The sequence below is a fragment of the Streptomyces daliensis genome (assembly GCF_054782395.1).
The window spans coordinates 174,409-231,330 of sequence record NZ_BAAGSO010000058.1 but is presented as its reverse complement, the minus strand read 5'-3'; the positions used below and the strand labels follow the sequence as shown (position 1 = coordinate 231,330).

53 protein-coding genes (2 of these 53 cut by a window edge) are annotated in these 56,922 nt (G+C 71.8%); 37 read left to right on the top strand and 16 right to left on the bottom strand.

Translation table 11 applies throughout. The annotated features are described in order from the left end of the window. Nucleotides 1–574 carry the 5' portion of a succinate dehydrogenase gene (locus ACYVOO_RS13355; protein ID WP_461015866.1) on the bottom strand. The gene continues 221 nt to the left of window position 1, outside the view, so only the first 574 of its 795 coding nucleotides appear in the window; it begins with the start codon at nt 572–574; its stop codon lies beyond the left edge, outside the window. Between the two features lie 94 nt (nt 575–668). Between ACYVOO_RS13355 and ACYVOO_RS13350 the strand changes: the two genes are divergently transcribed. The 4 genes from ACYVOO_RS13350 (at nt 669) to ACYVOO_RS13335 (ending at nt 5,084) form a co-directional block, all read left to right on the top strand. Then, nucleotides 669–1,553, top strand: coding sequence for a LysR family transcriptional regulator (locus tag ACYVOO_RS13350; protein ID WP_453345290.1), 885 nt, complete (start codon nt 669–671; stop codon nt 1,551–1,553). A 132-nt stretch (nt 1,554–1,685) separates the two neighbouring features. Further along, nucleotides 1,686–2,072 (top strand): hypothetical protein, encoded by a 387-nt coding sequence (locus ACYVOO_RS13345; protein WP_461015865.1) that lies wholly within the window; start codon nt 1,686–1,688, stop codon nt 2,070–2,072. A gap of 58 nt (nt 2,073–2,130) precedes the next feature. Next, nucleotides 2,131–4,356 carry a hypothetical protein gene (locus ACYVOO_RS13340; protein ID WP_461015864.1) on the top strand — a complete coding sequence of 742 codons (2,226 nt, stop codon included), beginning with the start codon at nt 2,131–2,133 and terminating at the stop codon, nt 4,354–4,356. Continuing rightward, nucleotides 4,353–5,084: a hypothetical protein gene (locus tag ACYVOO_RS13335; protein ID WP_461015863.1), complete on the top strand. Its 732-nt coding sequence runs from the start codon at nt 4,353–4,355 to the stop codon at nt 5,082–5,084. The genes ACYVOO_RS13340 and ACYVOO_RS13335 overlap by 4 nt, the downstream gene beginning before the upstream one ends. Here the strand turns inward: ACYVOO_RS13335 and ACYVOO_RS13330 are convergent, their stop codons facing one another. Continuing rightward, nucleotides 5,085–5,846 (bottom strand): hypothetical protein, encoded by a 762-nt coding sequence (locus ACYVOO_RS13330; protein ID WP_461015862.1) that lies wholly within the window; start codon nt 5,844–5,846, stop codon nt 5,085–5,087. A 162-nt stretch (nt 5,847–6,008) separates the two neighbouring features. Between ACYVOO_RS13330 and ACYVOO_RS13325 the strand changes: the two genes are divergently transcribed. Further along, entirely contained in the window at nt 6,009–6,905 is an 897-nt protein-coding gene (locus ACYVOO_RS13325; protein ID WP_461015861.1) for an amidohydrolase family protein, read from the top strand. 53 nt (nt 6,906–6,958) lie between these two features. On the opposite strand, the gene ACYVOO_RS13320 is transcribed toward ACYVOO_RS13325, so the two are convergent. The 5 genes from ACYVOO_RS13320 to ACYVOO_RS13300 all read right to left on the bottom strand — a co-directional run bounded on the left by ACYVOO_RS13320 (nt 6,959) and on the right by ACYVOO_RS13300 (nt 11,701). Further along, nucleotides 6,959–7,591 (bottom strand): TIGR03085 family metal-binding protein, encoded by a 633-nt coding sequence (locus tag ACYVOO_RS13320; protein WP_461015860.1) that lies wholly within the window; start codon nt 7,589–7,591, stop codon nt 6,959–6,961. A 106-nt stretch (nt 7,592–7,697) separates the two neighbouring features. Further along, the gene (locus tag ACYVOO_RS13315) at nt 7,698–8,288 is read right to left on the bottom strand and encodes a hypothetical protein (protein ID WP_461015859.1); all 591 of its coding nucleotides are present in this window, start codon (nt 8,286–8,288) and stop codon (nt 7,698–7,700) included. 18 nt (nt 8,289–8,306) lie between these two features. Further along, nucleotides 8,307–10,472 (bottom strand): hypothetical protein, encoded by a 2,166-nt coding sequence (locus ACYVOO_RS13310; protein ID WP_461015858.1) that lies wholly within the window; start codon nt 10,470–10,472, stop codon nt 8,307–8,309. Nucleotides 10,473–10,540: 68 nt separating this feature from the next. Further along, entirely contained in the window at nt 10,541–10,888 is a 348-nt protein-coding gene (locus tag ACYVOO_RS13305) for a hypothetical protein (protein WP_453345285.1), read from the bottom strand. Nucleotides 10,889–11,047: 159 nt separating this feature from the next. Beyond that, entirely contained in the window at nt 11,048–11,701 is a 654-nt protein-coding gene (locus ACYVOO_RS13300; protein WP_461015857.1) for a hypothetical protein, read from the bottom strand. A gap of 117 nt (nt 11,702–11,818) precedes the next feature. On the opposite strand from ACYVOO_RS13300, the gene hisI reads away from it, so the two are divergent. The 23 genes from hisI to ACYVOO_RS13185 all read left to right on the top strand — a co-directional run bounded on the left by hisI (nt 11,819) and on the right by ACYVOO_RS13185 (nt 39,149). Further along, nucleotides 11,819–12,175 (top strand): phosphoribosyl-AMP cyclohydrolase, encoded by a 357-nt coding sequence (gene hisI, locus ACYVOO_RS13295; RefSeq protein WP_461015856.1) that lies wholly within the window; start codon nt 11,819–11,821, stop codon nt 12,173–12,175. Nucleotides 12,176–12,298: 123 nt separating this feature from the next. Then, nucleotides 12,299–13,849 (top strand): anthranilate synthase component I, encoded by a 1,551-nt coding sequence (locus ACYVOO_RS13290; RefSeq protein WP_461015855.1) that lies wholly within the window; start codon nt 12,299–12,301, stop codon nt 13,847–13,849. Then, nucleotides 13,846–14,598 carry a TIGR02234 family membrane protein gene (locus tag ACYVOO_RS13285; protein WP_461015854.1) on the top strand — a complete coding sequence of 251 codons (753 nt, stop codon included), beginning with the start codon at nt 13,846–13,848 and terminating at the stop codon, nt 14,596–14,598. Before ACYVOO_RS13290 ends, ACYVOO_RS13285 begins: the two co-directional genes overlap by 4 nt. Nucleotides 14,599–15,251: 653 nt before the next feature. Continuing rightward, complete coding sequence (locus ACYVOO_RS13280) at nt 15,252–15,488, top strand: HGxxPAAW family protein (protein WP_461015853.1); 237 nt, start codon at nt 15,252–15,254, stop codon at nt 15,486–15,488. 20 nt (nt 15,489–15,508) lie between these two features. After that, the gene (locus ACYVOO_RS13275; protein WP_461015852.1) at nt 15,509–15,922 is read left to right on the top strand and encodes a DUF2752 domain-containing protein; all 414 of its coding nucleotides are present in this window, start codon (nt 15,509–15,511) and stop codon (nt 15,920–15,922) included. A gap of 170 nt (nt 15,923–16,092) precedes the next feature. Next, nucleotides 16,093–16,899, top strand: coding sequence for an indole-3-glycerol phosphate synthase TrpC (trpC, locus tag ACYVOO_RS13270; protein WP_461015851.1), 807 nt, complete (start codon nt 16,093–16,095; stop codon nt 16,897–16,899). Nucleotides 16,900–17,008: 109 nt separating this feature from the next. Then, entirely contained in the window at nt 17,009–17,182 is a 174-nt protein-coding gene (gene trpM / locus ACYVOO_RS13265) for a tryptophan biosynthesis modulator TrpM (RefSeq protein WP_453345277.1), read from the top strand. A 373-nt stretch (nt 17,183–17,555) separates the two neighbouring features. Continuing rightward, nucleotides 17,556–18,821 carry a tryptophan synthase subunit beta gene (gene trpB / locus ACYVOO_RS13260; protein WP_461015850.1) on the top strand — a complete coding sequence of 422 codons (1,266 nt, stop codon included), beginning with the start codon at nt 17,556–17,558 and terminating at the stop codon, nt 18,819–18,821. Next, nucleotides 18,818–19,648, top strand: a complete 831-nt coding sequence (gene trpA, locus ACYVOO_RS13255; protein WP_461015849.1) for a tryptophan synthase subunit alpha — start codon at nt 18,818–18,820, stop codon at nt 19,646–19,648. The genes trpB and trpA overlap by 4 nt, the downstream gene beginning before the upstream one ends. A 195-nt stretch (nt 19,649–19,843) precedes the next feature. Continuing rightward, complete coding sequence (locus ACYVOO_RS13250) at nt 19,844–20,593, top strand: DsbA family protein (RefSeq protein WP_461015848.1); 750 nt, start codon at nt 19,844–19,846, stop codon at nt 20,591–20,593. 184 nt (nt 20,594–20,777) lie between these two features. Then, nucleotides 20,778–21,749 carry a prolipoprotein diacylglyceryl transferase gene (gene lgt, locus ACYVOO_RS13245; RefSeq protein ID WP_461015847.1) on the top strand — a complete coding sequence of 324 codons (972 nt, stop codon included), beginning with the start codon at nt 20,778–20,780 and terminating at the stop codon, nt 21,747–21,749. A 155-nt stretch (nt 21,750–21,904) separates the two neighbouring features. Beyond that, a complete protein-coding gene (locus tag ACYVOO_RS13240) occupies nt 21,905–25,174 on the top strand; it encodes a Na+/H+ antiporter subunit A (RefSeq protein ID WP_461015846.1) in 3,270 nt (1,089 codons plus the stop codon). Next, nucleotides 25,171–25,815 carry a Na(+)/H(+) antiporter subunit C gene (locus tag ACYVOO_RS13235; protein ID WP_461015845.1) on the top strand — a complete coding sequence of 215 codons (645 nt, stop codon included), beginning with the start codon at nt 25,171–25,173 and terminating at the stop codon, nt 25,813–25,815. Before ACYVOO_RS13240 ends, ACYVOO_RS13235 begins: the two co-directional genes overlap by 4 nt. Nucleotides 25,816–25,870: 55 nt before the next feature. Next, complete coding sequence (locus ACYVOO_RS13230; protein WP_461015844.1) at nt 25,871–27,667, top strand: Na+/H+ antiporter subunit D; 1,797 nt, start codon at nt 25,871–25,873, stop codon at nt 27,665–27,667. After that, nucleotides 27,664–28,287: a Na+/H+ antiporter subunit E gene (locus tag ACYVOO_RS13225; protein ID WP_461015843.1), complete on the top strand. Its 624-nt coding sequence runs from the start codon at nt 27,664–27,666 to the stop codon at nt 28,285–28,287. Before ACYVOO_RS13230 ends, ACYVOO_RS13225 begins: the two co-directional genes overlap by 4 nt. Next, nucleotides 28,275–28,703, top strand: a complete 429-nt coding sequence (locus tag ACYVOO_RS13220) for a monovalent cation/H+ antiporter complex subunit F (protein ID WP_461015842.1) — start codon at nt 28,275–28,277, stop codon at nt 28,701–28,703. Before ACYVOO_RS13225 ends, ACYVOO_RS13220 begins: the two co-directional genes overlap by 13 nt. Beyond that, on the top strand, nt 28,700–29,140 hold the full coding sequence (gene mnhG / locus ACYVOO_RS13215) for a monovalent cation/H(+) antiporter subunit G (protein ID WP_461015841.1): 441 nt from the start codon (nt 28,700–28,702) through the stop codon (nt 29,138–29,140). The genes ACYVOO_RS13220 and mnhG overlap by 4 nt, the downstream gene beginning before the upstream one ends. Before the next feature lie 106 nt (nt 29,141–29,246). Next, nucleotides 29,247–30,032, top strand: a complete 786-nt coding sequence (locus ACYVOO_RS13210; protein ID WP_461015840.1) for a VIT1/CCC1 transporter family protein — start codon at nt 29,247–29,249, stop codon at nt 30,030–30,032. Between the two features lie 305 nt (nt 30,033–30,337). After that, nucleotides 30,338–34,933 carry a glutamate synthase large subunit gene (gene gltB / locus ACYVOO_RS13205; RefSeq protein WP_461015839.1) on the top strand — a complete coding sequence of 1,532 codons (4,596 nt, stop codon included), beginning with the start codon at nt 30,338–30,340 and terminating at the stop codon, nt 34,931–34,933. Beyond that, nucleotides 34,926–36,386, top strand: coding sequence for a glutamate synthase subunit beta (locus ACYVOO_RS13200; protein ID WP_461015838.1), 1,461 nt, complete (start codon nt 34,926–34,928; stop codon nt 36,384–36,386). Before gltB ends, ACYVOO_RS13200 begins: the two co-directional genes overlap by 8 nt. A gap of 234 nt (nt 36,387–36,620) precedes the next feature. Then, nucleotides 36,621–37,571 carry a hypothetical protein gene (locus ACYVOO_RS13195; protein WP_461015837.1) on the top strand — a complete coding sequence of 317 codons (951 nt, stop codon included), beginning with the start codon at nt 36,621–36,623 and terminating at the stop codon, nt 37,569–37,571. Beyond that, a complete protein-coding gene (locus tag ACYVOO_RS13190; protein ID WP_461015836.1) occupies nt 37,568–38,281 on the top strand; it encodes a hypothetical protein in 714 nt (237 codons plus the stop codon). Before ACYVOO_RS13195 ends, ACYVOO_RS13190 begins: the two co-directional genes overlap by 4 nt. Further along, complete coding sequence (locus ACYVOO_RS13185) at nt 38,262–39,149, top strand: inositol monophosphatase family protein (protein ID WP_461015835.1); 888 nt, start codon at nt 38,262–38,264, stop codon at nt 39,147–39,149. The genes ACYVOO_RS13190 and ACYVOO_RS13185 overlap by 20 nt, the downstream gene beginning before the upstream one ends. Nucleotides 39,150–39,425: 276 nt before the next feature. Here ACYVOO_RS13185 and ACYVOO_RS13180 read toward each other — a convergent pair whose 3' ends face one another. After that, nucleotides 39,426–40,760, bottom strand: coding sequence for a hypothetical protein (locus ACYVOO_RS13180; RefSeq protein WP_461015834.1), 1,335 nt, complete (start codon nt 40,758–40,760; stop codon nt 39,426–39,428). A 25-nt stretch (nt 40,761–40,785) separates the two neighbouring features. Then, nucleotides 40,786–41,235, bottom strand: coding sequence for a hypothetical protein (locus ACYVOO_RS13175; RefSeq protein ID WP_461015833.1), 450 nt, complete (start codon nt 41,233–41,235; stop codon nt 40,786–40,788). Between the two features lie 63 nt (nt 41,236–41,298). Here ACYVOO_RS13175 and ACYVOO_RS13170 point away from each other — a divergent pair, with 63 nt between their 5' ends. After that, nucleotides 41,299–41,940, top strand: a complete 642-nt coding sequence (locus ACYVOO_RS13170; RefSeq protein WP_461015832.1) for a hypothetical protein — start codon at nt 41,299–41,301, stop codon at nt 41,938–41,940. A gap of 366 nt (nt 41,941–42,306) precedes the next feature. Continuing rightward, nucleotides 42,307–42,969: an HAD family hydrolase gene (locus ACYVOO_RS13165; protein ID WP_461015831.1), complete on the top strand. Its 663-nt coding sequence runs from the start codon at nt 42,307–42,309 to the stop codon at nt 42,967–42,969. On the opposite strand, the gene ACYVOO_RS13160 is transcribed toward ACYVOO_RS13165, so the two are convergent. Continuing rightward, the gene (locus ACYVOO_RS13160) at nt 42,950–44,209 is read right to left on the bottom strand and encodes a transcriptional regulator (RefSeq protein ID WP_461015830.1); all 1,260 of its coding nucleotides are present in this window, start codon (nt 44,207–44,209) and stop codon (nt 42,950–42,952) included. The genes ACYVOO_RS13165 and ACYVOO_RS13160 overlap by 20 nt on opposite strands. A 468-nt stretch (nt 44,210–44,677) precedes the next feature. Here ACYVOO_RS13160 and ACYVOO_RS13155 point away from each other — a divergent pair, with 468 nt between their 5' ends. From ACYVOO_RS13155 to ACYVOO_RS13135, 5 genes are all read left to right on the top strand, one after another. Beyond that, complete coding sequence (locus tag ACYVOO_RS13155; protein ID WP_461015829.1) at nt 44,678–44,887, top strand: hypothetical protein; 210 nt, start codon at nt 44,678–44,680, stop codon at nt 44,885–44,887. Nucleotides 44,888–45,074: 187 nt separating this feature from the next. Then, entirely contained in the window at nt 45,075–45,356 is a 282-nt protein-coding gene (locus ACYVOO_RS13150) for a hypothetical protein (protein WP_461015828.1), read from the top strand. Then, a complete protein-coding gene (locus ACYVOO_RS13145; protein ID WP_461015827.1) occupies nt 45,353–45,604 on the top strand; it encodes a hypothetical protein in 252 nt (83 codons plus the stop codon). The genes ACYVOO_RS13150 and ACYVOO_RS13145 overlap by 4 nt, the downstream gene beginning before the upstream one ends. Beyond that, nucleotides 45,601–45,786, top strand: coding sequence for a hypothetical protein (locus ACYVOO_RS13140; protein ID WP_461015826.1), 186 nt, complete (start codon nt 45,601–45,603; stop codon nt 45,784–45,786). Before ACYVOO_RS13145 ends, ACYVOO_RS13140 begins: the two co-directional genes overlap by 4 nt. 17 nt (nt 45,787–45,803) lie before the next feature. Then, entirely contained in the window at nt 45,804–46,295 is a 492-nt protein-coding gene (locus tag ACYVOO_RS13135; protein ID WP_461015825.1) for a hypothetical protein, read from the top strand. Nucleotides 46,296–46,690: 395 nt separating this feature from the next. Here the strand turns inward: ACYVOO_RS13135 and ACYVOO_RS13130 are convergent, their stop codons facing one another. From ACYVOO_RS13130 to ACYVOO_RS13105, 6 genes are all read right to left on the bottom strand, one after another. Then, nucleotides 46,691–47,221: a flavoprotein gene (locus tag ACYVOO_RS13130; RefSeq protein WP_461015824.1), complete on the bottom strand. Its 531-nt coding sequence runs from the start codon at nt 47,219–47,221 to the stop codon at nt 46,691–46,693. Then, nucleotides 47,218–47,430: a hypothetical protein gene (locus tag ACYVOO_RS13125; protein ID WP_461015823.1), complete on the bottom strand. Its 213-nt coding sequence runs from the start codon at nt 47,428–47,430 to the stop codon at nt 47,218–47,220. The genes ACYVOO_RS13130 and ACYVOO_RS13125 overlap by 4 nt, the downstream gene beginning before the upstream one ends. 11 nt (nt 47,431–47,441) lie before the next feature. After that, entirely contained in the window at nt 47,442–47,888 is a 447-nt protein-coding gene (locus ACYVOO_RS13120) for a helix-turn-helix domain-containing protein (RefSeq protein WP_461015822.1), read from the bottom strand. 12 nt (nt 47,889–47,900) lie between these two features. Continuing rightward, on the bottom strand, nt 47,901–48,416 hold the full coding sequence (locus ACYVOO_RS13115; protein WP_461015821.1) for a DUF6879 family protein: 516 nt from the start codon (nt 48,414–48,416) through the stop codon (nt 47,901–47,903). Next, complete coding sequence (locus ACYVOO_RS13110) at nt 48,400–48,657, bottom strand: hypothetical protein (protein WP_461015820.1); 258 nt, start codon at nt 48,655–48,657, stop codon at nt 48,400–48,402. The genes ACYVOO_RS13115 and ACYVOO_RS13110 overlap by 17 nt, the downstream gene beginning before the upstream one ends. Nucleotides 48,658–48,832: 175 nt before the next feature. Next, the gene (locus ACYVOO_RS13105; RefSeq protein WP_461015819.1) at nt 48,833–50,020 is read right to left on the bottom strand and encodes an SLC13 family permease; all 1,188 of its coding nucleotides are present in this window, start codon (nt 50,018–50,020) and stop codon (nt 48,833–48,835) included. A 178-nt stretch (nt 50,021–50,198) separates the two neighbouring features. On the opposite strand from ACYVOO_RS13105, the gene ACYVOO_RS13100 reads away from it, so the two are divergent. After that, on the top strand, nt 50,199–56,087 hold the full coding sequence (locus ACYVOO_RS13100; protein ID WP_461015818.1) for a WD40 domain-containing protein: 5,889 nt from the start codon (nt 50,199–50,201) through the stop codon (nt 56,085–56,087). A 746-nt stretch (nt 56,088–56,833) separates the two neighbouring features. Then, nucleotides 56,834–56,922 carry the start of an urea transporter gene (locus tag ACYVOO_RS13095; protein WP_461015817.1) on the top strand. The gene runs 922 nt beyond the window's last position, so the window shows 89 of its 1,011 coding nt (coding positions 1–89); it begins with the start codon at nt 56,834–56,836; its stop codon lies off the right edge, out of view.

The following is a 56,922-nucleotide window of genomic DNA, read 5'->3' as shown; positions in this document are numbered from 1 at the left end:
CGACGACGTTCTCGTACGGGTGGCCCGCCTGCGCGTTCTCGTTCACGGTCAGCGTCGTCAGGTCGAGCAGGTGCCAGACGATGAAGAGGCCGAGGATGATCCCGCCCCAGCGCATGGTGCGGGTGGCGTAGCTGGCACGGGGGCGCTTGTGCGCGTACTTCGCCGGGCGCGCCTTGATGTCGCGCCTGCTGAGCTGGTACGCGGAGACCGCGTGGGCGACGACGGCGGCCAGCAGCACCACGCGCGCTATCCACAGGAACCACTCGTGGTGCAGCAGGGGCTCGCCGATGGTGCGGAGCCAGTGCGCGTAGCCGTTGAAGTCGGCCGAGCCGAAGAAGATCTTGAGGTTGCCGAGCATGTGGACGACCAGGTACGCCAGCATGATCAGGCCGCTGACCGCCATGACCGTCTTCTTGCCGATCGTGGACCGCCACAGCAGTCCCAGCGTCGACGTCGCCGGTGGCCGCTTGCCGCTGCCGCCCCTCGCGGGCCCACCCTTCGCGGGACCGCCGCCCTTCGCGGGCCCGCTCGATTTTCGCGCCTCGTCGGAGCGCGTCCCTGTCGCCGTTGCCATGACTGACGACGCTAAGGAGTGAGGTTCCATAAGTCCAAGAGATGATGGAGCTGCGTCCGATAGTCAGCGCCTATCCACCCTTTATGCTGCCCGTATGCAGCTCCACCAGCTCCGCTACTTCGCGGCCGTCGCCGACACCCGGCACTTCACCCGCGCCGCCGAGATCGTCCACGTCGCGCAGCCCTCCCTCTCCCAGCAGATCCGCGCGCTGGAACACGAGCTGGGCGCCGAACTCTTCCACCGCGCCCGTGGCCACATCACCCTCACCGACGCGGGCGAGGCGCTGCTGCCGCTCGCGCGCCGCATCCTCGCCGACGCGGAGACCGCGCGCCGCGAGGTGCAGGAGGTCGCCCAGTTGCGGCGCGGCCGGGTGCGCCTCGGGGCGCCGCCGAGCCTGTGCGCGAGCCTGGTGCCCGACGTGCTGCGCGACTTCCACGCCCGCTTCCCCGGCGTGGAGCTCCAGGTCCATGAGGACGGCTCGCAGGACCTGGTGCGGGTACTGGCCGACGGTGCACTCGACCTCGCCCTCATCATCACCCCGCTGCCCGTGCAGGCCCCGGCCCTGGCGACCACGGAGCTGCTGCGCGAGGAACTGGTGGCCGTCTCCTCGCCGGACGAGCCCGCGCCGGTGAAACGGCGCCGGATGCGGGTGTCCGACCTGCGCAACCGCCCGCTGGCGATGTTCCGGCGCGGCTACGACCTGCGCGACTTCACCACCGCAGCCTGCCGCGCCGAGGGCTTCGAGCCCGTCTTCACCGTCGAGGGCGGGGAGATGGACGCGGTGCTCGGCTTCGTCCGCGCGGGGCTCGGCATGGCGGTGGTCCCGCGCATGGTCGCGGACCGCTCGGGCCTGCGCGTGACGTCGTTCGCGGAGCCGGGGCTGCACCGCACGATCTCCGTCGCCCACCGTGGCGACGTCTCACCGCCGCGCGCGGCACGGGAGCTGCAACGGATCATCGAACGCTCGGTGCGGGGGTGACGGTGCGGCTCGGTGGGGGTTTCGTCCGGCGCGGCAGTGTGGGTACGGTGCGGCGAAACTTTCGTTGCGGAGCGTGACGAAAACCGGTTATCCGGTACGTCGTACGTCGCACGTCGAGAGAAGGGCCGCAGGGTGGGTGGGAACGAGGACCTACGGCACTCGGAGGCCGCGAAGAAGGCCGCCGCCCGCTATGTGCACGAGCACCTGGGCCCGGAGACCCACAAGGCGGGCATCCTCGCCGACGACGGCACGGAGAAGGTCACCGGCGCGGGCGCCGACGAACTCCAGGACTGGGACATCGCCTCCGGCCTCCGCCGCAGGCACAGCCGCTGGGAGCGCCACTTCACCCACCTGGAGACCCGGCTCCAGCAGGAGCAGACGGGCCTCCAGCAGGCGAACCGCCTGATCGGGGACACCGACCATCTGACGGGCGACGCGCTGGGGTCTCTTCCCTTGGAGAACCCGGACGGCACCGTGACCGAGTCCCCGCTGTACCGCAGCAGGATCGCCGACTACTGACGGGCCCGGCGGGCGGAACGTACGGGCGAACGGAAGCACGGGGGAGAAGCGCGACACCATGGCCCTCACCTACGAGACCATCCTCAACACCGACCTCGGTCCCCTCATGACCGCGTCCAAGGCGTGGAAGCGGATGGGCGACAGGTTCGACACCCTGCACGGCCACTACCGCGACCACGTCGCGAAGGCAGCGTCCGCCGACGCCTGGCGGGGCGCGTCCGTCATCGCGTACAAGGGGCGCGGCCAGGTGACGCTGGAGGAGTACGCGGGCGCGCGGGACGAGGCGCGGGCCGTCGCCTCGCTGCTCTCCGAGGCACACACCGAGCTGACCACGCAGCGGGACAGACTCGTCGACCTCAAGGAGCAGGCCGAGCGCGCCTGCATGCTCGTGACCTCGCACGGCCATTGCAGCATCGACCTGATGGAGCTGGAGCGGCGCGGCAAGAAGGACAAGGCGGACCACTACCGCGAGCACCCCGCGCGGCTCGAAGCGGACCAGCAGGCGCACACGGACCGCATCGCCGCCGTCGTACGGAAGATCCGCGCCCTCGACGACAACTACCGGCGTGCTCTGACCGCCCGCCCGTCCGACGGCGGCAAGGGCGTGGTGGACGGCTTCGACGGCGCGCTGCACGGGGACGCGGCCTCGTTCAACACGGACGAGGCGGTCCGGCTGGCCCGCAAGGGCGACGACCTCACCGACACCCAGTTGGACCGCCTCAACGACGTCCTCGCCCTCCAGCGGAACAACCCCGAGTTCGCCGAGAAGTTCGCCACGCGCATGGGCGCACAGGGCACGCTCGACTTCTGGGGCGCGATGGGCCCGTACGACAGGGACCTGTCCGACGACCGCAAGAAGCTCCTCGCCCGTACCCGCGAGGGCCTGAGCGGCACCCTGGCCACCGCCACCCGCTCGGACAGTGCGGCCATGCGCCGCTGGGAACGCGAGATGACGGAGGCGGGCCCGGAACGCCAGGGCAAGGGCCGGATGACCGACCAGTTCGGCTACCAGGTCATGACGGACCTCATGCGCGAGGGCGACTACGACGACGGCTTCCTCCACCGGTACGGCGATTCGCTGGTGGAGTTCGAGAAGTCCGAGGCGGAGCAGGGCCGCGACCCGGCCGAGCTGTGGACCGGCGCGGTGAAGTCGAACCCGGTGGACGGGCCCGTACTGGCCGACACGGACAACGCCTGGGGCAACGACCCGATGGTCGGCCTGATGGAGGGCCTGAGCCACAGTCCCGGCGCCTCGACGGACTTCTTCTCCGACCAGGAGACGTTCGACTACGTCGTCGGCGGCGGCGAAATTTTCCCGGCCCGCACCTGGCCCGAGGCGACGACCCTGACGCACGGGGAGGCGAAGGGGTACGGGTCGCTGGGGCACGCGCTGGAGGCGGCGGTGACAGGGGTTCCCGCTGGCGGGGGGATGGGGCAGGAGCTGCACCGTGGGCCGGAGCAGGTCGATGTGATGCACAAGGTGGTGGACGCGTACCGGTCCGACCTGGATCTGCTGGACCGCCAGAAGGGCATCGGCGACAGCCTCGGCCGCATGGGAGCGGCCTATGTCGACGACCTGAACTACGGTCTCTCCGACGAGATGGGTACGGCACGCGCCGAGGGCAACGACCGGCTCCTGGGTACGGACGGACACGGCTTCACTTCTGGGCAGAGCATCGGGTTCCTGCGCCAACTGGGCAGCGACGAGGAAGCTCACCGGATCATGTCCACGGCCCAGCAGGCGTATACGGCCAGCCGGGTCTACGGACTTTCCTGCACTGACGACGTGTACCGCGCCGCGGAACTGGGTGCGCAAGCGCACGGGGCCCTGGACGAGGCCCGCGCCGAGAGATTCGGCCACGATTCCAAGGCGGACGACGAGGCGGAAAACAAGAAACTGACCGACGCCGCCACCTTGAAGAAGGGCGCGGCGGGCATCGTCGTCTATGGCGCCACGGGCGCTCTCGGCGGCGTCGCGAGCCCGGCGGCCCCTGTTCTCATCCCGCTGGCCACGGGTACGGCGGGGTCGGCTGTCACCTCCGGCATCAACGCCGCGATCGATGCCGACGTCAAGGCGAGCGGACAGGACACGACCAACGAGTCGATCAAGACCATCGAAGATTTCGACGGGAGAGCGAAACAGAACGCCACCGCGGCGATCCGCCAGTACATGGAGGAGCAGCAGGTGGATGGGGCCGAGCAGACGTCCAGGAGGGACGCCTTGAACGCCGCGTACAAACGCGGTCGCGATGTCACCGATACCTCCAACACGCCGGAGAGGTGAGCACCATCAACCGCGCACTGCGTACGTCGGCTTCTTTCTTGCTCGTGTTCCTGGTCACCGGCTGTTCGAGTCTCGGCGGCGACGGGTCGCGAGATGGCGGACCGGATGAGGAGAAGAAGCCCGTTTTGGTCGATGCGCACAAGGTGTGTGACGGTCTGCTGGGACAGGCGGGCGGCGACGCGCTTGTCGAGCTGACCCAGGATCGTCGAGTGATATCCCGTGGCCTCGGAGACGTGGGCAAAGTGGTGCGACAGATGAAATCCGCTTCCGCCACGTCTGGCTCCGGGGCCCGGCTGGGGAACATCTGCTCGTTCAAGGCCCCCACGAAGGGCGTGGACAGTCAGAGCGTGGAGTTCTCCTATGGGTGGGGCGCCGTGCCGGAAAAGGTGCCGAAGAGGCGGCTGATTTCCTCCGCCGGAGCCGCGTTCGTGACCCGTGACGTCGACCGGATAGCCCCCACTGTCCTGTACTTCCGCTGTGCGCGGGAGTCCGAGCCGGAAGGTGTCGTCAAGGGCGAGTTCACGGGCAACTGGGACCTGAACGGACTCTCCGCACCGGAAGAAGACAGGAACCACATCCGCGTCGCCCTCGCCTCTGCCTCCGCCATGAGCGATGCGCTGGGGTGCGCGAATGACCCGGACCTTTCTCCCGGCGCCGAGCCCAAGCTGCTGAACGGCGACGCGAAGCCGAGTGACCCTCCCTCACCGTTCCCCGAGCTGCCGGAGTAGCTACCGGGCCCTGCCCCGTGCACCGGAGGGGCCGGGGGACGAGGAGGGGCGGACGGCGGGGATGGTGGCGCTCGTGTTGTCGCGGAGGGATTTCGGTGTGCCCTCCGGCGACAGCGCCCTGATGTCCGGCATCGAGTGCGAACGGCCACGCACCGGCCTGCCGGATGGCGCCGCGACCCGCGCCGGGAAGAGGTAGGCCCTGGCGTCCTCCCGGGCCACGCTCTGGCCGTCGGAGCCCTGCCGTGCCACGGGCGGCGGCGGGGTCACGGGTGCGGGGGAGGGCACGGGAGTCGACGGGACGACCACCACGCCGGTCAGCGGCGCGGGCTCCGGCGCGACGCCCTGGCCGGGCCGCTCGTACAGCGGCAGAATCGGGCTCTGCGGGTAGTACATCTCGCGCTCGGGCGTGAAGTGCTGCTTGACGACGTTGGCAGCCGTGACGAGCATCAGCCCCGCACCGGCCATATAGGTGGAGCCCGCGCTTCCCGCGCCGTAGAGCCCGAACCCCGTCATGTTGAGAGTTCCACCGACGGCTCTTATCAGGCTGGGTTTCTCGTGCACCTCGTCGGGCTTGCGGTAGATGGCGTAGGCGAGAGCGGCCTCGTTGAGCACCATGTTGAGACCTTCGAGACCGGCGATTCCGGTGCCTACGCCGTAGGTCTGCACGCTGTCCTTGAATTTTCCGACGGCCTTGACCGCGGGTGACAGGTCATTGGCGGCGGAAGTAAGCCACTCGTTCAGTTGCACACCGTTGAGCTTCATCTTTCCGCCCCGTTCGCCTTGGCGCGTGGCGCATGCACGGGCACAGGCTCAGGTACACCGGTTGCCCTCGCACACGTCTCCTTCCCTACGTAGGCTGACCCGGTGCTCTCGCCCATGCCCGAACCCCGGACCAACGGAAGTTGACGGAGGGGAAACGATCACGTGCCGCCGCTGACAGATGAGGCCGGTGAAGCCCGGGAGGTCCGGCGGTTCTGGGGAGGGCTCGGGCTTCCCGGGTTGAGCGACGTCCACACCCACTTCATGCCCGAGCGCGTCCTGCACAAGGTCTGGGACTACTTCGACACCAGCGGCCCGCTGATCGGCGGCCTGGAGTGGCCGATCACCTACCGCAAGGCGGAGGCGGAGCGGACGGCTCTGCTCCGGGACTTCGGCGTCCGGGCGTTCACCGCGATGCTCTACCCGCACAAGCCCGGCATGGCCAGGTGGCTGAACGGCTGGGCGGCCGACTTCGCCCGTCGCACCCCCGACTGCCTGCACACCGCCACCCTCTACCCCGAGCCGGGCGTCGGGGCGTACGTCCGCGAGGCCGTCGAGGCGGGGGCGCGGGTGTTCAAGGCGCATGTGCAGGTGGGCGCTTACGATCCGGCCGACGAACGGCTCCAGGAGACGTGGGGGTTGCTGGCCGAGGCCGGGATACCCGTGGTGCTGCACTGCGGTTCAGGGCCCGCGCCCGGGAAGTACACAGGGCCCGAGCCCGTCGCGCGGGTGCTCGCGCGGCACCCGAAGCTGCGGCTGATCGTCGCGCACATGGGCATGCCGGAGTACGAGGAGTTCCTCGGTCTGGCCGAGCGCTACGACGAGGTACGGCTGGACACGACGATGACGTTCACCGACTTCACCGAGCGGCTCATGCCGTTCCCCCGCCGGATCCTGCCCCGGCTCGCCGCACTGGGCGACCGCATCCTGCTCGGCTCCGACTACCCCAACATCCCCTATCCCTATCCGCACCAGCTCCACGCCCTGGAGCGGCTGGACCTGGGCCCCGAGTGGCTGCGGGCCGTGTGCCACGACAACGCGGCGGACCTGTTCGGCCTGTAGCGCCGCAGCCCCTCACCCACCCCCCGTCGCCCCTCACTCCGCCGAGCCGGGCGTCACAGGCCCAGCTTGGCCTCGTACACGCGGGTCACGGTCTCCTTGTCGCCCTCCGCCTCGACGCGGGACGCCTCCTGGCGGCCGGAGACGAAGAGGAGCAGTTCGGCCGGGTCGCCGGTGACGGTGACCACGGGGGCGCCCTTGCGGGCGACGGCGGTCTGGCCGTTGGGGCGGCGCAGCACCAGGCCGACCGGCGACTTGCGCCCGAAGACCCGCGCCGTGCTCTCCAGCCGCTTCCACAGCGCGTCCTGGAAGACGGCGTCCAGCTCGCGCGGCGTCCAGTCGGGCCGCGCCCGCCGGACGTCCTCGGAGTGGACGAAGAACTCGACGGTGTTGGCGGCCTCGTCGACCTGCTTGATCGCGTACGGCGACATCCGCGGCGGCCCCGTCCTGATGAGCTGGATCAGCTCCTCGTACGGCTTCGCGGCGAACTCCGACTGCACCCGCTCCAGTCGCGCGGCGAGCGGCTTGATCAGGAGACCGCCCGCCGCGTCCGTACGGCGCTCGCGCACGACCACGTGCGCGGCGAGGTCCCGGGCCAGCCAGCCCTCGCAGAGAGTCGGGGCCTCGGGCCCGTTGCTCTCCAACAGATCGGCCAGGATGAGGCGTTCACGCTTGGCATGGGTGGACATGCGGCAAGCGTACGGCCGCACCCTCGAAGCCGCGACGATTTGGTACGGCGTGGCCGGCCCTCTCCGCGTCTTCCCGGCCACACCCCGGGCGCCGGAGGCTTCGCGTCTACGCGTCGCAGCCCTGCTTCTCGTACGCCGCCGCGAGGTACCCGCGCACGAACCGCTCCAGCGCCTTCCTGCGCTCCGGCACCTTCTCGGGGGTGTCGGTCAGCACGTCGACCTGGAGCGCGAAGGTGGTGTCCTCGCCCTTGCCGGGGCACGACTCGACGGCCAGCGCGCCCCGGTCCGCGATCCGCGCGCCGTCGCCGATGTCCGCCTCGCGCGGGTGCCCGTACCGCTCCAGCGTCCCCTTCTTCACCTCCAGCGGATCGGCGCCGTCCGGGACCGCGTCGCGCCTGACCCGGAGGGACGGGGAGAACTTCTCCCCGTCCTCCCGTACGACGTCGATCCCGCACGAGGCCCCCGACGCGCTGACCGTGCCCGGCCGTGCCCTCACCTCCGTGCCCGTGGGCAGCAGCGGAGCGAGAGTGTCCGGATCGACGTCGGTGCCGCAGATACGGTCCGGTACCGCGTAGTCCCGCGTGGGCGGCGACGAGCAGCCCGCGGCGCCCGCCCCGAGCGCGGCGGCGAGGACAGCGACGAGGGCGGTGCGGACGGGGCGGACGGTGCGCGGAAGACGCGCTGAACTGTGTGTCACGGGGTGAAGATCCTCGCCTCAGTGCGGGGGCTGCCTGCCGGGGAGACCCTGCGCGGTCTTGTTGCCGTTGGACGCCGCGCTGTTGATCTCCTCGGTGAGGGTGTAGGTGCTGCCGTCGTCGCCCGGGTTCGCCGTCTTCCAGCTCTTCGCCAGCGCTTCGAGCTGGCTCTCGCGCCCCTCGAAGACCTCGCCGTTCTGCTGGCGTGTCTCCTGGGTGACGCGGGCCTCCTCGTCCAACCGCCAGCCGTACGAGAGGAGGTACGCCTCCCGGTCGACGATCCCGGCCACGTGCGCCTGCGGGATGAAGCTCGCGACCGTTCCCGCGCCGTGGTAGGCGAACGTCTGCTTCCAGGCGATGTCCTTCTTCTCGCCCGCGTCGGCGTCGGCCAGCGCCTGGTAGCGGGCCTCCTCCAGGAAGCCGACGGTGCGTCCCGCGCGCTGGAGCGTCTCCTTCGGGTCCTCGGGCTTGTCGGTGTGGATGTCGTGCGCCATCTCCCGGTTCAGCCCGTCGTTGAGCAGGTTGTACGAGTCCTGGTCCCGGGACACCTGCTTGGTGACCTCCAGGAGCTGCCTGCGGTCCAGCTCCTTCGGGTCGTCGGGGTGATCGGCCTGCGCCGAGGCCGTGTAGTGCACCGAGTCCCCGTGGTTGACGAGGATCTTCGCCATGTCGTCGCGCATCTCGGAAGGAAAATCGTCCTTGCGCTCCGAGAGGTACTGGAGGGAGTTCTCCAGCACCGCACGCTGCTGCGGGGTGTGCTCTCCGGTGGCGGGCGCCTTCGGGTTGTCCGGGTCGATGCCGGTGGCACCGGCGACGAGCGCAGCGCCCGTCGCCTCCTTGACCGCGCTGGGGCCCTTGTAGTCGTCGCTGCTGGAGCCCACGCCGTCGCCCGGCGGCACATCGGTGAACGACGGCCGGTCCTTGAGCATCCACTTCGCGTTGTCCTGCGGCTCCTTCGCGCTGAAGAACTCCGAGGACGCGTCCGGGTTGTGGGAGAGCGCGGTCATGTAGCCCGTCATGGGGTCCACGCCCGCGTCGCCCGCCGAGCCCTCCCCGTGGTGGAGCTGGCCGACCTGCGCGTAGGACGGCATCTTGTCCCAGGGCAGCACGTTCTCGCGGCTCTTGCCGCCGGGCCCTGGGTCCCTGACGTCGCCGGTGTTGTCCTTCTCGTACTTGACCAGCGCGTTCCCGTAGTCGTTGAGGAACTCCGTCTCGTACTTGCCGTGCCGCATCAGGTTGCTCATGGCCTGGAAGCCGCGGACGTTCCTGTGGTGGTCCGTGCCGTCGACGGTCGTGCCGCCGAGGGCGATGGTCCGCTCCTTCCAGTTGTCCATGGCCGCGCTGTCCGAGTGGCTGGCCGTGGCGAGGGTGGAGCCGAGCTGGGTCTCCAGGGTGCCCAGCAGCTTCGTGCGCGCGTCGCGGTCCCCGTAGTTCGTGCCGTCGTCCAGGGTGACCGCGCCGGAGAAGAACTTGAGCGTCCCCTCCGGGCCCATCCCCGTGGCGACGCGCTCAGCGAAGAGCGGATCGCCCTCGTTCCGCTTCATGATCGCGTTGAGGCGGGACAGCTCGTCGTTCGTCAGCTTGTCCGGGTCCTTCTTGGTCAGGTTGACGAAGTCGTCCGAGTCCTTGACCGCCTGCTCCGCGCTGTCGAAGCTCTTGATGCCGGTGGAGAGGAAGTTGTACTTGTCCTTGGCGTGGTGCCTGAGCGACTCCGCCGCCGTACGGTCGGTCTTCGCCGCCGCCGTCAGCACGTCCTCGATGTCCTTGACGACCGCGTCGATCTCCGCCTGCGTCGGCTTCGGATCCGCGCCCTCCTTGGGCTCGACGCGGCCCGTCGCCGTCACATGGATGTTCTTGCCCGCGCGTTCGACGGCGTCCTTGAGGTCCTGCTTGTGCTTGGTGAACTTGCTGTGTGCGCCTTCGAGGATGGTGTGCACGCTTCTGGTGGCGGTGACGACGTCCTTGAACTCGTCCGCTGTCCTCGTCACGAACTCCTTGGTGACGGTGGCGTTCTTGCCCGCCCAGTCGGCGCCGTTCGCCTTCTTCGCCATGTCGGCGGCGTTGATCTCGCCCCCGGCGTCCTCGCCGGACAGCTTCGTCAGCTTGTCCAGCATCTGCTGCCAGTCGGTGACGGCTTCCTTGAGCTTCCCGAGCCGCAGGTCGTTGAGCTCTTGGTACGTGACCACGACGTAGTCCCCCGCTTCACTGCTCGCTGTGCGTAGTGCCTGGTGCCTCGTGCCTGATGCGTGTCGCGCTACTTGATGTACTCGTTGATGCGCGACACGGTCATCGCCTTGCCGTCGGCCGTCTTCATCTGCGTCGCGATCTTGTCCTCGTCCTTCGCGTGCTGGGCGCGCGAGTAGTCGAGGTGGTTGGAGATGTGCGCGCACGCCTCCTTGAGGGTGCCCAGCTTGGTGTTCCAGGCGTCGTGCAGCTCGGTGAGCGCCGAGCCCATGTCCAGGCCGTCGTTGAACAGCTCGATGGACGCGTCGAACGTGGTCTGTCTGGCGTGGTCGGCGTCTGTGGAGAGCTTCTGGCGCAGGTCGTGGGCGAGATTGCCCAGCGCGCCCAGCTCGTCGTCGTGGACGACCAGATCGGTCATACAGTCCTCCCCGTTACGTAAAGCTCCGGCCCCTTGCCCCGCCGTTTCCGGCGCTTACGGGCGCGGGCCTTGACCTCGACGTTACCCACGGCGAAGCGCCCGCTGTCGCGATCTCCGCAGCGGTCACGGGGTCTTCACATCACGGGCCAGGGCGGCGGCTCACGGAGTGGCCGAGCCGCCGGGCAGGGGAGCGGTGAGCTTCGGGCCCTCCCGTCCGGAGCGGAGGGTGAGCGCGCAGGAGGACGTGGACGCGCCCTGCTCGCTGTGCGTTCGGAGCGACGGGTAGATCGCGTAGTAGTGGTAGCCGCGCCCGTCCTGCGGTATCGACTTCATCCGCCGCGCCGCGTCCGCCCCGCACAGGGCCAGCGCCTTCTCGCGCAGCTTCGCCGCCGTCTTGAAGGAGCCCCGCAGCTTCTCCTCGGCGATGACCTCCCCGTCGTGCGCGCGTTCGCACGACCTGCGCTCGACGCGGGTGACGCCGTGGCTGAGCGCCGGGTGGTCGAAGCAGTCGCCGCGCTCCAGTTCCTCGTCGTACAGCACGGGCGCGCTCGGGGAGCCCGCGGCCCGCGCCTCCAGCCGGGCCCGCTGCGCGGCGATCTCCTCCGTGTCGTCGCCGAGCAGCAGCACCACACCGAGGGTGACGACGGCCGTCACGACCAGCACCAGCGCGAGCACGGGGACAGCGGCCCTGCGGGTGAGCTTGCGCGCGATGTGCGTGACGCGCGTGACGTGTGCGACGTGGGTGTCGCGGGTGTCGCGGGTGTCGCGGGTGAGCTTGCGGGCGTCCTCGGGCGGCGGCGTGGCACGGCTCATGGCGGCGAGCATTCCCCCCGCCGGTGACATCGGGTCTGCCACGCCGTGAACGGAAGGTGCGCGTCCACGGCCCGGACGCGGCGACGGGAGGCCGCGCGCGTGCGCGAGAATGGACGCATGTCCGCGAACTCCCTCGACCCCGCCGTCGCCGCGCGCCTCAAGCGCGACCCCGACGGTCTGGTCCCCGCCATCGCCCAGCAGTACGACACCGGCGAGGTGCTGATGCTCGGCTGGATGGACGACGAGGCGCTGCACCGCACCCTCACCACGGGCCGCGCCACCTACTGGAGCCGCAGCCGCCAGGAGTACTGGGTGAAGGGCGACACCTCCGGGCACGTGCAGCACGTGAAGTCGGTGGCGCTGGACTGCGACGCGGACACCGTGCTGGTCAAGGTCGACCAGGTCGGCGCCGCCTGCCACACGGGGGACCGCACCTGCTTCGACGCCGGTGAACTGCGGCTCGACGCCAGCTAGTCCTGGCCCGGACCACCCGAAACCGGCCGGACCCGGCCCCGGATCCGAACCCGGCCGGTTTCGGCCCGTAGCGCCTGTACGCGCCTCCTGTCCCGCAAGGCCCGCCCAGTAAGGTCAGCGCCCATGACGACTCCGGACCTCGACACCTTCCGCACGCTCGCGAAGGACCGAAGGGTCATCCCGGTCACCCGACGCCTGCTCGCCGACGGCGACACCCCCATCGCCCTCTACCGCAAGCTCGCGGCCGAGCGCCCCGGCACCTTCCTGCTGGAGTCAGCGGAGAACGGGCGCACCTGGTCGCGCTACTCCTTCGTCGGCGTCCGCAGCGCCGCCGCGCTCACCGTCAGGGACGGGCAGGCGCACTGGCTCGGCACCCCGCCCGTCGGCGTGCCGACCGAAGGGGACCCGCTGAGGGCGCTGCGCGAGACGGTCGAGGCCCTGCACACCCCGCGCGACCTGCACGAGGGCACGGATCTGCCGCCCTTCACCGGCGGCATGGTCGGCTATCTCGGCTACGACATCGTGCGGCGCCTGGAGAAGGTCGGCGACAGCCCGACCACGCGCGACGACCTGGGGCTGCCCGAGCTGACGATGCTGCTCGCCTCGGACCTGGCCGTGCTGGACCACCGCGACGGCAGCGTGCTGCTGATCGCCAACGCGATCAACCACAACGACCTCGACACGGGTGTCGACGAGGCGTACGGCGACGCGGTACGCCGCCTCGACGCCATGGCCGCCGACCTCGCGCGCCCCGCGCCGGTGGCCCCCGTCGCGCTGCCGCCCTCCGCGCTGCCGGACTACGCGGCGCGCTCGGGCGGCGAGACGTACCAGGGCTGGGTCGAGGACATCAAGGAGCGCATCCGCGCGGGCGAGGCGTTCCAGGTGGTGCCCTCGCAGCGCTTCGAGACGCCCTGCGGGGCATCGGCGCTCGACGTCTACCGCGTGCTGCGCGCCACCAACCCGAGCCCGTACATGTACCTGTTCCGCTTCGCCGCCACCGAGGGCGAGGACGGGGACGGTTCGCCCGGCTTCGACGTCGTCGGATCGAGCCCCGAGGCGCTGGTCAAGGTCGAGGACGGGCGCGCGATGATGCACCCCATCGCGGGGACGCGCCCGCGCGGCGAGACCCCGCAGCGCGACACGGCGCTGGCCGAGGAGCTGCTGGCCGACCCCAAGGAGCGGGCCGAGCACCTGATGCTCGTCGACCTCGGGCGCAACGACCTGGGCAAGGTGTGCGAGCCCGGCAGCGTCGAGGTCGTCGACTTCATGTCCGTCGAGCGCTACAGCCACGTCATGCACATCGTCTCCACCGTGACGGGACGGCTCGCGCAGGGCCGTACGGCCTTCGACGCGCTGACCGCCTGCTTCCCCGCCGGGACGCTCTCCGGGGCGCCGAAGCCGCGCGCGCTCCAGATCATCGAGGAGCTGGAGCCGACCCGTCGCGGCGTCTACGGGGGCTGCGTCGGCTATCTCGACTTCGCGGGCGACAGCGACACCGCCATCGCCATCCGCACGGCGCTGCTCAAGGAGGGCACGGCCTATGTGCAGGCGGGCGCGGGCGTCGTCGCCGACTCCGACCCGGAGGCCGAGGACACCGAGTGCCGGAACAAGGCGGCTGCGGTGCTGAGGGCGGTCCGCACCGCCGAGCGGCTCGGCGGTAGCGTGGAGGGGTGACTTCCGTACCCCCGGCTCGTACCCAGGACACCGCCGCCGTGGCCGAGGGCGACACCGGCACTGACACCGGCACCGGCACCTCCTCCGACGCGGGTTCCGCCTCCGGATCGGGCTCCGGCGCGGCGCCCGCGACCCCTTCGCGCTCGCGCGGGGCCCGTCGCGCGCTCGGCCTCGCGCTGCTCTTCGGCGCGCTCGGTGCCGCGCTGGCGCTGGTCGCCTCGGGCCAGGTGTGGGGCAGCTCAGCCGTGCCCTTCGCGCAGAGCGAGCTGTCCGTGCAGGTCAAGGGCAGCGACGTGACAGGGCTCCCGAGCGCCCTCGCACTCGTCGGGCTCGCCGCGCTGGTCGCGGTCTTCGCCGTACGACGCGCGGGACGCGTCCTCGTCGCCACGCTGCTCACCCTCTGCGGCGCCGGCACGCTGGCGGCGGCGCTGTTGAGGGTGGGCGACACGAGCGCGCTCAACGAGAAGGCGGCCGAGGCCAGCGGGATCGCCCAGAACGGCATCAGCGACGCGGCCGTCTTCAACGCCTGGCCGTACGTCTCCGCCGCGGGCGGCGCGCTGCTCCTCCTCGCGGGGCTGCTGGCGCTGCGGTACGGGGCGGGGTGGCCGTCGATGTCCGGGAGCGGGCGGTACGAGCGCACGGGGCGCGCGTCCCGTAAGGGTGCGCAGGGTGCCGCGCGGCCGGTCGTCGACCCGGAGCGCCCCGAGGACCTCTGGAAGGCCCTGGACCGCGGCGAAGACCCCACCTGACCCCTCCGGGGCCCCTGGGGCATGACGGGACCACGCCGTGCCACGGCATCTCCGCCCCCCCCCCGGGCCGGTCGCCCCCGCGTCCGGCCCTCCCCTTTGCCGCCCGTACGGCGTGGGTCCGGCGGAATGCCACGGCTGCCCGAGCCCCGGGGTTGTCCGGTGGCCGACGTGTCGCCTCCCCCTTTGCCGCCGGAGCGGTGGCGCGCCCGTACGGCGTGGGTCCGGCGGAATCTCACGACTGCCCGAGCCCACGCTGTCCGTGACCGAGCTTGCGCGTGTACGGGATGCCGCCGGACTCTCCGAGTGGGGGCTGGGCGCCGATGCGGCGGATGAGGGAACGTGCCGTTCCCTCGCCTGCGGGGCTGGCGGAGGGGGGCGTCGGTCCGTCCCGTGGCGGTGAGGGCACCCCTCTCCCGTCCGCACGGCGACACGGGCGTGCCGGGACCAAGCCGTGGAGGCGGGGCGCATCGGCAGCGCCCCCTGGCGCAGGGTGCCCGGAGGTGCGGGGGCCGGGGGCGGAGAAGGGCTCCGGGAGGGGGTGAGCGTGCGGGGGAGGCGGGGGACGCGTCGGGGGAGAGGCGACCCCGAGCCCACGCAGCCGTCATTGTCGAGAGACAATGACGGCCCAGCACGTTGATATACGAGGAGCACACATGGCGGGCAACAGCCACGGACACACCCCGGCCGCGTGGACGGGTGTCATCATCGCCTTCATCGGTTTCTGCATCTCCGGGGCCTTCACGGTGCTGGCCCAGCCGATCGGTGTCGTCGCGGGGCTCGTGGTGGTCGCCCTCGGCGGTGTCGTCGGCATGGCCATGCGCGCCGCGGGCCTCGGCCAGGCGAAGCCGCACAACCGCGCCGGGGCGCAGCCGCAGGGGCAGGCGTCCTGAGCGAGCGGCGCTCCTTCCTGATGGGGCACCGGGCCCTGGGTCCGGTGTCGCGCCTCGCCGCGCCGGTGGGCACTCTCGTGGCCGTCGGCGCGGCTTTCGCGTACGTGGGCACCGTCGACCCCAATCAGCCGGGTCACTATCCGGCCTGCCCGCTGCTCCAGCTCACGGGGATCTTCTGCCCCGGCTGCGGCGGGCTGCGTTGCGCGCACGCCGTCGCGCACGGCGACCTCGGCACCGCTCTGGGCGCGAACGCGCTGGTGGTCGTCGGCTTCGCCGCCTTCACCGTCTTCTGGGTGCACTGGTTCTGGCGCGCGGCGCGGTCGCGTTCCGTCTCCGTTCCGCTGCGGAGCGTCCACTGGTGGATCATCGGCGCACTGGCTCTGACCTTCACCGTTGTCCGAAACTTGCCCCTCGGCTCCGCACTGGCCCCCTGACAAGATCCACTGCCCCGAGATGCCGTGCCAGTGATTTGTCCGGAATATGGGACCGAAGTCAACCGGATGCGGGACCTCCGTCCCCCGCCCGATACCATCGCAGTGCCTGCCCTGACCATCCCCCGCGTCACACGCGGGGGGCCGTACCAAGCCAGAAGGGGGCCGCTCGCGTGAGTGTGCTCGACGAGATCATCGAAGGTGTGCGTGAAGACCTCGCGGAACGGCAGTCGCGCGTCAGCCTCGACGAACTCAAGGAGCGCGCGGCGAAGGCACCCCAGGCGAAGGACGGCGTGGCCGCGCTGAAGGGCGACGGCATCAAGGTCATCTGCGAGGTCAAGCGCTCCAGCCCCTCCAAGGGCGCGCTCGCGGCCATCGCGGACCCGGCCGGGCTCGCCGCCGACTACGAGGCGGGCGGTGCCTCCGTCATCTCCGTGCTCACCGAGCAGCGCCGGTTCGGCGGCTCGCTGGCGGACCTGGACGCGGTCCGCGCCAAGGTGGACATCCCGGTGCTGCGCAAGGACTTCATCTTCTCCTCGTACCAGTTGTGGGAGGCACGGGCGCACGGCGCCGACCTCGCGCTGCTGATCGTCGCCGCGCTGGAGCAGGAGGCCCTGGTCTCGCTGATCGAGCGCGCGGAGTCGATCGGGCTGACGCCGCTGGTCGAGGCGCACGACGAGGAAGAGGTCGAGCGGGCCGTGGCGGCGGGCGCGAAGATCGTCGGCGTGAACGCCCGCAACCTCAAGACGCTCGAAGTGGACCGCGGCAACTTCACGCGCATCGCGCCGGAGATCCCTGACCACCTCGTGAAGGTCGCCGAATCGGGCGTGCGCGGCCCGCACGATCTGATCGCCTACGCGAACGACGGCGCCGATGCCGTGCTGGTCGGCGAGTCGCTGGTGACGGGCAAGGACCCGAAGACCGCCGTCGCCGACCTCGTCGCGGCCGGTACCCACCCGGCGATCCGGCACGGGCGCTGACGGGGCCCGGCGCACCACATATGGCCTAGTCTCGGGGCCGGGAACAATGACCGGGACAACAGAGGGCCCAGGACAGAGGGCCCGAGAGCCCGAGGGACCGACCGGAGGAATGCTCGTGTACGCGCGGTACGCAAGGCTCGCACGCGGTTGCCGACCGCGTGGCTGCCGTGCGCCCGCGCGCAGGGTGCACGGGCGCCGGGTGCGCTATCACATCGGCAGCGAGCCAGGGCAGGTCCGCGGCCGTCGATGGCCCGGCCGGCCCGGCGAAGCGCCCGCGCACTGACGCGTCGACGCGGTGACGCACTGACACGCTGACGAGCCGCTTCCATGCCCGCCGCCTTCGCGGTACGGGCTCCTGGCCCCTGGCCCGCCCCTTTCCGGACCGCCGCGTCCGAGGGGGCGCAGTGGCCGTAGCGAACCGTCCCGCCGCTCGCGTAGCCGCGCGCTTCGCCGCTGGTCCACACGCTTGGTACGCACACTCCGCGGGTGTCCACGGACACCGGCGCCGAGCCGTCTCGCCGCCCGCGCGGAATCCGGCCCTCCGACCCACCGCCGGACGGACGCCGCGCGCCGCTGCGGCGGTTTTCGGCCGTATCCGTGGACCCTCACTACCTACGCACCCATGCACGCTTCTCACGTCTCAAGGAGCACGTCGGATGTCCGACTACTTCATCCCTGACCCCGAGGGTCAGATCCCGAGCGCCGAAGGCTACTTCGGCGCGTTCGGCGGCAAGTTCATCCCGGAGGCGCTCGTCGCCGCCGTGGACGAGGTCGCCGCCGAGTACGAGAAGGCGAAGTCCGACCCCGCCTTCGCCGCCGAGCTCGAAGACCTCATGGTCAACTACACGGGCCGCCCGAGCGCGCTGACCGAGGTACCGCGGTTCGCCGAGCATGCGGGTGGCGCGCGGATCTTCCTCAAGCGGGAGGACCTGAACCACACCGGCTCACACAAGATCAACAACGTGCTCGGCCAGGCCCTGCTGACCAAGCGCATGGGCAAGACCCGCGTCATCGCCGAGACCGGCGCGGGCCAGCACGGCGTGGCCACGGCCACCGCCTGCGCCCTGTTCGGCCTGGAGTGCACCGTCTACATGGGCGAGATCGACACCGAGCGCCAGGCGCTCAACGTCGCGCGCATGCGGATGCTCGGCGCCGAGGTCGTGCCCGTCACCTCCGGCAGCCGCACCCTCAAGGACGCCATCAACGAGGCGTTCCGCGACTGGGTGGCCAACGTGGACCGCACCCACTACCTCTTCGGCACGGTCGCGGGCCCGCACCCCTTCCCGCAGTTGGTGCGCGACTTCCACCGGGTCATCGGCGTCGAGGCGCGGCGGCAGATGCTGGAGCGCGCGGGACGGCTGCCCGACGCGGCCGTGGCCTGCGTCGGCGGCGGTTCCAACGCCATCGGCCTCTTCCACGCCTTCATCCCCGACGAGGGCGTCCGCCTGATCGGCTGCGAGGCGGCCGGGCACGGCGTGGAGTCCGGAGAGCACGCGGCGACCCTGTCTGTCGGCGAGCCCGGCATCCTGCACGGGTCGCGCTCGTACGTGCTCCAGGACGACGAGGGGCAGATCACCGAGCCGTACTCGATCTCGGCCGGGCTCGACTACCCGGGCATCGGGCCCGAGCACGCGTACCTCAAGGACAGCGGGCGCGGCGAGTACCGGCCCGTCACCGACGACCAGGCGATGCGCGCCCTGCGGCTGCTCTCCGAGACCGAGGGCATCATCCCGGCGATCGAGAGCGCGCACGCGCTGGCGGGCGCGCTGGAGGTCGGCCGGGAGCTGGGTACCGAGGGGCTGATCCTGGTCAACCTCTCCGGGCGCGGCGACAAGGACATGGACACGGCGGCCCGCTACTTCGGGCTGTACGACGAGCACGTCGAGAACGCTGACGAGGCGGGCACGGGGGCGGACAAGTGAGCGGCAACATCGAGCTGTTGAACGCGACGCTGGCGAACGCGCGGGCCGAGAACAGGGCCGCGCTGGTGGGCTATCTGCCCGCCGGTTTCCCCACCGTCGACGGCGGGATCGCGGCGTGCGTGGCGCTGCTGGAGAGCGGCTGCGACGTGGTCGAGGTCGGGCTCCCGCACAGCGACCCGGTGCTGGACGGGCCCGTCATCCAGACCGCCGACGACGTGGCGCTGCGCGGCGGCGTCCGCATCGCCGACGTCATCCGTACGGTGCGCGAGGCCCACGCGGCGACGGGCAAGCCGGTGCTGTGCATGACGTACTGGAACCCGGTCGACCGGTACGGCGTGGAGCGGTTCGCCGCGGAGATGGCCGAGGCGGGCGGCGCGGGCTGCATCCTGCCCGACCTGCCCGTCGAGGAGTCCGAGGTGTGGCGCAAGGCGGCCGAACAGCACGGTCTGGCCACCGTGTTCGTGGTCGCGCCCAGCAGCAAGGACGAGCGCCTGGCCAAGATCACGGCGGCGGGCAGCGGCTTTGTCTACGCGGCGTCGCTCATGGGCGTCACCGGCACCCGCGAGTCCGTAGGGCGCGAGGCCCAGGACCTGGTGGAGCGCACGCGCGCGACGACCGGCATCCCGGTCTGCGTGGGCCTGGGCGTCTCGAACGCGGGCCAGGCCGCCGAGGTGGCCGAGTTCGCCGACGGGGTCATCGTCGGCTCGGCCTTCGTGAAGAAGCTCCTCGCCCACCCGGACGACCTGGACGCCGGTCTCGCCGACGTGCGCGAGCTGGCCGGTGACCTGGCGAAGGGCGTACGGAGCCGGGGCGCGGCTGCGGTCTGAGACGGTCGCGGTCCGAGACGATCGCGGTCCGAGACGGCCGTCGTCCGGGGCGCGACGTGACACGAACGTGTGAGCGGTGAGGCACCGCAGGGGCGCGGAACGGGGCATTTCCCGGGCCGCGCCCCTCCTTCTTTCGGGGGAAACGGCGATGGGCCCGCACGCGGCCGTGGCCCGCGTTCGTTGGCCCAGGGCGTGATGAGCGAGAAGAACCGTGAGGGAAAGCGCACCGCCCGGGAGCAACTGCGGGAGCAGCGGGAACGGGAGAAGGCGGCGGAGAAGCGCGGCAGGGTGTTGAAGGTGAGCGCCGCCATCGTCGGCGTGCTGGCCGTCGCGGCGGTGGTGGGCGTGGTGGCCGCCAACCAGGGCGGTGGCGGGGGCGGTGAGGACGAGGGCAGCGCCTCGGCCAAGCCGATCTCCGTGGGCCAGAAGAAGGCGCCCGCCGAGCTGACCGTCTACGAGGACTTCCGGTGCCCCGCCTGCGGACAGTTCGAGAACGTGTTCCGCGACACGCTCCACAGCCTTGAGGAGGACGGCAAGCTCAAGGTCAACTACCACATCGTCAGCATCATCGACGGCGCCATGGGCGGCACCGGCTCCAAGAACGCGGCGAACGCGGCGGTCTGCGCCCGTGACGAGGGCAAGTTCCAGGAGTACCACGACGTGCTCTTCCGGCATCAGCCCGAGGAGCAGGACGACGCCTTCGCGAACAAGAAGACCCTGATCGGCCTGGCCAAGAAGGTCGACGGGCTGGACGGCGCCGCGTTCCGGAGCTGTGTGAACGACGGCAAGCACGACAAGTGGGTCGAGCGGTCGACCTCGGCCTTCCAGAACTCCGGCCACCAGGGGACCCCGACCGTCCTGCTCGACGGCAAGAACCTCTACGGCGACCAGAGCGACCCGCTCACCCCGCAGAAGCTGAAGAAGAAGATCGAGGCGAAGTCCTGACCCGTCGCGCCCCGACCGTCGTGCCCTGATCTGTCGCGCCCTGGTCCGTCGGCCCTGATCCGTCGGTCCTGACCGCCGCCGTGCCGGAACCTCGTGTTCCGGTGCGGCGGCGGGCCTGTTATGGAGCCGTTGTGCCGGGCGCATTGCCGATGGCGCGGTGCGGCAGGGTAGCGTCAGGGACGCCATGGAGACCCTTGCCTTTTTCCCCAGTCCCTCGGCCGGTGAGATCCACCTCGGGCCGGTTCCGCTGCGCGGCTACGCGTTCTGCATCATCATCGGCGTGTTCGTCGCGGTCTGGCTCGGCGGACGCCGCTGGGTCGCACGCGGCGGACGGGTCGGCACGGTCGCGGACATCGCCGTGTGGGCCGTGCCCTTCGGCCTCGTCGGCGGTCGCCTCTACCACGTGATCACCGACTACCAGCTCTACTTCGGCGAGGGCCGCAACTGGGTCGACGCCTTCAAGATCTGGGACGGCGGTCTCGGCATCTGGGGCGCCATCGCGCTCGGCGCGCTCGGCGCCTGGATCGGCTGCCGCAGCCGTGGCATCCCGCTCCCCGCCTACGCCGACGCCGTCGCGCCGGGCATCGCCCTCGCGCAGGCGATCGGGCGCTGGGGCAACTGGTTCAACCAGGAGCTGTACGGCCGCGCCACCGATCTGCCCTGGGCCGTCGAGATCGACGCGGCGCACCGCCCCGTCGACACCCCGGACCTCGGCACGTACCACCCGACGTTCCTCTACGAGTCGCTGTGGTGCGTGGGCGTCGCGCTGCTGGTGATCTGGGCCGACCGCCGCTTCAAGCTGGGCCACGGCCGCGCCTTCGCGCTCTACGTCGCGGCGTACACGGTGGGCCGCTTCTGGATCGAGTACATGCGCGTGGACGACGCGCACCACATCCTCGGGATGCGGCTGAACAACTGGACCGCGATCGTGGTCTTCCTGGCCGCCGTCGCCTACATCGTCGTCTCCGCGAAGAAGGCCCCGGGCCGCGAGGAGACCGTCGAGCCGCGCGACCCTGACGCCGATCCCGACACGGAGTCCAGCCCCGAATCCGGTTCCGACGCCGACCCCGAAACCGAGGGTGCTTCCAGCGACGGCGAAGAATCGACCGAGCCCGGAGGCGGCACCGCGACGACGGAGAAGACGAAGAAGGTGTGAACCCCGGTCTCTTGACCAATATTTGACCTGAGCCCGGTCTCTTCCTTACGGTCCGTAAGGCAAGGGGCCGGGCGTCGTCATGTCCGGGCCCTGCCGCGGCACCGTTATGCCGTACCTGCACCATTCGTTCAATTAAGTGTGTAATTCTCTGCATTGTGCTGTGGCTGATCCTTCTCCACTGCGCAGCCGCGTGCTGTGCCGGGCCGCTCGTGCGGTGGCTCGGACCGCGCGCCTTCGCGGTGCTCGCGCTCGTGCCCGCCTCCGCCGCGATCTGGGCGGCGGTGCGGTACGCGGACGTCGTGGACGGCCACACCCCCACCCAGACCTGGGCCTGGATCCCCGCCCAGGGCGTCCACCTCGCGCTGCGCTGTGATCCGCTCGCACTGCTGATGACGCTCGTCGCGGGCGGCGTCGGCGCGCTCGTGATGGTCTACTGCGCGGGTTACTTCCGCGACGACGAGCCCCGGCTGGGCCGCTTCGCGGGCACGCTCACCGCGTTCGCCGGGGCCATGCTCGGCCTCGTACTGGCCGACGATCTGATCGTCCTGTACGTGCTGTGGGAGCTGACCACGGTCTTCTCCTTCCTCCTCATCGGCCACAACCCGGAGCGCAGGACCAACCGGCGCGCCGCGCTCCAGGCCCTCATCGTGACCACCCTCGGCGGACTGGTCATGCTGATCGGCTTCCTGATGCTGGGTCACGCGGCGGGCACCTACCGGATCTCCGCGCTCGTCGCGGACCCGCCCCGCGCGAGCGTGGCCGTCTCCGTCGCGCTGGTCCTCGTCCTGGTCGGGGCGCTGTCCAAGTCCGCCGTGTGGCCGTTCAGCTTCTGGCTGCCCGGCGCGATGGCGGCGCCGACCCCGGTCTCCGCGTATCTGCACGCCGCTGCCATGGTCAAGGCCGGGATCTACCTGGTCGCGCGGCTCGCGCCCGCCTTCTCCGACGTCGTGCCCTGGCGGGCCACCGTGCTCGTGCTGGGTGCGGCGACCATGCTGCTCGGCGGCTGGCGGGCGCTGCGCGAGACGGACCTCAAGCGGCTGCTCGCCTTCGGCACCGTCAGCCAGCTCGGGTTCCTCACCCTCCTCGTCGGCGACGGCAGACGGGACGCTGCCCTGGCCGGGGTCGCGATGCTGCTGGCCCACGCGCTCTTCAAGGCGCCGCTGTTCCTGACCGTCGGCATCATCGACCACGCGACGGGGACCCGCGAGCTGCCGAAGCTGTCCGGGCTCGGCCGCTCGATGCCGGGCGTGTGCGCGCTCGCCGTGCTCGCGGGCCTGTCCATGGCGGGGCTGCCGCCGCTGCTCGGCTTCGCAGCGAAGGAAGCGGCCGTCGACGCGCTGCTGCACGGCGGAACGGTTCAGCACGCAGCGCTCGCCGCCGTGGTGGCCGGATCCGCGCTGACCACCGCCTACACCCTGCGCTTCCTGTGGGGCGCCTTCGCCCGCAAGCGGGACGCGCCTGACACCCCGCTGCGGGCCCGTACCGGCGCGTTCCTCGCCGTGCCGCCCGCGCTCTGCGCGCTCGCCGGGCTCGCACTCGGGCCCGGCGTCTCCCTGCTCGACCCGCTGCTCGCGCGCTACGCCGACACCTTCCACGCGCCGGACGGCAAGCCCTTCCACCTCGCGCTGTGGCACGGCTTCGGGCCCGCGCTCGCGCTGTCCGCCGTCTCCTGGGCCCTCGGCCTGCTGGTCTTCTTCGCCGTACGGCCGCTCGCCGCGCTCGGGGAACGGCTGGCGGCCGTGGACGGCGACCACCTCTTCGCCCGTTCGCTCTGGTTCCTGGAGCGGCTCTCGCTCCAGATCACGGGCGCTGTGCAGCGCGGTTCGCTGCCCGTCTACCTCGGCACGGCCCTCGCGGTGCTCGTCGGCGCGCAGGCCGTGGCCCTCGCCGTCGACCGCCCCTGGGACCACGTCACCTCCGTGCGCGTCTACGACTCGGTTCCCCAGCTCGTCGTCGCGGCCGGGGTGTGCGTCGTGGCCGTGCTGTGCGTGCGGGCACGGCAGCGGATGAAAGCCGTCGTGCTGGCCGGGGTCACCGGCTACGGGACGGCGATGCTGTACGTACTGCACGGGGCGCCGGACCTCGCGCTGACGCAGTTCGCCGTGGAGACCGTGTCCGTCATCGTCTTCGTGCTGGTGCTGCGCAGACTCCCGGCCCGGTTCCCCGACGTGCGGCGCGCCGGGTGGATGCGGCGCGTGACGCAGCTCGTCTTCGGGGTGGCGGCGGGCGCGTTCGCCGCCGGTCTCACCTATCTGGCCGCCTCGGCGCGGATCGCGGAGCCCGCAGGGCCCGAACTCACCGAGACGACCGCGCACGACGGCGTGAAGAACGTCGTCGCCACGACACTCGTGGACCTGCGCGCCTGGGACACGATGGGGGAGTCCGCCGTCCTCGCCGTCGCCGCCGTCGGGGTGACCAGCCTCGTCTATCTGCGGCGCAGGGCCGGAACCCCCGCGCTGCCCATAGCGACGCGCGCGGGCGTCTCGGTACACGGCGCGCCCGGCACGGCTGCGGGCGGCGGGACGGCCGAAGCGGCAGCCGGGGCGGGCGTCACGGAGACGACCGGGTCCACGCGGGTGGTGCCGGCGGCGGAGGAGAGGGTGCGTCCTGGGTGGGCGTCCGCCGCGCCCCTTTCTGACGGCGCGTCCGGTGAGCCCCCGTCAGCGGCACCCGGTGACGGCTCACCTGACGGTGCGTCCGGTCCCTCCGCTTCCCCCGGCTCCGCTGACGGCGGCGCGTTCGGCGCGGTGCCGCGCGACAAGCGGGACGTGTGGCCCGTCGCCGGTACGAGGGTGGGCGCGCCCCGCGCCGTACGGGGGATCGCCGCGCCGCGCCGCACCTGGCTCGCGGCCAGCTCCACGCTCGCGCCCGAGCGCAGGTCGGTCATCTTCGAGGTGGTCGCCAGGCTGGTCTTCCACCCGATCGTGGTGCTCTCCCTCTACCTCCTCTTCTGCGCCGAGAACCTGCCGGGCGGCGGCTTCACCGCCGGACTGGTCGCGGCCCTCGCGCTGGCCGTGCGCTACCTCGCGGGCGGACGGCACGAACTGGCCGCCGCCGCGCCCGTCGACGCGGGCTTCCTGCTCGGGCTCGGGCTGCTGACGATGACGCTGACGGGGCTGGGCGGGCTCGTCCTCGGGGACGCCGTGCTGGCCGCCGGCAAGATCGAGGGTGAGCTGCCGCTGCTCGGCCACTACCACCTGGCCAGCCCCGTGCTGTTCGACGTGGGCGTCTATCTGCTCGTCCTCGGCGTCGTCCTGGACGTCCTGCGCAGCCTCGGTTCCGAGGTGGACCGGCGCGTGGAGCGGGAGCTGAGCAAGGAGGCCAAGGCCAGGAAGCGGCGCGAGCGCGCCCAGCGCCGGGACCCGGACCGGGGCCCCGTCCCGGATCCGGAACCGGGGCCCGGAGCGGGAGGCGGCGGCCGATGACCGAGACCCTGGTACTGGTGATCGCGGGCGGCACGCTCTTCGCCGCCGGCACCGTACTCCTGCTGAGCCGCCCCCTCACCCGCATCCTGCTGGGCGCCGTGCTGCTGGGCAACGGCGTCAACCTGCTGCTTCTCGCCAGTTCGGGCCCCGCGGGACAGGCACCGCTGCTGTACCCCGGTGCGGACCGGGAGAAGATGGCCGACCCGCTGCCCGAGGCGTTCGTGCTCACGGCCATCGTCATCACGCTGGCGCTCACCGCGTTCCTGGTCACCATGGCCTACCGCGCCTGGCAGCTCTCGGGCAACGACGACGTGCAGGACGACGTCGAGGACGTGCGCATCGCCCGTCGCGCCGACTACGTCGAGGAGCGGGACCGGCTGCGCGCCAAGTACCACGAACGCCGCGACGCCTACCGCGCGCTGGTCAACGCCGAGGAGGAGCAGGAGGCCAGAGAGCGCAAGGCGTACCAGCAGCTCGGCAAGGCGCGGGACCAGTACCGCGAGATGCGGCGCAGGGCGCGCGCTGAGTCGCGCGCCGAGTCGCGTGCCCACAGGGCGCGCCAGGCACGCGCGGAGGAGACGGCGGAGGAGACCGCCGAGGAGGACGACCTGTGGGAGACGATCCTGGGAGCCGACAGATGAGCGCCGCGTCCGCCGTACCCGTCGCGCGCCACCCCCGCACCGGGGGAGGGGCGTCATGAGCGGCGCCGCACCCGCCGCCGCGGCCTCCGTCGCCTCGGCCCTCGTGCCGCTGCCGGTGATCCTGCCGCTGGCCGCAGCGGGGCTGAAGCTGGCCATCGGCCTGCGCCTCCAGCGCACACAGCGCGTCATCAGCGCGACGGTGCTCGCGATCGTGCTCGTCGTCTCGCTCGTGCTGCTGTTCGTCGCGGACAAACACGGACCGCAGGTGATGTACGCGGGCGGCTGGGCGCCCCCGGTCGGCATCGTGCTGGTGGCCGACCGGCTCTCCGCGCTGATGCTGGTGGTCTCCTCGGCCGTCACGCTGTGCGTGCTGCTCTACTCGATCGGCCAGGGCATGGCGGACCGCGAGGAGGCGACGCCGCTCTCGGTCTTCCACCCCTCCTACCTGGTGCTGGTCGCCGGGGTCTCGGACACCTTCCTGGCCGGTGACCTGTTCAACCTCTACGTCGGCTTCGAGATCATGCTGACGGCCAGTTATGTGCTGCTGACCCTCGGCGGCACCATCGCGCGCATCCGCGCGGGCGCCACGTACGCCATCGTCTCGCTGCTGTCCTCGGTGCTGTTCATGGCGGCCGTCGCCATGGTCTACGCGGCGACCGGCACCGTGACGATGGCCGAGCTGCCCGCGCGCCTCGACGAACTCCCCGAGGGCGTGCGGACGCTGGCGCAGATCGCCCTGCTGACGGTGTTCGCCATCAAGGCCGCCGTCTTCCCGCTGGCCGCGTGGCTGCCCGACTCGTATCCCACAGCGCCCGCGCCCGTCACCGCCGTCTTCGCCGGGCTGCTCACCAAGGTCGGGGTCTACGCGATACTCCGCACGCAGACCCTGCTGTTCCCCGGCGGCAGGCTCGACGACGTGCTGATGGTCGTCGCGCTGCTGTCCATGGTCGTCGGCATCCTGGGCGCGGTCGCGCAGACGGACCTGAAACGGCTGCTGTCCTTCACCCTGATCAGCCACATGGGTTACATGGTGTTCGGCATCGGGCTCGCCTCGGACGAGGGGATCGCGGGCGCCGTCTTCTACGTCGCGCACCACATCACCGTGCAGACCACGCTGTTCCTGGTCACCGGGCTCGTGGAGCGGCGCGGCGGCTCCACCGACCTGATGCGGCTCGGCGGTCTCGCCACCCTCTCCCCGATGCTCGCTGTGCTCTTCTTCATCCCCGCGATGAACCTCGCCGGGATCCCGCCGCTCTCCGGGTTCCTGGGGAAGCTGGGGCTGCTGCGCGCGGGGGTCGCCGACGGCGGTGTGCTGGCGTACGCGCTGGTCATCGGCGGAACGCTGACCAGCCTGCTCACGCTGTACGCCGTGGCGAAGGTGTGGAACCTGGCGTTCTGGCGGGCCGCGCCGCCCGAGCTGTACGCGGTGGGAACGGTCATCGACTCCGAGGAGACCGACGAGGAGACGGACGAGGCCGAGGCGGAGGCGGAGGCCGCCACGACGGCGGGCGACGGCACGGGCCCCGTCGACGGCACCGGACCCGTCCCGGTGGCGGCGGGCGGCACGGCAGCCGAGGCGGCACCGGGCACCGCCACCACCAGCGCCGCGACGGGCGCGGCGACCGACGTCGCGCCCCGCCCCATGGGCCACGCCGAGGCGGCGACCTTCGGCGGGCAGGCCATCACGACGACCAGTTCGCTGCCCGTCGGCATGGTCTGCTCGACGGTCGCGCTCGTCGTGTTCGGGCTCGGCTTCACGGTGCTGGCGGGGCCGCTGTCCGGGCTCACGGAGCGGGTGGCCGACGAGCTGACGGACCGTTCCCCCTATGTGACGGCGGTGATGGAGCGGTGAGGGGCGACGAGGCGACGGACGGCGAGGTGACGGCCTCTCACCGGGTCCGGCGGGGCCCGCGCGGGCGGCTGCGCGCGACACAGTGGCCGATGGTGGCGGGCCTGACCGTGCTGTGGGTGCTGCTGTGGGGGACGGTCTCGCCGGCGAACGTGCTCAGCGGCGTGCTCGTCGGCGTCATCGTCTGCGTGCTCTTCCCCCTGCCGCCGATCGAGACCCAGGCGCGGCTGCGCCCGCTCGGACTCCTGCGCTTCGCCGGGCGGTTCGTCGCCGACATGGCCGTCTCCAGTTGGCGGCTCAACCGCTACATCCTCGCGCCCGGCGTTCCGGCCTGCGCGGTGCTCGGGGTGCGCATGCGCTGCCCCGGCGATCTGATGCTGACGGCGACCGCTGTCGCCGTCTCCGCCGTGCCGGGCAGCACCGTGCTGGAGGTGCACCGGGCCAGCGGCACCCTCTACCTCCACGTGATGGGCGCATCCGAGGACTCCGAGCGGGACCGGGCACGGCGCGAGGTGCTGCGTCTTGAGCGGCGGGTGGTGCGTGCCTTCGGCACGCGGGCCGACGTCGAGGCGATCGAGGAGTCCGAACGGGCGGAGAGGGAGGCGGGAAAGTGGACGACGTGATCCTGATGATCGTCGCCGGGCTGCTGCTCGTCTCGGGCTGCCTGGTGACGGTCCGCCTGGTGCGGGGCCCCTCGACGCTGGACCGGGCCGTCGCGCTGGACGCGCTGGTGGCGGTGATGATGGCGGGCATCGGCGTGTACACGGCGGCGCAGCGCGTCGGGTACTACCTGCCGGTGCTCCTGGTGCTCTCCTTCCTGGGCTTCACGGGGTCCGTCGGCGTCGCCCGGTTCATGGCACTGCGCGACGAGGCGGGCGGCGAGGACGTCGACGAGAACACGGACACGGACACGGGCACGGGCACGGAGCCGTCCGCCACGGAGCCGCCCGCTGAACCGGCGTCCACGGTGCAGTCCACGCGGCCGTCCACGGAGTGGACAGCGGGCGGCGGCACCGCCGGAGAAGGGGGGCAGCGGTGAACTGGGAAGGCGTCGCCGACGCGGTCGGAGCGGTCTTCATGCTGGCCGGGGCGCTGCTGTGCCTGGTGGCCGGAATCGGCCTGGTGCGGCTGCCCGACGTACTCACCCGGATGCACGCGGCCACCAAGCCGCAGGCGTTCGGGCTGCTGCTGGTGCTGATCGGCGCGGGGCTGTGGCTGCGCAGCGCCATCGACCTCGGCACTCTGGTCCTCGTCGGGCTGTTCCAGCTCCTGACCTCGCCCGTCGCGGCCCATATGGTCGGCCGCGCCGCCTACCGCACCAACAGGCTGGACCGCGAGCACCTCGTCGCCGACGAACTGGCCGAGACCTTCCGCGAGGCGGGCGAGGCGGAGGAGGCGCGGGAGGCGGCGGAGGCGGCGGCCCGCGAGGGCGGCGACGAGGGCCCCCGTGGCAAAGCCGCAGGTCAGGACGGTTAGTACGGCCTTCCTTGCTAGCGCAGGCGGGAATGCGCGCCTACCTTTGAAGCGTTGGGAAAGATGGGCATCCGCCCTTCATCCCTTCAGAAGGGAGCGCGCAGTACGCATGAGCACCACGACCCCCGTCTCCGAGGACACGAGGCAGCACACCGAGACCGCCCCCGACGCCACCGCACCCGCGCCCGGTGAGGACGGCTCCACCGCCGTCACGCACACCCACCGCGACGTCAACGGCGGCTGGCTGCGCCCCGCCGTCTTCGGTGCCATGGACGGTCTGGTCTCCAACCTCGGCCTGATGACGGGCGTGGCGGGCAGCTCCGCCTCCCCGCAGACCGTGGTGATCTCCGGGCTCGCGGGTCTCGCCGCCGGTGCCTTCTCGATGGCGGCCGGTGAGTACACCTCCGTCGCCTCGCAGCGCGAGCTGGTGCAGGCCGAGCTGGAGGTGGAGCGCAGGGAGCTGCGACGCCATCCGGAGGACGAGGTCACCGAGCTGGCAGAACTGTACGTGTCCCGTGGTGTGGACCCGGATCTGGCCCGTCAGGTCGCCGAGCAGATGCACCGGGACCCCGAGCAGGCGCTGGAGATACACGCGCGCGAGGAGCTGGGTGTGGATCCGGCCGATCTGCCCTCTCCGACGGTCGCCGCGGTCTCGTCCTTCCTTTCCTTCTCGGTCGGCGCCATCATGCCCGTACTGCCGTATCTGGCCGGTGCGGCCTCGCTGTGGCCCGCGGTGGCGCTGGCGCTGCTGGGGCTGTTCGTGTGCGGCGCCGTCGTGGCACGGGTGACGGCGCGGCCGTGGTGGTTCAGCGGTCTGCGTCAGCTCGCGCTGGGCGGTGCCGCGGCTGCCGTGACGTACGGGCTGGGCACGGCCTTCGGAGTGGCTGTGGGCTGAGTCATGGCGCGTGTTCAGGGCGGCGCGGCATGATCTCGGTGTTACTCGACGGTTTCAGTTTGTTCAACGGTGGGCAGAAGCCGGAAGGCCCGCGAGCAATGAAGCCCGCGCTGGCCTGCGAGATCACGGGTTCTGAGGGAGTCTTCCCTTCGTATCGCAACCAGGTGCACCGTCCGCATCCTGGAATATGGCATCCACTTTTCGGGAAGTGGGCCATCATGTAACCTGCACGAAAATTTGTTCCTGCAGAGGGCCAACGTCGTCCCTCGGCACTCACAACTGCCACGACGACGACGGGAGAGCCGATGCGTGCTGCGTCTCAGGCGGCCCACCCTGCCAAGCAGGGGATGTACGACCCCCGGTACGAGCATGACGCCTGTGGCGTCGGCTTCGTGGCGACACTGACGGGTGAGGCCAGCCACGACCTCGTCGAACGCGCGCTGACCGTCCTGCGCAACCTGGAGCACCGAGGTGCCACAGGATCCGACCCCGACACGGGCGACGGCGCGGGCATCCTCCTCCAGGTTCCGGACGCCTTCCTCCGCGAGACGGTCTCCTTCGCGCTTCCCGAGGCCGGTTCCTACGCCGTCGGTATCGCCTTCCTCCCGAATGACGAGACGGAAGCCGCGGCTGCCGTCTCGGAGATCGAGACGCTGGCCGCCGAAGAGGGCCTGGACGTCCTCGGCTGGCGCGACGTCCCCGTGGCGCCGCAGCTCCTGGGCGCGGGCGCCCGCGAGACCATGCCGTCGCTGCGCCAGCTCTTCGTGTCCGCCGCGGACACGGAGGCCGCCGCCTCCGGGCTCGCGCTGGACCGGCTCGCCTTCGTGCTGCGCAAGCGCGCCGAGCGCGAGGCGGGCGTGTACTTCCCGTCGCTGTCGTGCCGCACCATCGTCTACAAGGGCATGCTGACCACAGGCCAGCTCGAACCCTTCTTCCCCGACCTGTCCGACCGGCGGTTCGCCACCGCCGTCGCGCTGGTGCACTCCCGCTTCTCCACCAACACCTTCCCGAGCTGGCCGCTGGCCCACCCGTACCGCTTCGTCGCGCACAACGGCGAGATCAACACGGTGCAGGGCAACCGCAACTGGATGCGGGCCCGCGAGTCCCAGCTCGCCTCGGAGCTGTTCGGGCCCGAGGGCGAGAAGCTGAACCGGATCTTCCCGCTGTGTACGGAGGGGGCCTCCGACTCGGCCTCCTTCGACGAGGTGCTGGAGCTGCTGCACCTCGGCGGGCGTTCGCTGCCGCACTCCGTGCTGATGATGGTCCCCGAGGCGTGGGAGAACCACGACTCCATGGATCCGGCCCGGCGAGCCTTCTACCAGTACCACTCCACGATGATGGAGCCCTGGGACGGCCCCGCCTGCGTCACCTTCACCGACGGCACCCAGGTCGGCGCCGTTCTCGACCGCAACGGTCTGCGCCCCGGGCGGTACTGGGTCACCGACGACGGCCTCGTCGTCCTCGGCTCCGAGGTCGGCGTCCTCGACATCGACCCGGCGAAGATCGTCCGCAAGGGCCGCCTCCAGCCCGGCCGCATGTTCCTCGTGGACACCGCCGAGCACCGCATCATCGAGGACGACGAGATCAAGGCGACGCTCGCCGCCGAGCAGCCGTACCAGGAGTGGCTGGAGGCCGGGCTCATCAAGCTGGCCGACCTGCCCGAGCGCGAGCACATCGTGCACACCCACGCCTCGGTCACCCGCCGCCAGCAGACCTTCGGCTACACCGAGGAGGAGCTGCGCGTCCTGCTCGCGCCGATGGCCAAGATGGCCGCCGAGCCGATCGGCTCGATGGGCACGGACTCGCCGATCGCGGCGCTCTCCGAGCGCCCCCGGCTGATCTTCGACTACTTCACCCAGCTGTTCGCGCAGGTCACCAACCCGCCGCTGGACGCCATCCGCGAGGAACTGGTGACCTCGCTGCACTCGTCGCTCGGCCCGCAGGGCAACCTGCTGGAGCCGACGGCCGCCTCGTGCCGCAGCGTCACCCTGCCCTTCCCGGTGATCGACAACGACGAGCTGGCCAAGCTCATCCACATCAACGCCGACGGCGACCTGCCGGGCCTCAAGGCCGCCACCCTCTCCGGGCTCTACCGGGTCGCCGAGGGCGGCAAGGGCCTGTCCGAGCGGATCAAGGCGATCTGCGCCGAGGCCGACGCTGCCATAGAGGCGGGCGCCCGGCTCATCGTGCTCTCCGACCGGCACTCGGACGCCGAGCACGCGCCGATCCCGTCGCTGCTGCTCACCTCGGCCGTGCACCACCACCTCATCCGCACCAAGCAGCGCACCCAGGTCGGGCTGCTGGTCGAGGCGGGCGACGTGCGCGAGGTGCACCACGTGGCGCTCCTCATCGGCTACGGCGCAGCGGCGGTCAACCCGTACCTGGCCATGGAGTCCGTCGAGGACCTGGTCCGCGCGGGCACCTTCCTGCCCGGCGACATGGACCCCGAGCAGGCCATCCGCAACCTGATCTACGCACTGGGCAAGGGCGTGCTCAAGGTGATGTCCAAGATGGGCATCTCCACCGTCGCCTCGTACCGTGGCGCGCAGGTCTTCGAGGCCGTCGGGCTCGACGAGAGCTTCGTCGACACCTACTTCCACGGCACGACGACGAAGATCGGCGGCGCCGGTCTCGACGTCGTCGCCAAGGAGGTCGCGGCCCGGCACGCCAAGGCGTACCCCGCCACCGGCATCGCCCCGGCCCACCGCGACCTGGACATCGGCGGCGAGTACCAGTGGCGCCGCGAGGGCGAGCCGCACCTGTTCGACCCGGACACGGTCTTCCGCCTCCAGCACTCCACCCGCTCGCGCCGCTACGACATCTTCAAGCAGTACACGGAGCGCGTGAACGAGCAGTCCGAGCGGCTGATGACGCTGCGCGGCCTGTTCCAGTTCAAGTCCTCGGGCTCGGGCGAGGCGGCCCGCGAGCCGATCTCCATCGACGAGGTCGAGTCCGTCAGCGACATCGTCAAGCGGTTCTCCACCGGCGCCATGTCCTACGGCTCCATCTCGCAGGAGGCGCACGAGACGCTGGCCATCGCCATGAACCAGCTCGGCGGCAAGTCCAACACCGGCGAGGGCGGCGAGGATCCGGAGCGGCTCTACGACCCGGCGCGGCGCTCCAGCATCAAGCAGGTCGCCTCAGGGCGGTTCGGCGTGACCAGCGAATACCTGGTCAACTCCGACGACATCCAGATCAAGATGGCCCAGGGCGCCAAGCCCGGCGAGGGCGGCCAGCTCCCCGGCCACAAGGTCTACCCCTGGGTCGCGCGGACCCGGCACAGCACGCCGGGCGTCGGCCTCATCTCGCCGCCGCCGCACCACGACATCTACTCCATCGAGGACCTCGCCCAGCTCATCCACGACCTGAAGAACGCCAACCCCCAGGCGCGCGTTCACGTCAAGCTGGTCTCCGAGGTCGGCGTCGGCACCGTCGCCGCCGGTGTCTCCAAGGCGCACGCCGACGTGGTGCTCATCTCCGGGCACGACGGCGGCACCGGCGCCTCGCCGCTCACCTCGCTCAAGCACGCGGGCGGCCCCTGGGAGCTGGGCCTCGCCGAGACCCAGCAGACGCTGCTGCTCAACGGGCTGCGCGACCGCATCGTCGTGCAGACCGACGGGCAGCTCAAGACCGGCCGCGACGTGGTCATCGCCGCGCTGCTCGGCGCCGAGGAGTTCGGCTTCGCCACCGCGCCGCTCGTCGTCTCCGGCTGCGTCATGATGCGCGTGTGCCACCTGGACACCTGCCCGGTCGGCATCGCCACCCAGAACCCGGTGCTGCGCGAGCGCTACAGCGGCAAGGCCGAGTTCGTCGTGAACTTCTTCGAGTTCATCGCCGAGGAGGTCCGCGAGATCCTCGCCGAGCTGGGCTTCCGCACCCTCGACGAGGCCATCGGGCACGCCGAGCTGCTGGACACCTCCCGCGCCGTGGACCACTGGAAGGCACGCGGCCTTGACCTGGCCCCGCTGCTGCACGTGCCCGAGCTGCCCGAGGACGCGGCCCGCCACCAGGTCGTCGGCCAGGACCACGGCCTGGAGAAGGCGCTCGACAACCAGCTCATCAAGCTGGCCGCCGACGCCCTGTCGGCCGACACCTCGGAGCTGGCACAGCCCGTGCGCGGGCAGGTCGCGATCCGCAACATCAACCGGACCGTGGGCACCATGCTCGGGCACGAGGTGACGAAGAAGTTCGGCGGCGCGGGACTGCCCGACGACACCATCGACATCACCTTCACCGGCTCCGCAGGACAGTCCTTCGGCGCCTTCGTCCCGCGCGGCATCACGCTGCGACTGGAGGGCGACGCCAACGACTACGTCGGCAAGGGCCTCTCGGGCGGCAGGCTCGTCGTCCGCCCCGACCGGGGCGCCGACCACCTCGCCGAGTTCTCGACCATCGCGGGCAACACCCTCGCCTACGGCGCGACCGGCGGCGAGATGTTCCTGCGCGGCCGGGTGGGCGAGCGCTTCTGCGTCCGCAACTCGGGTGCGACGGTCGTCTCCGAGGGCGTCGGCGACCACGGCTGCGAGTACATGACGGGCGGCAAGGCCGTCATCCTGGGCGAGACGGGCCGCAACTTCGGCGCGGGCATGTCCGGCGGCACCGCGTACGTCATCGACCTCGACCCGGACAACGTCAACATCGGTCTGCGCGACGCCGTGGACGAGCTGGACGACGACGACAGGAAGTGGCTGCACGACGTGGTGCGCCGCCACCAGGAGGAGACCGGCTCGACCGTGGCCGAGAAGCTCCTCGCCGACTGGGACTCGGCAGTGACCCGCTTCAAGAAGGTCCTGCCGTCCACCTTCAAGGCCGTGCTCGCCGCCAAGGAAGCCGCCGAGCGAGCGGGACTCTCCACGAGCGAGACCCACGAGAAGATGATGGAGGCGGCGACCAATGGCTGACCCCAAGGGCTTCCTGACCACCGACCGCGAGGTCGCCGAGACCCGTGCGGTCGAGGAGCGCGTCAAGGACTGGAACGAGGTCTACGTCCCGGGCTCGCTGCTGCCCATCATCAGCAAGCAGGCCGGGCGCTGCATGGACTGCGGCATCCCCTTCTGCCACCAGGGCTGTCCGCTGGGCAACCTCATCCCCGAGTGGAACGACTACGCCTACCGGGAGGACTGGAGCGCGGCCAGCGAGCGGCTGCACGCCACCAACAACTTCCCGGAGTTCACGGGCCGCCTGTGCCCCGCGCCCTGCGAGTCGGCGTGCGTGCTGGGCATCAACCAGCCGCCGGTGACCATCAAGAACGTCGAGGTCACCATCATCGACAAGGCGTGGGACCGCGGGGACGTCACCCCGCAGCCCCCGGAGCGCCTGTCCGGCAAGACCGTCGCCGTCATCGGTTCGGGCCCGGCCGGGCTCGCCGCCGCGCAGCAGCTCACCCGCGCGGGACACACCGTCGCGGTCTACGAGCGCGCCGACCGCATCGGCGGGCTCCTGCGCTACGGCATCCCCGAGTTCAAGATGGAGAAGCGGCACATCAACCGCCGCATCGAGCAGATGCGCGCGGAGGGCACCAAGTTCCGCACCGAGGTGGAGATCGGCCGCGACCTGGACGCGCGGAAGCTGCGCAAGCGGTACGACGCCGTCGTCATCGCCGCCGGCTCCACCACCTCCCGCGACCTGAAGGTCCCGGGCCGCGAGCTGAACGGCATCCACTTCGCGATGGAGTACCTGCCGCTGGCCAACAAGGTGCAGGAGGGCGATCTGACGGTCTCCCCGATCAGCGCCCAGGGCAAGCACGTCGTCGTCATCGGCGGCGGCGACACCGGCGCCGACTGCGTTGGCACGGCACACCGCCAGGGCGCGGCCTCCGTCACCCAGCTGGAGATCATGCCCAAGCCGGGCGAGGAGCGGAACCCGAACCAGCCCTGGCCGACGTTCCCCATGCTCTACAAGGTCACCTCCGCGCACGAGGAGGGCGGCGAGCGGGTCTACTCCGTCAACACCACCCACTTCGAGGGCGACGAGGACGGCAACGTCCAGTGGCTGCACCTCGTCGAGGTGGAGTTCAAGGACGGCAAGCTGGAGCAGAAGCCGGGCACCGAGCGGAAGATCCCGGCCCAGCTCGTCACCCTCGCCATGGGCTTCACCGGCATCGACAAGGACAACGGCCTCGTCGAGCAGTTCGGCGTCGACCTGGACGAGCGCGGCAACGTGGCCCGTGACGCGGACTACGCCACCAGCGTCGACGGCGTCTTCGTCGCCGGTGACGCGGGGCGCGGCCAGTCGCTGATCGTGTGGGCCATCGCCGAGGGCCGCTCGGCGGCCAAGGGCGTGGACCGCTACCTCACGGGCGCCAGCGCCCTCCCGGCCCCGATCCGGCCGACGGACAGGGCACTGGCCGTCTGACACCCACGGCCGGGCCCCGATCCATGGGCCCGGCCCCGTCGAACCTCCGTACAGCGTCGTGCGGACACACGCGGTGCTTTCCCTCAACCCCGACCGAGGGAAGGCACCGCTGTGTCGTACGGGACCGGGCCGTACGGGCCGTACGGGATGCCATGGGCACGACACCGGGGCCGCCTGGCCAGCGCACCCCGCGGGCTCCTACGATGCTGGTCACTGACGGGGAGGGAACTACCGGTGGCACAGCGGGTGGGACGCGTCGAGATGAGCGTCGCATGGGTGATCAGGAACCTGGACGTCGTCATCGCCGTCGGGCTCGGCCTGACGATCGGCTTCCTGGACGTGTTCGGTGACGTCGTCAGCGACGACGTCTCCTCAGGCGCCACGCTGCTGGTGCTCGGCGCGCTGGCCGTCGGCTCGATGAGCGAGCGGCTGCGCCGCATGTCCGACATCCGCGAGGCGTCGGCCGAGACCCGTCGCGCGCTGGAGGACCTCGCCATGGTGCGCTCGCTCTCCGGCGACGAGGTCGGCGAGGCACTGGAGACGGCCAGGCAGCAGACCAACCGCTGGTACTTCAAGGGCGGCACGGGCACCTATCTGCGCGCCGTCACCCTGCCCCGCTGCGTGGAGGCGGCCACCAGGCAGCGCGCCCAGCTCAGCGTGAAGATCGACATCATCAACCCGGGTGACGAGCAGACCTGCTCGGCGTATGCGCGCTTCCGGCAGACCTTCGCCCGCCAGCGCAACGTCGCCGCTGCCGACGCCTGGACCACCGACCGCACCCGCAAGGAGGCGTACGCCACCGTGCTCGCCGCCTGCTGGTTCCGGCAGCGGCTGGACACGCTGGAGATCAGCGTCCACCTCTCCTCCGGCGTGCCGACGCTGCGCTTCGACCTCTCCGAGTCCTGCCTGATCATCACCCAGGACGACCCCAGCCGCGTCAACCTCCTCGTCGCACGGGACCAGCCGCTCTACGACTACTACGTGACCGAACTGCACCAGAGCAGGGAGCAGGCCGTCCGCCTCGACCTGCGGGGCATCCCCTCCCTGAGCGAGGAGCCCACGGTGGACGAAGTACGCACGGTCTTCGACGAGTTGGGCCTTCCCCTCCCCGCCGTCTTCACCGACGGCGACGTCGGCGAGATCATTGGAAAGGCCCTGCACGCCGAGGACCCCTACCGGAGGTGAGACGCCTCGGGCGCGGCACCATGGACTACGACAAGCTCGAACACGCGCTCCGGCACGACCCGGAAGGCGCGGCCCCCGCCGAGCTTCGCGCGAGCGTCGTCGGCGCCCTGGAGGACATCGCCTCCGGCGCACGGCCGCTGCGCGCGGTACGGCACCCGCTCGGCTTCCTCTGCCTGCCGCTCCTGCGCGACGGCGCGCGCGGCATCTGCCTCCACCTCTTCGAGAGCGGCGGAGCCGGCGGTGCCGACGGCGCCCCCGTCGAACCGCTGGCCGCGCCCATGCACGCGCACAGCTGGGAACTGCTCAGCCACGTGCTCTACGGGCGGGTCGCCAACCTCCCCGTACGGGTGACGGAGGACGCCGCGCGGCCCACGCACCGGATCTACGAGGTGCGCAGCGAGCCCGGCGGCGTCGACGAACTGCTGCCCACGCAGCGGCTGGTGCGCGGCGAACCGGGCCCCGAACACACCAGCTCGGGCGGGGAGACCTACGCGATGGCGGCGGGCGAGTTCCACGCCACCGTCGTCGCCAAGGGCAGCCCCGCCGCGACTCTCGTGCTCGGCAGATCCCTGCCGGGCCGCTCCGACCTCTCCCTGGGACCCCTGCACGGAGACCGCCACCGCATGGTGCGGCGACTGTGCGGGGCAGGCCACACCGAACGGACCGTGCGCACCGCACTCAGGAGGATCCATGCCGAGCAGCGCGACTGACGAGGGCACCGGGCCGGGAGACGCGGGGGGCGCGGGGCCTTATGCACACGAGCAGCGGGTGGCCGTCGCGGCGGCCGAGGAGGCGGGGGCGCTGCTGCGCGCCCGCTTCCGCGAGGCCCATGCGGTGGGCGAGAAGGGCGAGGACGGCGACGTCGTCACGGACCTCGACCTGGCGGCGGAGAAGGTCATCCTCGCGCGCCTCCAGACCCACTTCCCGCACGAGCGGATCCTCTCCGAGGAGGCCGGGCTGTTCGACGCGGTGGGCGAACGCACCTGGCTGGTCGACCCGTTGGACGGCAGCAACAACGTCGCCATAGGGCTGACCGCCTACGCCGTGGGCATCGGCCTGTGCGTCGACGGGTCGCCCGTCGTCGGCGTCGTCCACGAGCCGGTGACCGGCGCCACCTGGCGGGCCGCGCTGGGCGGGGGCGCCTACGGCGCCTCGGGCAGGCTGACGGGCCCGGCCGCGCCGGTACCCAGGTCCGGGCCCGTGCTCGCCTGGACCCAGGGGCACGCGGTGGGCCGGGGCGACCCGACGGCGACGGCACTGCGCGGCGCACTGGAACGGCGCTCGCGGCGGGTGCTCCAGCTGTGGGCGCCGCTGCTGGGCTGGACCATGCTGGCGCGCGGCACGATCGACGGCTACGTCGGCTACCGCGCCGAGGGCATCGACTTCCCGCCGGGCGCGCTGCTCGCGGCCGAGACGGGCGTGGAGTTCCGCACCCTGGACGGCGGCCCCTTCCGCGTCGGCTTCAGCGGCCCCGACTCGAACCGCAGCTTCGTCGCGGCCCGGCCGGAGGCGGTTCCGCTTCTGCTGGACATGGTGGCGGAGGCGGGGGTGGGGCGCGCAGGGGGCGGTGGGGTGTGAGGGGGTCCCCGCGGGGGCGGGGAGCACGCCGAGCCACTGGGCGACGTTGCAGCTCACCGCAGGACCACCCCCGTGCGTGCGGGGAGCACACGTTTACGCCGGAGCCGAACGCCGTCTACCAGGGACCACCCCCGCGCGTGCGGGGAGCACCCTTCGTGGCCTGGGATGCTAGTCGCGGAATCTGTCATTCTGCATCACTTCACTCCACCGGTTCTCGATGAGGTGGGCGTGCTGGTCGGGATCGATGATGTCCCTGCGGACAGCGTTACGCGGCGGCTAGCTGCCAAGGACATCCATCAGATGGTCGTCCAGGTCAACAGCCCACTCCTCGCGTCGCCATGGGCGCAGCTCTCGGCGGGCGCGCCGTAGCCGGATCGCCGGGACCCGGCCGCCGGTCGAAGCCGCCGCGCCCACGCACTCGTGCAGCAGATCCGCCGCAGCGCGCGGCTCCCCGAGCTTGATCCTCGCGAGGGCCTGGTCCGTCCTGACGATTGCCCGCTGCACCTGCTCGCGCGGCGCCGACAGGGCAGCCGCCGACCGGGCGAACCGGTCGTGCGCGGACTGGGGGTCGCCCACGTACAGCTCACACACGCCCTCGAACCCGCGCAGGTGCCCGAGGGAGAACGACGACGGCGATGGATCGCCCTTGTGGTGCGCTTCCGTATCGTACGCAGCCAGGCCGAGCGCGGTCTGCGCCTGCCGCTCAAGCCCTTCGCGCGCTGCGATCTCCGCTTGGAGTGCGTGTGCACGGGCCCGTACACGGACGCTGGCCCCTGAGCGAGCGGTACGCACCGCCTCATCGACCAGACGGCGGGCGCCGTCGAGGCCGTCTTGGGAGTACAGCGTCACGAGGGCATGGCTCATGTGCACTCCGGCCTGGCGCCACGGGTCTGCGAGCGCTGCGGCCCAGCGGGTCGCGTCGGCGTACAGGGCGCGGGCAGCCGTGTCGTCCCGCGTCTCGAACGTCAGCCGTGCCGCGAGCGTCGCCGCAGACACGGCGACGGCGCGCAGTTCGGGGACCAACGGCACCGGTACGGGCCCGGCCAGCAGTTGACGGCACGCCTCCAGCGCGGGCGAGAGCAGGAGCTGGAGCCGCACGAACGGCACGCTCCCCACCTGTTGGTCCACATCGGAAACGGCTGCGCCGAGTCCTGCGGTCACTCGCTCGTCCACGTGGGTGGGGTCAGCCAGGGCATGCACAAGTGCTGCTTGGGTGCCGGGCGCGAGGAACGCGAGCATGCCCCCGCCCGCATCGGTCACCCGGCGTACGACCGCCGAGCGCAGCTCCGCGATCCGCCGCTCACCCTCGCCCAGCAGGCCGAGCGCGTCGAGGTACTCGGCGAAGTCCGACCCTGCGCCGAGCGCTGTCTGCCCCGCAGGGGTGCGCGCGTACACGAGGCCGAGGAGGAGCTGGTACCTCTCGTCGGGCATCGTGGGCCGGTTCGATTCCCAGCGGGCGACCGAACGCTGGACCGAGGCCGTTGAGGGCAGGTGGGGGTGTGCCAGCTCACGGGCTGTCTCTGAGAGGGCGCGGGCGAGGTCGTTGAGGGACAGGCCGCGACGGGTCCGCAACCGTTTCAGCGTGACTGCGCCGGTGGCCTTGTCGTCCATACCCGCATCATGGCGCACACGGTGACTACACGGGCACGATCAGTCGCGGTTTCCCCAGTTGTGATGTGTAGTCGAGGGTCTGCCAGGTGCCGGACTTCTCATCGTCACGGTGAGGGAAGCCGATCACCATGGATGCGCGATCGACCATGTAGCGGTTCCGCGCGTGGAAGGCGGCGGTCCGCAGCTCGGAGGCCCCTAGCTCGACGGTTTCCTTGATGCGGTCGCGGCTGCGGCTGATCGCCTGCCTCGCCTCGGCAGGCTGTTCGTCCACGGTCCCCGGCACCACGATGGTGATGTCCGCCTCGGAGTTACCCGCGAGCCAGAGCAAGCTCATCGAGTCGATGCCCTTCGCGCCGCCGATGTAGAAGTGGGCGCCTTCGGCGAAGGGGCCGAGGTAGCTGGCGAACAGGTTGCCGTACTCGTCGAGGGCGCGGTGTCCGGTGGAGCGGGTGCCTGTGATCGCCACCGTCCTCATGATCAACTCCGTGTCATTGGTTGTCATATCCCAACAGGTGTGGCCCGTTGGGATGGTCGTCGTGTGGAAGCTGAACTGCAAGAACTCGCCGACCATCTGGCCAAGCACGGGCTCCAGGTGGCCCATGAAGGGGCAGCCCCGCAGAGCCTGCGCGTGACCCACCCCCTGAATGCCTCCCTCTCCGACGAGATTGCCATGGCCGAGGGCCGTTACGTGACCGACTTCGGCTACGAGGTCGGCCCGTTCGGTGAGGAGCGTGAGTGCGCCGGGCGTATCGCGCACATGCTGGCCGCGACACCGCAGGGCAGCACGTGCTGGATCCCGCCTTCTGGGCTCGCCGCAGAGCTGACCCCGGCGGGGGTGCACTGGGACGCCTGTCAGGTGCCCGCGTATCTGGGGGATCGGGTGCTGGCGCGGCTCGGCCGTGAGTCGGGGGCGGTGATCCGGGACCCGTACGGGCGGCGGCTGACCTGGCTCATCGACCCGCTCGCGACGCGGGGGTGGGCGATCCCCGAGGCCACGTGTATCCAACTCCTCAGCACCGCGCAGCACGTGACGGAGCCGCCCGCCTGGTGCACCCGCTCCAGCTTCGCGCACTGGGCGCGGGGCTGGGCCGAGCACGGTTTGACGGATGCGCGGTTGCTACACGTCGTCATCCGTGCCGAACACGGACCGCGCGAGCGCGAGAGCAGGGCCGAGTGGTGAGCCCGCCCTGTTTCTGCTGCCGCCGGGCGCCCGGCACACAGACCGTCCTTCGCGCGTGCGGGGAGCACGTGCTGCACGTCGTGACCGACAACGGGCCACCCCCCCCGCGTGTGCGGGGAGCACGCGACGAGCCCGCTCTCGCGCAGGGCCGCGTCCGGGCCACCCCCGCGCGTGCGGGGAGCACCCTTCGTGGCCTGGGATGCTAGTCGCGGAATCCGTCATTCTGCATCACTTCGCCCCGCCGGTTCTCGATGAGGTGAGCGTGCTGCTCGGGACCGATGATGACGACAGTACGGCGAGCTACTGTCGTGGCCAGCTTTTGCCCTGCGCACAGTGCTACGTGGCGGCTACGTATACCCTGCGGGCATGATTCGCGCGGTGGTCTTCGACGTCGGTGAGTGCCTGGTCGACGAGACGCGGGAGTACGGCACCTGGGCCGACTGGCTCGGCGTCCCACGTCACACTTTCCACGCCATGTTCGGGGCGGTCATCGCCCAGGGCCGCGACTACCGCGAGACCTTCCAGGAGTTCCGGCCCGGCTTTGATCTGTACGCCGAGCGCGAGGCACGGGCCGCCGCCGGACAGCCGGAGCACTTCGGCGAGGACGACCTGTACCCGGACGTGCGCCCGGCACTCGCTGCGCTGCGCGAGGCCGGTCTGTGGCTGGGCATCGCGGGCAACCAGACCGTGCGCGCGGGCGGCATCCTGCGTGAGCTGTTCACCGGCGACGTGGATCTGATCGGCACCTCGGACGACTGGGGCGCGAGCAAGCCCGACCCCGAGTTCTTCCGGCGACTGGCCCAGGTCGTCCCGGCCGAGGCCGAGGAGATCCTGTACGTCGGGGACCGCGTCGACAACGACTTGCGCCCCGGTGCTGCGGCCGGGATGCGCACGGCGCTCATCCACCGCGGGCCGTGGGCGACGATCCAGTGGAACACCTCCGAGGCGCGCGAGCTGCCGACGTTCCGCGTCGAGACGCTTGCCGAGCTGCCAGAGATGATCGACAAGTTCAACGTGCGAGAGCGCTGACCGTCGTCCCCCACCCGTACAGCCGGTCATCCAGCTCACGCACGTACCGCTCGTGCTGCCACGGTGCGAGCGCTCGCCGCACCTCGCGGATGCGGTCCATGCCCATCGCGTACCAGGTCTCCCCGAGCTGATCCAGGGCCTGGAGCGCGTACGCGCACGCCTTCTCGGGAGCCTCGGCGGCTGCTTCGACAGCGGCAAGGTCGCCGAGGATGACGGTGCGCTGCTTCGTGTCGTGCTCGGGCAGCTCCTCCAGGACCCGGGCCAAGGTCTCACGGGCCTGCGGCAGGTGACCCGCGCGCAGTTCGGTGTTCCCCTTGAACGCGGCCAGCCGGACGGGTGTGAACCAGTCCAGCCACGAAGGGCTGACGTGCTCGTTGCCGAGAGCGAGGGCATCCTCTCCGTGACGAATCAGATGCAGGGCCGCCCTCGTGTTGCCGCATCGGGTCTCGCACTCGGCCTCGACCGCGTCGAGCCACGCCCAGATCTCCGCGCTGGCGGGCCCTCGGCGGGCGTAGGCGCGGGCGGCGACCATCCGCTCGACGGCGCTCTCCCGGTCTCCGGCCCAGCCGGGGATGAAGGCGGTGTGCGCGAGGATCGCGGCGCCGAGCAGGTGGTCATCGGCCTCGCCTGCGGCTTGCAGCGCTCGTAGCAGGGTCTCGCTGGCCTGGTCGGGCTCGCGGAGATCGAAGAACTCGATGCGGCCTGCCAGCAGGTAGGACTCGGCGAGCGCGGCGGCGACGGCACGGCGGCACGTGCCGCCGGTCTCCGGCAACAGCGCGCACCCGAGGCGGGTGTGTTCGAGGACGGCGGGATGCAGGGTGGAGGGGGCGACGGACCAGTACATGTGCCGGTGAGCGCGGGTGATCGCCGCGTAGTCGGTACCGACACTGTCGGGATGGCTCGTGGCGGGCCGCTGAGTGGGGACGGTGGCGAGCGCGAGCGGCTGACCTGTTGGGCGGCGCACCGTTCCAGCCCGCGCGTCCTCGGCCCATGGCGGAGTGAACCCGAGTTCTTCCATGCTCTGGCCAAGCAGGTGCACGAGGACGCGCTGAAGGTCAGCATGCGGCCAGGGCGGGACAGACGACTCCCAGCGTCGCACCTGCCGAGCGCCCACAGCCAGACCGCGAATGCCGAGATCGGCGGCGGCGCGAGTCAACGCGTCGGCGAATGTCTGCTGGGAGCGGTAGCCTGCCGCCACCCGCGCGGACTTCAAAGCCGTGTTGCCTGCGGCCTGGGCCATCTCTACCTCCAGTCGTGGTTCGCTCTCATCTTCCACGGCAGTCCGCATTACGACCATCCCTCACTCCTAGGCGTGTATGGAAGTCCTCTTTCCGTCACGCATAAGTCCTCTGTGGGTCCTCGTATGTGATGGCGCGTGAGCCCACCATCTGTGCATGACTCCAGCCGCTGTGCACCCAGCAGATACGTTCGCCGGTTCGCCGATCCTCTGTGCCGCGGTAGCGGATGCCCTTGGGGCAGGGGCGAGCCGGTGAGCGCCCTGACGAGCACGCCGCCGTGGACCCCGCCCATGGGGGTGGCTACCGTGCTGACCCCGGCGGGGGTTCACTGGGATGCGGTGATGATCCCCGTGTACTTGGGTGACCGGGTATTGGCCCGGCTCGGGCGGGAGTCGGGGGCGGTGATCCGGGACCCGTACGGGCATCGTCTGACGTGGCTGGTGCCGCCTGGCACGACGCGGGGATGGGCGGTGCCTGAGACCTCGTGGGTGCAACTGCTCGGCACCGCGCAGCATGTGACGGTGCCGCCCGGCTGGTGTACGCGGTCGGCCTTCACGCACTGGCTGAGGCCGTGGGCGGAACACGGGCTCACCGACGCACGGTTGCTGTATGTGGTGCTCGACGCGGTGATCCGGGCCGAGCAGGGGCCTCGCGAGGACGAGAGCGGGGCGGGGCGGTGAGTCCGCGTTGTTTCCGGTGCTGTCGGGTGCCGGGTACGCAGACGGTCCTTGAGTTGTACTCCGGTGATGAGCGGGGTGCGAGCCCGCAGACGCGCACGCGCACTGTTCCGGTGAAGGTGTGCGACGGGTGCGCGGCTGACATCGCCGCTGAGGACGAGGCCCGCGCCCAGAACCCGGAGGCGGCACGGTGACCGAGCCCGAGTACGAGTGTGGCGTCCAGGACACGGTGCACGAGGGGGCCGTGCGCGAGCACGTCACCGCCGGGACGAGCCCCTACTACCGGCCGTTGTGGCTGTGTGCCCGGCACCGCCGCTACGTCGGGTTCGCGCTGGACCGTATCGCCATGACGGGCGAGGAGCTGGTACGTGCCATCGCCGTCCTCTCCGGCGCGGGCAAACGGCGAGCCGACGCCGAGGCCGATCCGGAAGACGCGGCGGCACCCGCCCTGCGGGTGGTGAACCCGTCATGAAGGGCCGCCCTCCCGCGTGGCTGCTCGCGCCCGTCGAGGTGACCGCACGCACCGTCCGCGTGGACGACATCCACGTCGTCGGCAGCGCGTACCGCACCGTCGAGGATCTGCGCGCCGTGGGCCGCGAGCGCCGCCACCTCCTCTTCGCCGACGGCAGCACTCTGGTCATCGGCCCCGAACCGGTCCGCGTCCTCCGGCCGCAGACACCCCGCCAGCTCGCGACCCGGAGGGCCGGGTGCCGACGATGAGCGGGGCGTGCGCCTGGTGCCGCTGCTGGACCGCAGAGGGCCGCATCGTCCAGTGGCACGGGCCGGACCCACCCGTCCTGGCCTGCCCCCTGTGCCCGCCGGGGCGGCGCGAGCAGATCGCCTCCGTCACCGTCCTCGCCGTGCTCATCGTGACCCTCCTCTACGTCACCACCACCCGCTGAACCCCAGGAGCAAACCTGTGCCGCGCGACCACACCGTCCTCATTCCCGCCGACCCGGAAGACGTCTTCTACGACCCCCACGGCTGGGCCACCACCGCCGGTTTCCCCGTCGCCGTCCTGGAAGGGCAGCAGGCGCGCTTCGTGATGCGGCGCGTCCAGGACCGCGCCGTGCGCCTCATGTACGAACTCCCGCACGGGCCCGCGTTCCTGACCAGCTACCCGCGGCCCATGCCCTCCGGACAGGTCATCGAGATCATGGAAGGCAACCTCGCCACCCTCCTCACCGCCCACGCCTGCCATCCCCTACGGCTACGCGAGAAGGGCGAGCGCATCACGGTGGACGGCGACACCCGCGACTGCGTGTCCACCCTCCTCGCGCCCCGCCACTGGTGGCAGGCCCGCCACACCCGCATCGGCAAGGCGCTGACACACGAGGGCCGCACCGTCATCCTCACCGCGCCGCTCGTCGGCGGCCGAAACCTCCAGCTCACCACCGTGCCCCCGAGCTGACCCGCCTACTCCCGCCCTCGGGGTGCCTCGGCAGCGGTCCGGGGGCGGGTCCCTCATCCTGACCATCTGATCCCGTCGGATCACGAAGGCAACCCCCGCCCTGGCCAGGCGCCTTATGCCATCAGCGAGCCACGCACCTCCACGGGCCACCCCCGCGCGTGCGGGGAGCACCGGCAAGGACACCAGCGCCGAGCAGTCGCAAGGGGACCACCCCCGCGCGTGCGGGGAGCACCCTTCGTGACCTGGGATGCTAGTCGCGGAATCCGTCATTCTGCATCACTTCGCCCCGCCGGTTCTCGATGAGGTGCGTGTGCTGCTCGGGACCGATGATGACGACAGTACGGCGAGCTACTGTCGTGGCCAGCTTTTGCTCTGCGCACAGCGCTACGCGGCGGTTACACGGGCATCTCGCGGACCGCGTCCAAGGCCAGCCGCCAGGGGAACCCGCGCGAGTCGCCCTGCTTCGACGGGTGCGGCTCGCCCGGCCCGAATACCACCCGCACGCCCTGCCCCCGCAGCGTCTCGACGGCCCGGCCCACTGCCGGTTGTGCTCCCAGCGCCGTGGACCAGAACGGCGCCGCGACGACCGGTACCCCCAGGTGCACACCCTCGGCTGGGAGCCCCAGGGCCACCGTGTCGGTGATCCCGGCCGCCCACTTGCAGGCGCTCGTCGTCGTCATCGGTGCGACGACCATCGCGTCGGCGGGCGGCAGCGCGTCCGTCTCCCAGGGCAGCTTGTACTGTGACCGCACCACGCGCCCGGTCAGCTCCTCCAGTTCGTGCAGCCGCTCTCCGTGCCAGCGGGCGGCCGAGGGTGTGAGGATCAGGCACACGTCCCAGCCGTCCTGCTGCGCGAGACGGACCCCGGTGTCGACATGTCGGGCGGGTCCTGCGGCGCAGGCGATCAGGTAGAGCACACGAGTCATGCGCGGAGTCCACACCGCTCGGTGAGCTGACGCAACTGCCAACTCGGCGACGGGTGCACGCCCACCACGTCTTTCACGAGGTTCACCGCGTCCCGGGCCTCGTCGACCAGGCTGGTGGCGGCATTCACGTGCCGGGTGTTGCGCTCCTTCGCCGAGGCGGCCATGGCGGCGTTGAGGTAGAGCATGCCGAGCGTGGACAGGCCGAGCATGCCGCGCTCAGTCAGGTCGCCGGAGAGTTGTCGGGCGGTCGTGACGGCGAAGTCGAGGGCGGCCTGGGGCGGGTCTGGAGCATGCCGGGGATCACCCAGGAGGCGTAGGTGCGCACCTGCCGGGAGCGTTCGTAGCGTGGGTTGACGGCCGCCACCGAAGCGCGCAGACCGCGCCGCTCCGCTCTGCGCCACTCGACGAACATGCCTTCGACCGCGTGCAGCGAGGCGATGATGTCCTCCGTCTGCTCCTCCGCCCCACAGGCGCGGCACCAGACCCGGACGTCCTCGGCCGAAGGCGGTGTCCGGGCGTTCTCGATACGCGACACCTTCGACGGGTACCAGCCGCACCGGCGCGCCAGTTCGCGCCCCGTCAGCTCCACGTCACGGCGCAGCTCCCGCAGCCGGGCGGCCAGCACCTTCCGGGCTTCCTGAACGCTGGAGTAGGCGGACGCGGACACGGGAGGAACGGGTCAGGAGGGGCGGTACTCGGCGTGCGGAATCGCACGTTGCCAGGCGGTGTCGCACGCCGAGGCGTACTGCCGGGCCATCAGGGGATCCTCAATGACCTCCATGTCGGGCTGTACCGACTGCCCGTCGCCGCCGAAGTGGTGCAGGATCACGGTCTGCTCGTCCATCACCCAGCCCTCCAGCACGGGCAGCAGCAACCCGTGGCCGCGGGAGCGCGGCAGCCAGCGCACCTCTTCGCCGGCGGCCACGTTGGCGAATGTGCCCTCCCACTCGTAGCGGATGTAGTCGCTGAGGGGTTCGCAGACCACACGCAGGCGGCGGACGAGGACGCCCCGGCCCACCGCTTCAGCCACGGCGTCGTGCCAGCCGGTCCACCACGAAGCGCGGTCGGCGGGGTCCTCACGGTGGCCTTCCTGCCAGGCGAGGAAGTCGGGATCGTCACGCATGTAGCTGTCACGCAGCTCCAGGTGTGTCGCCGAGTTCCGGGCCTTCGCCAGCCGCTCACGTACCGCCGTCACTGTTGTCCTCGCTGCCGGGGATGAACTGAAGCATGTTGGCCGGGAGCCGGATCACGGTCTCTTCCGGCGGAACCTCACTGGAGTGCCCGGGGATCGATCCGGCCTCCTTGGCCTGCTTGATCGTCGCCGCGTCAGCCCGCCAGGACTGGATGATCAGATCACCGCTCTCCTCGTCCTGCCAGATCGTCGGAGACTTGTCTTCCTTGGTGTCGGGTGAGATTCCGAGGAACCGTAACGCCATGATGTGGCCTCCTGCCGGGCACGTCGGGCTAACTGCACGACTTTCGCCCAGGCCCGCTGTCAGGACAAGGTGCCCAGACGTGAGCCAGCCATCCCCCGCGCGTGCGGGGAGCACCCTTCCCGGGCGCGGGCTCGGGCGCAAGGTCCCGAGGTCCGTTCGCGCGCCCGGAGACCGCTCAGACCACCGCCAGTGCCACCGTCGAACCCACCGTCGCCGTCACCGCCAGCACCAGCCCCGTCAGCATGAAGCGGCCCAGCGGGATCGACGTGCCGTGCCAGCGGCAGCGTTCGAACCAGAGGAGGGTCGCCAGTGAGGCCCATGGGGTCACCAGGGGGCCCACGTTGGTGCCGATCAGCAGGGCCAGCAACTGGTCGTGGTTGGCCTCGGGCACCGCGCCCTCGCCCGCGAGGTAGACGGGGAGGTTGTTGAGGACGTTGGAGAGTCCCGCGCCGACACCGGCCGAGCGCAGCATGCCGAGCAGGCCCCCGTCGTCGCCGACCGCCGACGTCAGGAGCCCGTGCAGCCCGTTGACGTTGACGGCCTCCACGACCAGGAACATGCCGGGCACCAGCACCAGCAGCCGCCACGGCACCAGGGAGAGGCGCAGGTCCTGGCGGCGGCGCAGCGCGAAGACGACCACGACGACCAGCGCGGCCGTCGAGGAGGCCGACCACAGCGGCACGTCGGCCACCAGGATCGCCAGCAGGAAGCCCGCGACCGCCACCGCGCTCACCCGGAACAGCACCGGGTCGGCGGGCCGCAGCGGCTCGGGCGGCGTGTACGTGTCGGCGCCGCGCCTGCCGCGTCGCCAGTAGAAGCCCCACAGGCAGGCCATGGTCGCGGCGATGGACACCAGTTGGGGCGCCCACATGGTGGCCGCCATGCCGCTGGGGGAGAGGGCGACGCGGTCGGCGGCCAGCAGGTTCGTCAGGTTGGAGACGGGCAGCAGCAGGCTGGCCGTGTTGGCCAGCCACACCGTCGTCATCGCGAGCGGCACGGCCGCGATGCCCACCCTGGTCGCGAGCGCCAGCATCACGGGGGTGAGCAGGACCGCCGTGGTGTCGAGGTTCAGGGTGATCGTGGTGACCGAGGCGAACAGGACGCAGAGCCCGAACAGCCGGACATAGTTGCCTTTCGCGGCGCGGGCCACCCAGGACGCCACGGAGTCGAACACCTCGGCCTTGCCCGTCAGCTCGGCGAGCACGATCACCGTGGCCAGGAAGACCAGCAGGGGGCCGATGCGCGCCATCGCTTCCCCGGCGGGCCCGGTGGGCAGCACGCCCGTCGCGAGGAGGACGAGCCCGCAGGCGAGCAGCCCGGCTGCCAGCCAGTCCAGCGGATGCAAGCGCTTGAGGATTCGCACGGCAGACAGGTTCGCACACGGTCGCGAGCCGGACGGCGCGGCCCGTCGCCCGCCGCCCCTGGTCCGCGGCCCGTCGCCCGTCGTGCGCGGCCCGTCGCGCGTCGCCCGCCGCCTGCGGCCCGTCGCCCGTCACCCACCGCCCGTCGCCCGCTCCGCGATCAGCTCCTACGATGGCGGCATGGCGAGAAACGGGGAACTTGCGGGTCAGAGCGGCGACTTGGACTTCTTCATCAGCTACTCCCCGGCGGACGAGCAATGGGCCTCGTGGATCGCCTGGACGCTGGAGGAGGCCGGGTACCGCACGGTGATCCAGGCGTGGGACTTCGTCCCCGGCACCAACTTCATCGACTTCATGGACCGTGGCGTCAGCGAGTCCGTCGCCGTCATCGCCGTCCTCTCGCGCCACTACGAGCGCTCCACCTACGGCCGCATGGAGTGGCAGGCGGCGCTGCGCGCCGAACCGGAGGCGCCCGAGCGCAAGCTGCTCACCGTCCGCGTCGAGGACACCCCCGTCGAGGGGCTGCTCGCCACCATCACCTACGTCGACCTCGTCGGCGTCACCGACAGCGACACGGCGCGCGGCATGCTCCTCACCCGCGTAGGGCAGGCCATGGAGGGCCACGCCCGCCCAGGGCAGCGGCCCGGCTACCCCGGCGGCGCGACGTCAGGGAGCGCACCCGCCGCGCACCGCGGCCCGGAGGAGGGCCCACGCCCCCTGGGCCGCACGGGCTGGCCAGGGCGGCGCAGGCCCGCGCGGGCGCCCCGGTACCCGCAGGAGCCAGGCGGCACGCCGCCGCAGGGCGCCACGACCGTGCTGCACCTGGCCGGGCCCGACTTCGGGCGCGGCCGGGAGCCGGACACACTCCGCAGGGAGATCTGGAGCGACCTGATCGAGCTGAAGGACGCCGGAGCGCCCTCGCCCGACCTCCTCGTGGTCACCGGCGACCTCACCGCCTCCGGCAGCCCCCGCGAGTGCGACCAGGCCCTCACCTTCCTCACCGGACTGCGCTCCCAGCTCGACCTGCCGCCCCAGCGCGTCGTGGTCGTCCCCGGCAACCAGGACGTCAGCCAGGCCGCCTGCCTCGGCTACTTCCACACCTGCGAGGCCGACGAGATCGCGCCCCAGCCCCCGTACTGGCCCAAGTGGCGCCACTACACCCGCCTGTTCCGCGGCCTCTACCAGGGCCTGGACACCGTCTTCGACAGCGACCAGCCCTGGACCCTCTTCCCGGTGCCCGAACTGCACACCGTCGTCGCCGGGTTCAACTCCTCCATGGCCTACAGCCACCGCCCCGACGACCAGTACGGGCAGCTCGGCAGGGACCAGGCCACCTGGTTCGCGGAGGCGCTGCGCACCTACGAGGAGGAGGGCTGGCTGCGCATCGGCGCCGTGCGCCACCCGCTCACCGCGCGCCAGCAGCCCGGCGACGCGCCCGGCGGGCCAGGGCCGCTACGGGACGCCGAGACCTTCGCGCGGCTGACCGCGCCCCGCCTCCACCTGCTCCTGCACGGCCCCACCGGAGGCCCCCGCACCACCTCGTCGGAGCCCGCGCACGACCTGCTGCACACGGCCGCCGGAGAGCTGCCCCTGTTCGGCTCGGCCGCGCCCGCGCGGTGCGAACTGCTGCGGATCAGCGCGGAGGGCGTCACCCGGTGGAGCGACGAGGGCGGCAGCGCCCCCGCCACCTTCCCCGTCGAGTGGCACCGTGCCCATGGCGTCTTCGCCGCGCCCGCCGCGCCCGCCACGCCGCCCCCGGCCGCCGTGCCCGAGGACAACCGGCCCGTCGACGGGCCCGCCGACTCCCTCGCCGAGCGCGTCAGGGAGGTGTGCCAGGCGCGCAGGGAGGGCGTGCGGCTGCGCGACATCCCGCGCCGCACACCCGAGGACATGACGCAGGTCATGGCCACCTGGAGCGAGGAGGGCGTGGTGCGCCAGCAGCGCATCGCCGTCCACCCCGGCACCCCGACGGACGAGGAACTGGACCGCTTCGTCGCGCAGGCGCACGCCACCGACGTCGGCTCGGAGGCCGAGCTGGTCTACGAGGGGCCGCCCCCGGAGAGCGGGCTGCGCGAGCGCGCCGGGCGCCGGGGCATCCGCGTGCGCAGCTTCCTCGAATTCCAGGGCCTGCTGGACCTGCGCTCCTACGTCACCGCGCAGACGGCCCGCCTCGAAGGCGACGGCCGCTACGCGCCCGGCCTCTACCTCCCGCAGCGCTACCGCGACGCGGAGCGCCCCGACGGCGAGGAGCGCGACGGCCTCGTCGAGAACATGCTCCAGATGCTGGAGGCCGACCACGGCCGCTTCATGCTGCTGCTCGGCGACTTCGGGCACGGCAAGACGTTCGCGCTGCGCGAGCTGGCCCGCCGCATCCCCGAACGGCTGCCCCATCTGACGCCGCTGCTGATCCCCCTCAACACCCTGGACCGCGCGCACAGCCTCGAAGGGCTCGTCGCCGCGCACCTCGCCGGGCACGACGTGGACACCATCGACCTGCGGGCGCTGCGCTACATGCTCGCGCAGGGCCGCGTCGTGCTCCTCTTCGACGGCTTCGACGAGCTGGTCAACCGCGTCAGCTACGACCGCGCCGCCGACCACCTCCAGGTGCTGCTGGACGCCGCCGTCGACAACGCGAAGATCATCGTCAGCAGCCGCACCCAGCACTTCAAGTCCCAGGACCAGATCCTCACCGCACTCGGCGAGCGCGTCGGACTGCTGCCGCAGCGCCGCGTCCTGTCCCTCGAAGGGTTCGTCCCGGCCCAGATCCGCGCCTACCTCGTCAACCGCTACGGCGACGAGGCCGCCGCTGAGCAGCGCTTCCGGCTGCTCCAGAACATCCCCGACCTGCTCGCCCTGTGCCGCAACCCTCGGCTGCTGAGCTTCGTCGCGGACCTCGACCAGGACCAGTTGCGCTCCGTCGCGGGCGCGGGCCGCGCGCTGAGCCCGGCGAAGCTGTACGAGGACGTGTTCACCTCCTGGCTCGCCTACGAGGAGCGCCGAGGGCAGGGCGGTCCTGGCGCCGCGCCCGGCCTCGGCATCGACGACCTGTGGGCGGCGGTGACCGCGCTCGCGCGGCGCATGTGGGAGAGCGGCAGGAACGCGCTGCGCCTGGACGAGCTGGCCGACACCGTCGCGGGCACCCTCACCGGACTCGCGGGCAGCACACTCTCCCCGAACGAGACCGTCCAGGCGGTGGGCGCCGGCACGCTGCTCGTGCGCACCGAGGACGGCGTCTTCCAGTTCATCCACGGCTCCGTCATCGAGTGGCTCGTCGCACGCGAGGCCGCGGCCCAGCTCTCAGCGGGGGAGCCCGCGCTGCTGTCGCTGCGCCCGCTCAGCCAGCTCGCCGTCGAGTTCTTCTGCGATCTGGCCGACCACGAACTGTGCACCACCTGGGTCCAAGGCGTGCTCAACACCCCTGGCCCCGGCACCAGCGAGGCGGCCCGCGCCAACGCCGTACGGATCATCGACAGGCTTCGCGTCCCCTCCCACGCCGACCTGCGCGCGGCACGCCTCGCGGGCGAGGACCTGTCGGCGCGCGACTTCTCCGGCGTCGACCTCACAGGCGCCGACCTCACCGACGCGCGGCTCGTCGGCGCCAACCTCTCCGGCGCGACGCTGCGGGACGCCCGCCTCGTCGGCGCCCGCCTGGACCGCGCCGACCTGACCGGCGCCGACTTCACCGGGGCCGACCTGCGCAGGGCCCGCCTCACCCGCGCCGATCTGCGCGGGGCACGGCTGGACGGCAGCCGCTGGAACAGGGCCGCCCTCATCGACCCCGTCACCGACCCCGGGGTGCGCGCCGCGCCCGAGCTGCGCACCGCGTCCATCGCGCCCGGCATGCCCGTGGAGGCCGGGTTCCGCCCGGCGGCCGTGGGCGTCCCGTACGGCTTCGACATGCGCACCAGCCGACTGCCCGAGCCCATCTCGTACAGCCCCGAGGGCGAACTCCTCGCCGTGGGCAGCGAGGACGGCGGCGTCCTGGTCTGCGCCGCCGACGACGGCCGCGCCCTGCGCACCCTGCACGGGCACGAAGGCCGCGTCTACGCCGTCAAGTTCCGCGCCGACGTGCTCGCCACGGGCGGCGCCGACGGCACCGTACGCCTGTGGGACCCGGTCTCCGGGGACTGCCGCCACCGGATCGACGTGCACCCCGGCGGCGTGTGGCCCGTCTCCCTTGACGCGGCGGGCAGGCTGCTGGCCACGGGCGACGCCGAGGGCCTGGTGACGCTCTGGGACGTGGCGACGGGCGAGCCCGTGCACCGGCTGCCGGGGCACATGGCGCCCGTCTACTCTGCCGTGTTCAGCCCCGACGGGCACTCGCTGGTCACGGGCGACGCGGCGGCCGACGTACGGATCTGGGACACCAGGACCGGGCTGTGCACCGGCGAACTCGGCGGCCACGACGGACACGCCGGCGCCGTCTACCGCATCAGGTTCAGCCCTGACGGCACCCTCCTGGCCACCGGCGACCAAGGCGTCGGCGACCAGGGCACCGTGCGCGTGTGGCGGGTGGCCGACGGGCGGCTGCTGCACACGTTCGCCGGGCACACCGGGCGCGTCTACACCCTCGACTTCCACCCCGAAGGCAACCTCCTCGTCAGCGGTGACACGGACGGGCAGGTCAGGCTGTGGGACCCGGTCGTCGGCGCGCCCGCCGGGACGCTGGAGCGGTGCACGGGGGCCGTGTACCAGGTGATGTTCGGCGACGAGGGGCGGCTGCTGGCCGCCTGCGACAGCGACGGCACGGTCCGGCTGTGGGGAGTCGCCCCTTCGGCCGCCTCGTCGGCCGCCGCGTCAGCCACCTCGTCGAGCGGCGGGCACGGGGTCACCCTGCTGCGCCAGCAGCCACTGGAGCACCGGGGCTCGGCGTGGGCGTGCGCCTTCCGGCCGCAGGACAGCCAGTTGGTGACCGTCGGCAACGACGGCGGCGCGCAGATCTGGGACGCCGCCACCGGGCAGGGCAAGCGCATCCTGCGCGGCCACGGCCGCCGGGTCAACACCCTGGCCTTCAGCGCCGACGGCGCCCACCTGGCCACCAGCGGCAACGACGGCGTCGTCCGCCTGTGGGACGCGCGCACCGGACGCAGGAGGGCCGAACTCTCCGGGCGCGGCGACCGCCTGGTCTCGGCCGTCTTCAGCCCGGCGGGCCCGGTCCTGGGCACGGCCAGCAACGACGGCGACGTCTATCTGTGGGACCCGGCCACCGGCGAGTACCTGCGCGAGATCGACGTCGAGACCGACCACACCTGGGCCGAGGCGTTCAGCGCGGACGGCGACCTGTTGGCCACGGCCAACGACGACGACTCCGTCCGCCTCTGGTGGCGCGGCACCGGCGCGCACGTGGCCGCGCTGACCCAGCACCACGGCCGGGTCCGCTCCATCGCGTTCCGCGCCGGGGGCGGGCTGATGGCGACGGGCTGCGACGACAGCCGCGTCCGCCTCTGGGAGCCGGCGAACGGCCGCCTGGTCGCCGAACTGGACGGCCACACCGACCGCGTCTACGCCGTGGCCTTCGCACACGGGGACAGCGGAGTGGTCAGCGCCTCCTGGGACGGCACGGCGCTGGTGTGGCGGGACGGCGAGGTGGCGCACCGGCTGCGCGGGCACCGCGGCAGGCTGTGGACCGCGGCGGCCCACCCGGGACGCCCACTGGTGGCGACGGCGGGCGACGACCGCGCGGTGTGCCTGTGGAACGCCGTGTCGGGCGAGCTGACGGCACGTCTGACGGGGCACACGGGGCGCGTACTGGCCGTCGCGTTCAGCCCCGACGGCTCGCTCCTGGCGAGCGGCGGCGAGGACGGCACGGTGCGGCTGTGGCGCCTGCCGGGGGAGGGCGTCGCGGGCGGGCAGGGGCTCGGTGAGGAGCGGGAGGAGCCCGCGCTCGCGGCCACCCTGATCGGGGTGCCCGGCGGGTGGGCGGCGCTCACCCCCGAGGGTGGCTACAAGTACGAGGGCGATGTGACGGGCGAGTTCTGGCACGTGGTCGGCATGACCCGCTTCACCCCGGGCGAACTGGACGAGTTCCTCCCCGGCGTCCACAGGCTGGCGCTCGACGCGGAGCTGTGACGGACCCTCGCGCTGGGGGGGCGTCGGCAAGGGGGCGTCGTACGTCCCGCGCACGTGCGTCGCGCGGCGGGCCGGCTCCGGTTCACGGTTCGTCCTGTCCGCCCTGTCCGCCCTGTCCGCCCGGTCCGCTCGCCGGGGGCGTCGGCAAGAGGGCGACGCCGGGCGGGAGGCTGGGCCCGGGGAGGGTGCCGGGCGTCCAGCCCGTGTGCGTCGCGCGGTGGGCTGGCTCCGGTTCACGGTTCGCCTGGTCGGCCTGGTCCGCTGGCCGGGGTGTCGGCAAGGGGGCGGCGCCGGGCGGGAGGCTGGGCCCGGGGAGGGTGCTGGGCGTCCAGCCCGTGTGTGTCGCGCGGTGGGCTGGCTCCGGTTCACGGTTCGCCTGGTCGGCCTGGTCCGCTGGCCGGGGTGTCGGCAAGGGGGCGGCGCCGGGCGGGAGGCTGGGCCCGGGGAGGGTGCCGGGCGTCCCGCGCACGTGCGTCGCGCGGTGGGCCGGCTCCGGTTCACGGTTCGCCTGGTCGGCCTGGTCCGCTGGCCGGGGCGTCGGCAAGGGGGCGGCGCCGGGCGGGAGGCTGGGCCCGGGGAGGGTGCCGGGCGTCCAGCCCGTGTGCGTCGCGCGGTGGGCCGGCTCCGGTTCAGGGCTCGCCTGGTCGGCCCGGTCCACTCGCGGGCGGCGCCGGGCGTGGCCGCGCACAGGGCCCGGAAGGGACCCTGGTGACGCGTTCCCGTGAAGTAACTTGTACGTTACATCTATGCTCGTGGAGGAGGAACGTCCCGTCGGCGCGGTGCGGCGCCCGCGTACACCCTGGGTCACCCGCACGCCCGCCGTGGCACGGCGGCA

Bases quoted from the DNA above. Each gene is read 5' to 3' on its own strand.
- ACYVOO_RS13350 (WP_453345290.1), top strand. From the start codon at position 669: ATGCAGCTCCACCAGCTCCGCTACTTCGCGGCCGTCGCCGACACCCGG.
- ACYVOO_RS13340 (WP_461015864.1), top strand. From the start codon at position 2,131: ATGGCCCTCACCTACGAGACCATCCTCAACACCGACCTCGGTCCCCTC.
- ACYVOO_RS13330 (WP_461015862.1), bottom strand. From the start codon at position 5,846: ATGAAGCTCAACGGTGTGCAACTGAACGAGTGGCTTACTTCCGCCGCC.
- ACYVOO_RS13320 (WP_461015860.1), bottom strand. From the start codon at position 7,591: ATGTCCACCCATGCCAAGCGTGAACGCCTCATCCTGGCCGATCTGTTG.
- ACYVOO_RS13305 (WP_453345285.1), bottom strand. From the start codon at position 10,888: ATGACCGATCTGGTCGTCCACGACGACGAGCTGGGCGCGCTGGGCAAT.
- ACYVOO_RS13300 (WP_461015857.1), bottom strand. From the start codon at position 11,701: ATGAGCCGTGCCACGCCGCCGCCCGAGGACGCCCGCAAGCTCACCCGC.
- hisI (WP_461015856.1), top strand. From the start codon at position 11,819: ATGTCCGCGAACTCCCTCGACCCCGCCGTCGCCGCGCGCCTCAAGCGC.
- ACYVOO_RS13290 (WP_461015855.1), top strand. From the start codon at position 12,299: ATGACGACTCCGGACCTCGACACCTTCCGCACGCTCGCGAAGGACCGA.
- ACYVOO_RS13280 (WP_461015853.1), top strand. From the start codon at position 15,252: ATGGCGGGCAACAGCCACGGACACACCCCGGCCGCGTGGACGGGTGTC.
- ACYVOO_RS13275 (WP_461015852.1), top strand. From the start codon at position 15,509: ATGGGGCACCGGGCCCTGGGTCCGGTGTCGCGCCTCGCCGCGCCGGTG.
- trpM (WP_453345277.1), top strand. From the start codon at position 17,009: ATGCTCGTGTACGCGCGGTACGCAAGGCTCGCACGCGGTTGCCGACCG.
- trpB (WP_461015850.1), top strand. From the start codon at position 17,556: ATGTCCGACTACTTCATCCCTGACCCCGAGGGTCAGATCCCGAGCGCC.
- ACYVOO_RS13250 (WP_461015848.1), top strand. From the start codon at position 19,844: ATGAGCGAGAAGAACCGTGAGGGAAAGCGCACCGCCCGGGAGCAACTG.
- lgt (WP_461015847.1), top strand. From the start codon at position 20,778: ATGGAGACCCTTGCCTTTTTCCCCAGTCCCTCGGCCGGTGAGATCCAC.
- ACYVOO_RS13235 (WP_461015845.1), top strand. From the start codon at position 25,171: ATGACCGAGACCCTGGTACTGGTGATCGCGGGCGGCACGCTCTTCGCC.
- ACYVOO_RS13230 (WP_461015844.1), top strand. From the start codon at position 25,871: ATGAGCGGCGCCGCACCCGCCGCCGCGGCCTCCGTCGCCTCGGCCCTC.
- ACYVOO_RS13210 (WP_461015840.1), top strand. From the start codon at position 29,247: ATGAGCACCACGACCCCCGTCTCCGAGGACACGAGGCAGCACACCGAG.
- gltB (WP_461015839.1), top strand. From the start codon at position 30,338: ATGCGTGCTGCGTCTCAGGCGGCCCACCCTGCCAAGCAGGGGATGTAC.
- ACYVOO_RS13200 (WP_461015838.1), top strand. From the start codon at position 34,926: ATGGCTGACCCCAAGGGCTTCCTGACCACCGACCGCGAGGTCGCCGAG.
- ACYVOO_RS13185 (WP_461015835.1), top strand. From the start codon at position 38,262: ATGCCGAGCAGCGCGACTGACGAGGGCACCGGGCCGGGAGACGCGGGG.
- ACYVOO_RS13180 (WP_461015834.1), bottom strand. From the start codon at position 40,760: ATGGACGACAAGGCCACCGGCGCAGTCACGCTGAAACGGTTGCGGACC.
- ACYVOO_RS13175 (WP_461015833.1), bottom strand. From the start codon at position 41,235: ATGAGGACGGTGGCGATCACAGGCACCCGCTCCACCGGACACCGCGCC.
- ACYVOO_RS13165 (WP_461015831.1), top strand. From the start codon at position 42,307: ATGATTCGCGCGGTGGTCTTCGACGTCGGTGAGTGCCTGGTCGACGAG.
- ACYVOO_RS13160 (WP_461015830.1), bottom strand. From the start codon at position 44,209: ATGGCCCAGGCCGCAGGCAACACGGCTTTGAAGTCCGCGCGGGTGGCG.
- ACYVOO_RS13145 (WP_461015827.1), top strand. From the start codon at position 45,353: ATGAAGGGCCGCCCTCCCGCGTGGCTGCTCGCGCCCGTCGAGGTGACC.
- ACYVOO_RS13140 (WP_461015826.1), top strand. From the start codon at position 45,601: ATGAGCGGGGCGTGCGCCTGGTGCCGCTGCTGGACCGCAGAGGGCCGC.
- ACYVOO_RS13130 (WP_461015824.1), bottom strand. From the start codon at position 47,221: ATGACTCGTGTGCTCTACCTGATCGCCTGCGCCGCAGGACCCGCCCGA.
- ACYVOO_RS13125 (WP_461015823.1), bottom strand. From the start codon at position 47,430: ATGCTCGGCCTGTCCACGCTCGGCATGCTCTACCTCAACGCCGCCATG.
- ACYVOO_RS13110 (WP_461015820.1), bottom strand. From the start codon at position 48,657: ATGGCGTTACGGTTCCTCGGAATCTCACCCGACACCAAGGAAGACAAG.
- ACYVOO_RS13100 (WP_461015818.1), top strand. From the start codon at position 50,199: ATGGCGAGAAACGGGGAACTTGCGGGTCAGAGCGGCGACTTGGACTTC.